Here is a 57,671-nt window from a genome sequence, read left to right as displayed (position 1 = left end):
GCCTGCTGAACGGTATCGGCGCAAGCCGAGGCCGACGTACGTGGTCATGACGGTGGTCGCTGTCATGACCACACTGTTGTCCACTCCGGCGTCGGCCGCCGCGACGGTGCCGGAAGAGAGTTCCTCAGGCGAGTACGAGTTCACCTCGTATCCGGTCGAGGGCGGTGGGATGGTCATCGGTCTCGTTGACCATGGCGAGATCACCGAGGTCACGGGTGGTACTTGGGTTCCGGCTGCCGGCGCACGCGGCCTACCCGGTGCCCGACGCCGAGGCGTACGCCTGGCTGGGCGCGGCGGGATCGCCGGGCTACGCGACCGAGGGCTGGCTGACCGGGTCGTCGGCGGTCAAGCTGTCACTGTCCACCCGGGGAGTCGCGGGCTACGACTATCACGACGATCTACTCGCCGACGGCGGTCGTATCTCCTTTGCCTTTTCGCAGGTGAGCGGGCCGGGCGACGTCGCCTTCTATCAGCTTCCCGATCTACCGTTCCTGTCCCCGGAACCGAACGCGCCGGCCGGCGTCCGATTCGGCACCGGGGTCCAGCGCGACGGCACGCCGCAGGGGTCGACCCCAATCGAGCTGGCACCCCGTACGACGATCAACGACCGCTTCCGCTTCTCAGCGGTCGGGATGTACTGCCTGACGGTGACGACGAGCGCACCACTGTCGGATGGCGCGACCGCGAACGCCTCGGTGCGGCTGCGGGTGGCGGTCGGCGACGACATCGCGTCCGATGCCCACTGCGGTGACACCCCCGGCCACACCGACCCCGGTGACCCGACCGATCCGACCGATCCGACGGACCCGACGGACCCGACGGACCCGGGAGACCCGTCAGTCGCCGACTGGCTCGTCCGGGCGGTCACATCGACGCGGTCGCGGCGCGGATCGACTCGGTCGACGGAGTGGACGCGCTGTCATTGCGGGCCAGGTACGACGTGCCCGGTGAATCCCGGACCGAGTGGATCGAGTACGACGATCTGGTCATCGCCGTGCCGAATCCCGTCAAACTGATAACCCCCATGGGGTACGCAGCCGGTGACGACTGGTCCTTCATCGTCCCGCCTGCCACGTCGTACTGGAACCTGCCGCTGGGCCGGTTGGCCGGGGCGCCGTGGGCCGGACTGAGTACCGAGTCACCGACGCTGGCCGGGTTGGGACAGGACAGGGTGTTGTGGCGGGTCGACGCCGTCACCGGGCCGGGCGACCAGCCCGCCCCCGGCGACGTCGTTCTATGGGAGGGGTACCCCCAGCGGGGCGGTTTCGGTATGGAACGCATCGATCTGCCGATGTTCAGCACGAAACTCGGCCTACCAGCGGCGCGGTGGGTCCCGCTGCACACCCACGCCCACTTCAACTGGTCGATCACCCGGCCCGGCGTCTACTGCGTCGCGATGACCATCGAAGCGCAAACCGGGGACGGGCGGCGCGTCTCCGACGCGGAGCAGCTCACCCTCGCGGTCGGGGACGGCACCGACGCGTCCACTGTCACACCGTGCGGACGGACACAGGACTACCCCGAGCGCGCCGCCGCTGCACCAGCACCGGACCCGGTGTCGGCGCCGTTCGTGCTCGGCGCGGCCGCGTCCTCCCTGGTGAGCACGATCTCCGACGGAGATCTGGATACCCAGCTCTCGGTCCTCGACCCGACGCTGGCCGCGCCTGGCGCACCCCACGACCCGGAAAGCGTGATCTTCCACCGCCTGGCGGCGTTGTTCCGGGCCGGCACCGGCAACGTGCCCGGCTTCGACACCGGCGTGTACGGCAACTCCATGCAGGTGATCCACTGGGACGCCACCGGGATCCGGCCCGAGCAACTCCACGGCGACCTGCGATGGTCGCTGCACTCGGTGGCCGGACCGGGTGACGTGGCGTTGTTCTATTGCCTTACCCAGAGCGGGCCGTTCGTGTTCAACACCGCGATCGGCCCGACCGAGCCCCACCGGCTGTGGACGGGTGCGGGCGGTGGCGAGACGATCAGCGCCGTCCGGTGGTCCTTCAGCCGACCGGGGAAGTACTGCCTGACCCTGGAATGGGCGGCCGACCTGCCCGAAGGTCATGAGGCGGTGGACCGCAGGACGCTCACGTTCGTCGTTGACGGCCCGCTCGACCCCACGGTCCGGGCCAACCCTGACGGAACCTATCCGGGTGCCTTCTTCACCCACGACGCCGAGACGTTGACGAGGACCTGCGTGGACGGTGGACGACCGACGCGGCCGGAGGAGGTGCCCGTCCCCGGTGGCGAGCCCGACCCGGTTGACGATCCTTGGAACGTTCCGAACTGGTCCCGCACGGTATCCGGCGCGGTCATCCTCAACAGCGGACACGTCGACATCGCTTCGACGTTGGACGACGGCGGACTGCGTACCCGGGTGATGGACACTACGACCGAAGGCCTGTCCCACGCACCCGTCGGCGGCGGGGCGTACTGGCATGAGATGTCGGACGTCGTCTTCCAACTCCTTCCGGGGTCTGCGACGACCGTGCCGAGTGAGGCGTACTCCTTCATTGGACCGGTCGGGAGCCGGATCTGGAGCCTGTCGCAGACCGAACAACCAGGTCTGCTCTGGCCAGGGTGGTCTGCGCAGACCATCCAGCCGACCGAGCTGGCCGGCGGCGGGCTGAACTGGACACTCACCGCCGCCCGTGGGCCGGGTGACGTCTTCGTCCACCAGATCGGCCCGTCCGGCGCACCGGTGCACATCTTCGAGTCCGCCACCGGGCTGCCGGACACCACCAGGACCGACGCCGGCTCGCACGTGCACGCCAACTGGACGTTCACGGCGCCGGGCAGCTACTGCCTCGCGTTCGAACGCACCGGCAGCCGGGCCGACGGCGCACGGCTGTCGGACGCCTTCACCCTGGCGGTCGTCGTCGGCGAGGCCGACCCTAGCGGCGTCGACCCGCAGGGATGCGTGGACCTGCTACCCGGGGACGACCCGGACCCGGTCGACGATCCCTGGGACGTCCCGAACTGGTCCCGCACGGCATCCGGCGCGGTCATCCTCAACCGGGGATACGTGGACATCGCCTCGATGCTCGACGATGGCGGGCCGCGCACCATGGAGCGGGACCTGACGATCGAGGGGATTTTCCATTCTCCGGACAGCGACGGGGCTTTCTGGCATGAGCCTTCCGACGTGGTACTCCAACTCCTTCCGGAGTCGCAGACGGCAGCGCCAAGTGCGGATTACGGCTTCATCGGCCCGGTGAGCAGTCCCGTCTGGGGCCTGTCGCAGGCCGAACGACCCGGCCTGCTGTGGCTGAGCTGGTCTGCGCAGGCCATTCGTCCGGCCGACCTGGCCGGGGGCGGACTGTCCTGGTCGTTGACGGCCGTCGACGGACCCGGTGACGTGTTCGTCTACCAGACCGGGCCGTTCGGAGCGCCGGTACGCGTTTTCGGTTCCGCCACCGGGCTGCCGGATTCGACCCGGATCGGCGCGGGCACCTACGCGCACGGCAACTGGATGTTCACGGCGCAGGGCAGCTACTGCCTCGCGTTCGAACGCGCCGGCAGTCGGGCCGACGGCGTCCCGCTGTCGGACGCATTCACTCTGGCGGTCGTCGTCGGTGAGGCCGACCCGACCGGCGTCGACCCCGGCGACTGCGCCGGTTCGTGATGGCACCGTTGCGTTCCGACCGCTCTGGTCGGCAGTCGCGGAATGGAGAGTTCGTTGCTCGATCAGTACCAGGAACCTGGCGAATTCCTCGACCTGCTGAGCGTTGATGCCTGGCAGACGCTGCGGACACCGGTCCGGCAGGCGCTCGCCGGTGTCCGGTCCGACGCACCTGCTGTCGACCTGGGCGCGGGAAGCGGCCGCGGCGTCCAGGTTCCGGCCGAGACCGTACCGTCATGCGAGATCATCGCGATCGAGCCGTCGCCGGTGCAGCGCGCGGCTCTGTACTCCCGCATCGTCGACGCCCGGATCTCGCCGCCCGGACGACTGTCGTTGCCGCGACCGCCGAGCGGGCCACCCTGCCGAGAACGATCAGCGCGGCACTGGTGCTCAACATGATCGGCCACCCGCAGCCGGTCGACCGCCGCGCGCTCTGGCAGCGCCTGGCTGCCCGACTGCGTGCCGGTGCCCCGCTGGTGGTCAACCTGCAGCCGCCGGATGCGGCAGTGCCTGTCCCCGAGTTCGAGTTCACCACCGTGCGCGTTGGCCGGTTCCGATATCAGGGCAGTGGATCCGCCCGTCCAGCTGGACCTGACCAGGTCATCTGGCGAATGCGCTATCGGGTGCTGGACGATCAGGATCAGCCGGTCCGCGACGTTGCCGCCGAGTACGCCTGGCAGGTCCTGTCACAGGAGCAACTGATCGACGATCTGTCGGCGGCCGGGTTTGCCACCGAGATCGGACAGCTCGGGGTGGTTCGAGCCACGCGGTCCTGAGTAATGCCTGACCACGCTCGGGCGACCCGGATCCCGTCCCGTCCACCGGGTGGGCACTGGAATCGGCCGGTCGATGCGCGGCGTCAGATCGCGGTGAAGGTGATGGTGGCGGAGTAGGTGCCGGGTGCCTGCGTGGTAGGTGCCTCGATACGCAGACCGGCGCCGAGTTCGCTCGTCCCACGCGCGCCGGCGGCACCGACCGCGAGCGGGCTGCTGTCGAGCAGCCCTTGGCCGGACGGGAAGCCGGGTGCCACAGACGCACCGGCGGTCACCGTAGCGGTGCCGGGTCGCGACACGATCTGCGGGGTCCAACCGAGGAACGCACCGGACAGGGTCTCCGTTCCGGAGGTGAAGTCACTCACCTGGCCGGAGGCGGTCCATCCGGGCGCGGCGGCGCGGGTGTCGGTGACCCGGACCGGCCGTAGCTGGCCGGTCGAGACCCAACGGTCGGCCGTAGCGCTGAGCGCGAACTCGCTCATGACCACCTGGTCGTCCGGGCCGACGCCGATCACCAGAGTGCCCTCGGGCACCGCTGCGATGATCTCCTGGCTGGCTGCACCGGGTTCGCCGCCTGGGTCGGGGACGGCAAGGACGACCGGTACCGACTCCGCGACGACAAGGTGGGCCTCATCGTACAACCGGGCGATGATCTCGATCCCGTCGTGTTCGGTGGTCGCGGTGAAGCGGTACGCCGCCGTGGCGGTGTCCGGCACAGCCGTCCACTGCGTGTCGGTGGAGGTCCGGGTGAACCACTGGTAGTGGTCGAACTCGGTCGCCGGCTCCTGCACCGCGGTCAACGTCACCATATCGCCGGGGCGGTAGCGGTCCGCAAGCCCTGCGACGCGAAGCTCGGTCAACGGCGGGCCGGTGTCCCGTACCTCCAATGTCGCCGGTTCTGACGGGCCGTACGCGAGCTGCCCGGTGGGCAGGACGACCGCGACGCTGAGCTCGCGCCCGTTGTCGGCTGCGGCGGTGGTGAAGGTGTACTCCTTGCCGGTCGCGCCGGGGATGGGCGTCGCTTCTGCGGCACCCGCCGGCTTGTCGAACCACTGGTAGCCGGTGAGAACCGTCTCGGGTGACACCTCGGCGGTCAGGCTGGCGACCTCGCCGACGCGGTACGCCGTGTCGCCGGCGACGTTGACCTGCTGGCTAGGTGGGGCACCGTGGTCGTCGACGTGGATCGTCACGGGCTCAGCGGTCATCGGCTCCGCTCCGCCGCCGAAGGTCAGGGTCGCCCGGACCTGTACCCCGTCGAGCGCCTGCTCGGCGACGATGGAGTGGGTCAACCCGGAGGTTGCGGGTACGGCAAGCCACTGGTCGCTGCCGGGCCACGCCCACTGCCAGTTGACTGTGTCGTCCTCGGCCAGCGGCGGGTCGGCGATCAGCTGGAGGTTGATCGGGCCGCCCTGGTGGTAGTGACCGCTGAGGCCGTTGAAGAAGAACAGCTGGGTGGACGGGTCGGCGTCCGACACGTTGAGCTTGCTGGCCTGCTGACCGGTGTACGTCTCAAACGTCCCGAAATCCCAGACCGCAGCCAGCGTCAAGCGGTGGTTGTCGTGGTCGAGGGTGATCGGCAGTTCCAGCGACTTCGCTGCGGCGTCCGTTCCTTCCTGGACGACAGTGCTCTCATGGGTCTCGAGGTCGAGCAGGATCCAGCGGTAGATCAGACCGTCCTTCTCGGGGTACACCGTGGCGGTCGCCCGCAGGGTCTGGCCGACCCGGTAGACGCCCTGGATACCTTCGACCAGTACCTCCCGCCTGCGGATGTCGACCGGAAACGGTGTGGACTGGGTGACGGCCACGCCGTCACGGACGACCTGTACCGCCCATTCGCCGCTGTCGTCGTAGTACGCCGGCAGCACCCGCAGGGTGGTGGCGTCAACCTGAGTGGCGTTGGGCACCGGGAACCATGGGGAGCCCCACCGCTGCACGAGGCGTAGGCTCTCGCCATCGGCGAGCGCCTGGCCGGTCGTCTCGATGACGACCTCGTCGCCGAGGTACGCCGGGCCGCTCGGGACGAAGCCTGCGGCCAGCGGTTCGCCGGTGACGTCGACCGTGATCGGCACCCAGTCGGAGCTGGCGGTGTAGATGCCGTCAGCGCGGATGCGTACCCGTAGTTCGTACCCGTCGTACCCCGCGTCGACCTGCTGCTCGACGACCCCCTGTGCGGCTTCGCCGCCGGTGCCGTTGAAGGACCAGGCGCTGCTGGTCGAACCGATCGGGCGGATGCTCCATCGGAACTGCTCGCCCTCGGCGAGAGTGGCCCCGACCACGTGCGCCCGGAGCGTGTCGCCGGGTTGGTACGACTCGGCGATACCCTCGATGCCAAACTCGCCGCCGGACTCGTCGGTGACCGTCACGGTGATCGGCGTGGACGTCGACGTGCCGGCGACGTTGCCGACCGCCGGCACGAACGAGGCGGTGAGGGAGTGTGTGCCGAGCGCCAGATCCGTCACCGCCAGAGTGGCCTGTCCGGCCTCGACGGCGGTGTGCCCGAGCACCGTGCCGTCGCTGCGGAACTCCAGGTAGCCGTCGAGGTCCGCAGGCGTCACTGTGCCGGTCAGGGTGACGGGGTCGCCGATCGCGAGTTCGGTGGCCGACGCCTCGACCGTTGTGGTGGTGGCGACGGCGCTGGGCAGGCCGCCGACCACAAAGGTGTAGGTGGCGGTGTCGGTCATCGGTGCGTCGTCGACGGTGACGGTGGCGGTGACGGTGAGCCGGTAGGTCCCCGGAGCCGTGAACGCCCAGTTGGCGTGCATGTGGGTACGGCCTACGGTGAACTCCTTGTGATCCTCGTCGGAGGACCACAGCCGGGTCGGGGTACCGAACGATCCCGTCCTGAACAGTTCGAGATCGCCGGGGCCGGTGAAGCCGCTCAGCGTGAACTTCGTCTGGTCGCCGTCGATCGCGCCCGACGGCACCGACTCGGTCGAGAAACCGGGCCACAGCTGGCCGCCGCCGGGGTTGGACTCGGGGGCGATCCACACGTCGGTGCCTGCAGCGGCGATGAACTCGAAGCCGGTGGGCAACGTCTGCGCCGAGTCGTCGTCGATGTGGAACCAGACCTCGTCGGGGGCGAAGCGGGTCCCGTTGCCCTCCGGCACGTCTGCCCTGGTGCCCAGGACCAGGGCGTCGTCGTCGAGGAACGTCGAGACGGCGTCGGTGTGGATGTCCTGGAGCACGCGGTACTCGTGCGGCTCGGGTGCCGGGCCGGCGGTCGCCGATGCCTGGTTCGTAGGTAGTAGGAAGGCGGCTGCAGTGGCGGCTACCGCCGTGGCGACGGCGCCGGCTGTCAGCCGGTTGGGTAGGCGGCGTGGACGGAAGGGTAAGTGTGTCGCGGTCATGATCAGTTCCTCCTCCAGCCGCAGACCGTAGCAAATGAAAACCGTTCTCGATAGGAGCTGGAGGGGCAGGTCACTGTGCAGGTCTGGCGGGTCGGTGGTTCAGCCGGGCGACGACCGGCGTACTGGGTGCCTGCGGATCGGGGTCGTGACCGCCGGTTCCGGCGACCGCCCGGCGTTGTTAGAATGAGAATCATTTTCTGCTGGGGGTCGCGCTCTCGCCGTGGTCGGCTCCAGTGTGGTTGGAGGCCGGCCGGGTGGGGCTCGGAGCGCCGGCCGGTGGGCGCGGCACTCGGCAGGAGCCGGTGGCGGATGGAGGTACGGGCGTGACGGGCATCGTCGTCGATCAACGGCTGTGTGTGGGGGCGGGTCACTGTGCCCGCCTCGTGCCCGACCTCTTCGATCAGGATCCGCGTACCGGGGTCGTGGTGTGGTTGGGCGGCGGGGGTGACGTCCCGGGTCGCGACGGACTGCGGGAGGTGGTCGCGCTCTGTCCGTCGGGTGCCCTGCGGTGGGAGGCTGTCGCCCCAAGTTGACAATGGTTTTCATCTCGGTGATGCTGTCGTCTGCGGGGGTCCCCCGCGACTACTGTGCTCGACCCCATACCGAGGAGCATCCCTTGGCGCATAGATTCGAACGACGTACGCTGTTGCGGGCCGGTGCGATGTCCCTGGCCGCCGTCGCAGGCGCGCCCATCCTCGCGGCCTGCTCCAACGACGACACTGCCCCCGCCGCAACGGCGTCCGGCACACCCGCACCCAGGTCCGGTGGGACCCTGCGGGCCGCGTTCGTTGGCGGCGGCGCGGCTGAAACGCTCAACTACCTCTTCGGGCCGACGGGTCTGGACTACGTCCGGGCCCGCAGTATGCACGGCGCACTCGGGGTGCTCGATCCGACAGCGGAGCACGGCGTCCGCTACGGCGTGCTGGAGCGCATCGACATCAGCGACGATCTGAGCACGTACACCGTGAAGGTCCGCCCCGGAGTCACCTTCACCGACGGAACCACTCTGACCGCCCGCGACGTGCTCTATTCGCTCAACGCCCCGGTCACCCTCGGTTCGCTGCCGTTCCTCAAGCCGCCGTCGCAGAACTTCGACCTGGCCGCCGCGAGCGTTGACGACGACCTGACCCTCGTGCTGCCGACGCTGCGTCCGATCGCCGACGGCCGGCTCGTGCTCTGTCAGAGCAGCCTGGTCTTCAAGGACGGCACCACCGAGTTCACCCCGGACATGCCGACCTGCGGGCCGTTCAAGCTGGTCGAGTTCGAGCCTGGTCAGGGCGCCGCCTTCGCCCGGCACGACGACTACTACGGCCTCGCCCTCGGCGGCGGGCCGTACCTGGACGGGCTCGAACTGCGGACCATCCCGGACGCCGCCGCCCGGGTCAACGCGCTGACCGGCGGACAGGTCGACTTCGTCAGCGACATCGGGCCGGTTGCCGCCCGGACGGTGGGGGAGGACGAACGGTTCGCGGTGGCCGTCTCCGACCTGCCGTACGCGACGTCGCTGTCCTTCGGGCTCAATCTGTCCTTCACCCCGTTCGCCGACGTCCGGGTCCGGCAGGCGGTCAAGTACGCGATCGACCGCGAAGCGATCGTGCGTAACGTCTTCTTCGGTCGTGCTTTCGTCGGCAACGACCTGCCCTCCCTCGGCTTCACCGACTACGCCGAAGAGATCGAACAGCGGCCGTACGACCCCGACCGGGCGAAGGCGCTGCTCTCCGAGGCCGGGGTCGGTACGGTCAAGGTCGCCGTCACCACCGCGCCCGAGGTGGCCGGGATGGCCGAGACCGCGACGGTGGTGGTCGAGAACCTCAAGGCGGTCGGCATCGACGCCACCCTCGACCAGCGCCCGCCGGGACAACTGTTCTCCGACTTCGCCGCGTACACCCAGTTGCCGTTCGCGGCCAGCTACACCCCGCCGGTGCCGCCGCTGTCCAGCTACGCGGCGACCCGAACCGCCGGCTCGCCGTCCACCTTCGGATTCGACCGGCCGGATATCGACGAGCTTGTCAGCCAGGCACGTGGGGCCACGGACGCCGACCAGCGCCGCGCGGCGGCGGTGCAGGCACAGCAGCTGATCTGGGAGGAAGGCAACCAGGTGATCCCTGTCTTCGCGCCGTCGATCAACGGGCACACCACCGCCGTGTACGGCGTGCGCGACGAACCGTTCAGCAGCTTCGAGCAGGCATACCTGGCGTGAGTCTGCTCCGGGTCGCCGCGCTGGTCGCCCGGCGTACCGCCGCTGCGGTCCTGGTCCTCGCCGTCCTGTCGGTGTTGATCTTCACCGTGACCGAGGTGCTGCCGGGCGACGCGGTCGGCGTCGTCGCCGGTGCCGACGCGACCACGACCGATCGGGAAGAGCTCCGCCGGGAGCTCGGCCTCGACGTGGATCCGGTGCAGCGGTACGTCGATTGGGCGACTGCCGCCCTGCGCGGCGACCTGGGCACCGGGTACGTCGGCCGCCGCGAGGTGACCGAGGTGCTGGTTGACCGGCTGCCGAACAGCCTGTTGCTGACCACCCTGGCGATGGCGCTCGCGGTGCCGCTGGCCGTCGCGGTCGGCCTGGTCGCCGGTATGCGGGCCGGCCGGCGTACGGACCGGCTGCTCAGCACCGCGACCCTGGTCGCGGTCGGTGTCCCCGAGTTCCTCGTCGCGGCGTTGCTGGTGGCGGTGTTCGCCGCCGGCCTCGGTCTGCTACCCGAGGTTTCCCTGGTGCCGCTCGGCGGTCGGCCGTGGGACGAGCCCCGAATCCTGGTGCTTCCGGTCGCGGCGCTGGCGGTCGCGGCGCTCGCCGCCGCCGCACGGCTGCTGCGGGCCTCGGTCGCGGAGATTGCTTCGGCACCGTACGTCGAAGCGGCCCGGCTGCGGGGGGTGACCGGTTTCCGGCTCGCCGTGCGACACGTGCTGCCGAACGCAGTGGCACCCGCCGTACAGGTGACCGCGGTCATGTTCGCCGGTCTGATCGGTGGCGCGGTGGTCGTCGAGACCTTGTTCAACTACCCAGGGATCGGCTACGAGCTTCAGCAGGCGGTGGCCAACCGGGACGTGCCGATGGTGCAGGGGCTGGCCCTGGCGACCTGCGCCACCGCGCTGGTCCTGCTGCTGCTCGGTGACCTCGCCCAACTCGCGCTGAATCCCGCGTCACGGGGGCGGTCATGACCAATACCGCGCCGGCGATGGCGGTCGGGCGGGTCGCCCACTCCCGGGTGACCCTGCTGCTCGCCGGCTTCGCAGCCGTCGGCGTCGTGCTCGTCGCGCTGGCCGGCCCACTGCTGGGCAGCAGGTCACCGACAGCACCGGTGGGACTGCCCTTCGAGGCCCCTACCGGGGCGTACCCGGCCGGCACCGACGCGGTCGGTCGCGACGTGCTGAGTCGCCTGCTGCACGGCGGTCGTGCCGTGGTACTCCTCGCTATTGGCGCGACCGCTCTCGCCAGCCTGTGCGGGGCGCTGCTCGGCGTGTTCGCCGGACTGATCGACCGACGGACCGGCGAACTGGTCGTCCGGGTGGTGGACGTCGTCGCGGTCGTGCCCGGGCTGCTGGTGCTGCTGGTGCTGGCGGCCGGCTTTCCGGGCAGCGACAGCGCGGTCCTCGTCGGGGTGGCGCTGGTCAGCCTGCCGTTCTCGGTGCGGGTCCTGCGTGCGGCGACCTGGCAGGTCGCGGTGCGTGGGTTCGTCGACACCGCGCGGGCGCGGGGGGACAGCCGGTGGCGGATCATCCGGTACGACCTCGTCCCGAACATCGTCGGCACCATGCTCGCCGAGGCCGGCATCCGGTTCTCTGCCGCCGTGCACCTTACCGCCACCGCCGGTTTCCTGGGCCTCGGCGCGGGTCCGCCCACCCCGAACTGGGGCCGGATGGTCAGTGAGAACGCGGCCGGGATCAACCTGACGGTCTGGCCGGTGCTGCTTCCGGCGCTGCTGCTGGTGCTCTTCACCGTGTCGGTGAACCTGCTCGCCGACGACCTCGCCGCCCGGTGGGCGGACCGGTGAGCGCCGATCGGCAGCTCGCGACGATCGACGGCCTCGTCGTCGGCCCGGCTGCGGGTGGGCCGCCCATCGTGGACGGGGTGCGGCTACGGATAGCGGCCGGCCAGGTGGTGGCGATGATGGGACGTTCCGGATCCGGCAAGAGCACGACGGCGCTGACGCTGCTGGGACACGTCCGGCCCGGACTGGCGCTGCGGGCCGGCGCCGTCCGGGTCGCCCGATACGATCCGTTCACCTCGGCCGGTGCCGCGGCGGTCCGCCATCGACATGTCGCCTACCTGCCACAGGACGCCGCCGCCACGTTGAATCCGTCCCGCCGGCTCGCCAGCCAGCTCGGCGAGGCCGTCGCCGACGCCGCACGGCGCGGCGAGACCCAGGGTGGTGCGACGGTGGCGCACCTGCTGGAAGCCGTACGGCTGCCCGCCGACCGAGACTTCCTGCGCCGGTACCCGCATCAGATCTCCGGCGGTCAGGCGCAGCGTGTCGCGTTCGCCATCGCCCTCGCGGCCGACCCGGACCTGCTTGTCCTCGACGAGCCGACCGCCGGCCTCGACCCGGTGCTGGCCCGTGGTGTACAGGAGCTGATCAGATCGTTGACCGGGCACCGGGCCACCTTGCTGATCAGCCATGACCCGGACCTGGTCCGGGCGGTCAGCGACGAGGTGGTCGTCCTGGACGGGGGCCGCCCGGCGGTCACCGGACCGCCCGGCCGGGTCCTGGCCGCGCCGGCACCGGCCGGGCCCGGCCCCGCCACCGGGTCGGCCGACCCGGTGCTCGCGGTCCGGGGGTTGGGCACCCGGCACGGCCGGCGTACGGCGCTCGCCCAGGTGGATCTCGACGTCGCTGCTGGGGGTTGCCTCGCTGTCGTCGGCCCCTCGGGTGCCGGCAAGTCGACGCTCGCGCGATGTCTGGTCGGGTTGCACCCCTATGACGGAGCCGTCCTGCTCGACGGTGCGCCGCTGCCGGCGACCACCCGGCGACGCAGTCCCGCCCAGCGACGTGACCTGCAGCTGGTGGCCCAGGACAGCGCGGGCGCGCTGAACCCCCGGGAGACCGTCGGCCACGCCCTGCTGCGTCCGCTGCGGCAGTTGCGTGGCCTCGACCCGCGAGCGGCCCTTGCGGCGGCGGGCGAGTTGCTGAACCGGGTGCATCTGCCGGCCGGCGTCGCCGATCGGCGACCGGGCACACTGTCCGGTGGGGAGCGTCAACGGGTCAACCTCGCGCGGGCGCTGGCCTGCCGGCCCCGCGTGCTGATCTGCGACGAGGTGACGTCCGCGCTCGACGTCGCGACGGCCGGTACGGTGCTGGGGCTGCTCGCCGAGCTGCGTCGTGACCTGGGGCTCGCGGTAGTGCTGATCACCCATGACCTGGCCGCCGTGGCCGGGTGGTCCGACGCGGTCGTCGTGCTCGACGCCGGCACGGCGGTGGAGTCCGGCCCGACCCTGGCGGTGCTCAGCTCACCGCGGCATGAGGTCACCCGGGCCCTGCTCGATGCGGCGGGCGGCCGGTGACGAGGAATCGGCCGGGCCTGAACTCATGACGGTTCGGCCGGCGTGGAGTGCGCCGGTGCGGTGTCGTCGTCGAGCGGAAAGCAGCCGGCGAACGGGTCCGGCAGGTCGCGCCAGCGGTCGAACCCGTCGGCGATCTCGTCGTCGGTGAGCAGGCACGCGGTCAACAGGTCGGTGAGCGCCGTCGCGTCGACTCGCAGGCCGACGAACGCCAGCGCCGTGCGGCGGTCACCGTAGTAGGGATCCCAGCTCAGGTCGGCGGCGATGCGACGGTAGTCGCTGGCCTCGCCCCACCGGTCCGCCGGCAGTGCCGCCAGCCAGTAGCCGAGGCTGCCCATCGCGACGCCGCCACCGGCGAACTCGAAGCCCACCACGGCGTCGGGCTGGCTGGCGATCCACAACTGCCCCCGCCCCCGGAGCAGATCCTCGGTGAGGTCCTCCAACGCGTCGTGCAGCCGCTGGGGGTGGAACGGGCGGCGGGTCTCGAACAGCAGCGACACCACGCCGCAGTCGCTGTCGGGAGCGTGCACGGCGATCGGGAAGCCTTCCAGGGCGCGACCGAGCGGGCCTGGCGCGGCCGGGTCGTGCCGGTCGGTGCGCAGCAACGCGGCCGCCAGATCGCCGTGCTGTCCGGTGTCTTGTGGCCCCGTGTCGTGCTTGGCGCCGATCTCTAGGTGCCGGGCCCAGGGCGCGAGCCGGTAAAGCAGAGCGGACAGCCGCGCCTGCTCGAAGGGGTCACCGGAGCGTTCCCACGAGACCACCGTGTCGGCGTACTCGATTTGGCGGACCACCACCTCGGCGACGGCCCGGTGGTCGTCGTCAGCGGCGTGCAACTGCCGGTCACGCAGGTCATCGGTGCTGGTCAGATCGTCGAGCAGGGACGCGGCGTCGACTACCGTGACGTACGAGTCGAACCGCACCACGTCGGTCACCGGCGCTCCGTCGACCAGGCAGTGCGCGCACGCGGCCGCGACCGCCTCAGGTTCGACCACGGTGGGCAGCACCAGCACGATCCCGTGTGCCGGATGCTGGCCGGCCAGCCGGGTCAGGGTCGGCAGGATGTCCTCGCGCAGCGTGCACGACACACAGCCGTGTACGAGTTCCACGGCGGTGTCCTCGATCAGCCCCTCGGCGCCGCGTACGGTGCGGCGCACCCGCCCGGAACGAATCGCGCTGATGTCGTGGCAGACCACGAGCAGTCGCTTGTCGGCGCTCAGCAGCTGCCGCGCGACGACGGCGGCGGCCGCCTCGGAGAAACTGGTGAGGACTGTGACGGCGGGACGCTGGTCGAGGTCCGGTGCGGAAGCGGTGGCGGTGGGGTTGGTACTCACCCCGCCATCTTGTTGGAAATGAATGTCGTTGTAAAGTGGTCGCCATGTCGAACATCTGTGATGTCACCGGTGCCAGGCCGAGCTTCGGCAACGCGGTGTCCCACTCCCACCGCCGCACCCGTCGTCGGTGGAACCCCAACGTTCAGCGCCGCCGGTTCCGGCTCGCCGACGGGCGAGCCATCCGTCTCAACGTGAGTACCACCGGCCTGCGGATCATCGACCGCGACGGCATTGACGCCGTCGTCGCCCGCCTGCGTGCCCGGGGAGTGAAGATCTGATGGCTCGTAGCACCGAGATCCGGCCCGTGATCAAGCTGCGCAGCACCGCCGGCACCGGGTACACCTACGTCACCCGCAAGAACCGCCGCAACGACCCCGACCGGCTGGTGCTGCGCAAGTACGATCCGATTGTCCGGCGACACGTCGAGTTCCGGGAGGAGCGCTGATGGCCCGCCGCAGCCTGGTCGAGCGGGAGAACCGGCGGGCGACCCTGGTCGCCCGCCACGCCGACCAGCGGGCCGCCCTCAAGAAACTGATCTCGGCACCCGGCACGGACCCCGACCAACGGGCCGATGCGGTCCGCGACCTCGCCGCACTGCCCCGCGACTCCAGTAGGGTCCGGCGCCGGACCCGCGACGCGATCGACGGTCGGCCCCGTGGCGTACTGCGCCGGTTCGGCCTGTCACGGGTGCGCTTCCGTGAGATGGCGCTCCGCGGTGAACTGCCCGGCATCCGCAAAGCGTCCTGGTAGAACGTCCGGTACTGTCCGGACAAGTTACCGGCCCGCCCGGTACGAGTGACACCCGGCACCACAACCGGCGGCCACCCCCGTGGCGGCCGCCGGTTTGTCGAGCTGTTGGTTGTCGCGCTGCCGGTGGCGCACCTGGCGGACCGGTCAACCTAACGGTCGACGAGGCGCCAGCCCTGCGTCTCGACCCGCTCACGCCAGAACGAGGCGTACAGGCCGTCCCGGTCGACGAGTGCGTCGTGGGTGCCCCGGTCGACGATCCGCCCGGCGGACAGCACCAGGATCTGGTCCGCGGCCTGCACGGTCTGCAGCCGATGGGCGATGACCAGCAGAGTCGCCCGGCTGGCCAGCGCGGCCACCGCGGTCTGCACCGCCGCGTCGGCCTCGGCGTCCAGGGAGGCGGTCGCCTCGTCGAGCACGACGATCGGCGCGTCCTTGAGCAGCGCCCGGGCGATCGACACCCGCTGGCGCTGCCCGCCGGACAACGCCGTACCTCCCTCACCGACCGGGGTGTCCAGCCCGGCCGGCAGGTCGGCGACGACGTCGGCGAGACCGGCCCGGTCGACGGCCTCGCGTACCTCGTCGTCGTCGGCCTCCGGTCGGCCGAGCCGGACGTTGTCGGCGAGGGTGCCGTCGAACAGGTACACGTCCTGGAAGACGAACGACACCCGCGACGCCAGGTCCGCCGGGGTGATGTCCCGTACGTCGACCCCGCCGACGCTTACCGCCCCGCTGTCGACGTCCCAGAACCGGGCCAGCAGGCGGGCCACCGTCGTCTTGCCGGCGCCGGACGGCCCGACCAGCGCGGTCATGCTCCGCTGCGGCAACGTGAAGCTCACCCCGCGCAGCACCGGCCGCCCGTCGTAGCCGAACCGCACGTCGTCGAAGACGACCTCGCCACCGTCCGGCCGCCGGGGCTGACGCGGCTCGGGCAGCGTCGCGGCCTCCAGCACCCGGTTCACCCCGGCGAGGTGCCCCGCCGCCATCCGCAGCGACGCGCCGAGTTCGGCGGCCGTGGCCAGCGGCTCGGTGAAGCGGACCGTCAACACCAGCACGGCGGTCAGCGTCGCGGCGTCGAGCGCGCCGCCGATCGCCAGGTGCACCCCGAGCAGCAGTACGGTGCCGAGCAGGACCCGGACGGCGAATCCGAAGGAGACCAGCCCGACGACGGCGCGGCCCAGCAGAGCCCGGTCCACGCGGCGCTGCGCCAGCAGGGCGTCGTCGAGCAGCCGGTGCTCGCGGGCGGTCCGCCCGTACGCCCGCAGCAGCGGCTGCGCCTGAGCGAACTCGACGATCCGGGCCGCCGCGTCGTCCATCACCCGGTGCCGGTCGGCGTCGGCACGGGCCACCGCCCGGTTGCTCCATCGCAGGATGAGCAGCAGCAGCGGGGCGGCCACGGCCACGGCGATCCCGAGTCGCGGCTCGACGACCAGCAGCGCCAGCACCACCACCAACGGTGTCACCGCAGCGGTCACGATCGGCCGCATCAGGTGCGCGGGCACGTTCATCAGCTGCAGTACGCTCTGGCTCGCCAGCCGACTGACCTCGCCGGTGCGGGCCGGGCTGAACCAGCCCAGCGGTAGTTGGGCGATCTTTTCGCCGAGCCGCTGGTGCAGCACCCGGGCCACCGACTGTCCGGTGGCGAAGCCGAGGTACTGCCCCGACCAGGTCAGCATCGCGTAGCAGACGACCGCGACGCCGAAAGCGGCCAGCCAGGGCAGCGCCGCCGCTGGCCGCTCGCCGAGCGCCCCTCGGACCAGCGGCACCAGCATGGCGTACGCGACGCCCTGGGCGGTGGCCGCCGCGACCAGCAGGACGAGCAGGCGCCGCAGCGGTCCGGCCTGGGCAGGGCCGAGTGCGGCGGACAGGTCGCGGATCATGCCGACTCCTGGGCGATACTGGCCGTCGCCGGCCGCTGGGGTTCCTGGGCCTGCCACATCCGGGCGTACCGCCCGTCACGGGCGAGCAGTTGGGGATGGGTGCCCTGCTCGACGACCCGTCCCTGGTCGAGGACGACGATCTGGTCGGCGGCGCGGACGCTGGCCAGCCGGTGCGCGATGACCAGCAGGGTGCGGCCGGCGGCCAGGGCGGACAACGCCCGCTGGATCGCGGACTCGGCGTGCGGGTCGGCGTAGGCGGTCGCCTCGTCGAGTACCAGCACCGGCGGGTCGGCGAGCAGCGCCCGGGCGATGGAGATTCGTTGCGCCTCACCGCCGGAGAAGGAGACGTCGACGCCGACGACGGCCTCGTAGCCGGTCGGCTCGGCGACGATCCGTTCGTGGATCTGCGCGGCCCGCGCGGCGGCTTCGATCTCGTCGGGGCCGGCGTCCGGGCGGGCCAGGGCGATGTTCTCCGCGACGCTGGCCCGCAGCAGGATCACGTCCTGCAGGACGAACCCGATGGTCTGGTGCAGCGCCGCCGGGTCCAGCTCCTCGATGGCGACCCCGCCGACACTGACCTGGCCGGCGGTCGGCCGGTGGAAGCCGGCGATCAGCCGGGCCACCGTCGACTTGCCGGCCCCGGAGGGCCCGACCAGCGCGGTGACGGTGCCCGGGGCGAGTTCCAGATCGACGCCGTCGAGCACTGGGCGTGTGCCGTCGTAGGAGAAGCTGACCCCGGTCAACCGGACCGACGTGCCGTCCGGGCGGCCGGTACCGCCGCCGCCCCGGTCGTCGGGGTGCCGGATGAGGGCGGCGACCTCGGCCGCCGCACCGAGGCCGGTCCGCAGCGCCTGCACTCGGCCGCCGATGCCGGCTGCCGGCGCGGCCACCGCCGGTGCCAGCAGCACGAACGCCACCAGCGCCGACGGCGTGAGCTGCCCGACGACTGCGGCGGGTACGCCGATGCCGAGCACGATCAGCAGGACGACCGGTGCGGTGACCACCAGCTGTGACGCGGTGGTGATCCCGGTGGTGCCGGCGGCCCAGCGGGCGAAGAAGTCGCTGAACGCCTCGGCGGCCTGCCGGAACCGTCGGTGCGCGACGCCGGTCTGGCCGAAGGTCTTCAGCACGGCGATGCCGTCGACGAACTCCACCGCCGCGCTGTTGATCTCTTGGGCGGCCTGACCGTATGCCGCCATCTTCGGTCCCGCTCCGGCCATCGCCCGGCGGAACAGGCCGAGCCCGGCGGCCAGCGGCAGCAGGCTGACCAGGGCGAGCCACCAGGCGACGCCGGTCAGGTAGGCCACCGCGACCAGCGGTGTCACGACCACGGCGGTCACGTCGAGCACGGTGTGCGCCACCAGGTAGTGCATGGTCTGTACGTCGTCGTGCACGACCTTCTTCACCCGGCCGGAGCCCTGCTGGGTGAACCAGGTCAGTGGCATCCGGCTGAGCCGGTCGGCCAGGGCGCGCCGCAGCCGCAACTGCAGCCGGCTGTCGGCGAGGTGGGTGACGACGGTGGCGGCCGTGGCGAGCAGGACGGCGGCCACCGCCGCGCCCGCGCCGGCCAGGGCCACCGGCCACACCGTGTCGGGCGGGGCGGGGCCCAGCAACCGGTCGCCGACCCGCGCCATCGCGATGAGCACGCCGACGCCGGCGGCGCTGGCCAGTGCCTGTAGGACCATCGCGAGGGCCAGGGGGGCGCGGACCGGGCCGAGAACCGTTGCCAACGGTCGGGGTCTGTCGGTGTCGGTCATAGTAGTCCGAAATCGTACTCGTTTTCATTAGCGTCGTGGGTCTCCGCCGCGACGGCCGCTGCCACCTCGGCCACCGTCGCCGCCGCCAGGAACCGTCGGACCGGCACCTCGACGCCGTACCGCTGCCGTATCGAGGTGAGCATCCGCAGCGCGCTGACACTGTCCCCACCCAGCGTGAAGAAGTTCGCCTCCCGGTCGGCCACCGGCACACCCAGCAGCTCCTGCCAGAGCTGCGCGACCGCCGTCTCGGTGTCGCCGGACGGTGGCCGTGCCTGCGGATCGTCCTCGGTCGCCGCCGCCAGCTCGCTGAGGGCGGACCGGTCCACCTTGCCGTTGCCGGTCAGCGGCAGCGCGTCGACGACGGTGATCCGGGCCGGGATCGCGTACCGGGGTAGCCGTTCGCCGAGGAAGCGGCGCAGCGCGGCCGTCATGTCCGACGATCCGTCGCCGGCCTCGACGAACCCGTGCAGCCGACGGGCGGCACGCCCGCCGGTGACCACCACGACGGCCCGGCCGGTGTCCGGGTGTGCCTCCATGGCGGCCTCGATCTCGCCGAGCTCCAGCCGGTGACCGCCCACCTTGACCTGGTGGTCGACGCGACCCAGGAACTCCAGGGTGCCGTCCGGCCAGTAGCGACCCAGGTCGCCGGTGCGGTACCAGCGGCCCGACCGGTCGGTGACGAACTTCTCCGTGGTCCGTGCGGGATCACCCCGGTAGCCACGGGCCACCCCACGGCCGCCGATCCACAATTCGCCGGACACCCAGTCCGGCCGGTCCCGTCCCGCGTCGTCGACCACCCGGTACGCCTGGTTGGCCAGCGGGAACCCGTACGGCACCGACCGCCAGTGGTCGGGCACCTCGGCCACCTCGAACGCGTTTGACCAGATCGACGCCTCCGTGGCACCGCCGAGCGCGATCAGCCGGCACGCCCCACCGGCGCGTCCGGCGGTCGCGGCGGTCAGCCGGCCGGGCAGGTCCAGGCCGACCCAGTCGCCGGACACCAGCGCCAGCCGCAGGCTCGCCGGAAGCCCGTCGGGTTCGGCCGCCACCAGCAGCATCTCCAACAACGTCGGTACTGTGTTCCACAGTGTCACGCCGTGCGTGGCGACCAGCGCGAGCCAGCGGCGGGCGTCGCGTCGCTCGTCCTCGGCCGGCAGCACCAGCGTGCCACCGGCACCGAGGACACCGAATATGTCGTACACCGACAGATCGAAGTCGAGCGCGGACAGGGCGAGTACCCGGTCGTCCGGCCCGACGCCGAACCTGGTGCTGATGTCGGTGCAGGTGTTCGCCGCCGCGTCGTGGCTGACCTCGACGCCCTTCGGGGTGCCGGTGGACCCGGAGGTGAAGATGACGTACGCCGGATCGTCCGGGTCGACCGGCACCGGCGCGGCCAGCGGCGTCGCCGCGAGCGCCGCCGCCACCGCCACCGACAGCGCCGGAGCCGGGCCGGTGTCCGCGTCGTCGGCGGTGATCACCGCCGTGACGCCCGCGGCCCGGTAGATCCGCTCGCGACGCAGCGCGGGCTGCTCCACCCCGACCGGTACGTACACCGCGCCGGCGGCGAGGACGCCGAGGGCCGCCACCACCTGGTCCGGGCCCTTCGGCAGAGTGATCGCCACCGGATCGCCACGGCGTACCCCGGCGGTGACCAGCGCGCCGGCGATCCGCAGCGCCCGCTCGGCCAGCTCGGTGTAGGTCATCGTGGCCGGACCGCCGCCGCTGTCGTGCCAGATGAGCGCCGGGTGCTCCGGCGCGCAGTGGGCGGCGGCGAAGGCGCGGCCGTGCAGCGACTGCCGGGGGATCGGCGCGTCGGTGGCGTTGATCCGCTCCCGGACCGTCCGCTGCCCGGTCGGCAGCAGCGCTGGTACCGGCGTGTCCCAGTCGGCACCAGCGAGATGGTCGAGCAGGCCCAGGTAGGCCTCGAACATCGCGTCCAGTACACCGGGCAGGAACAGCTCGTCGACGCTGTCCCAGGTCACCAGCAACCCGTCGTGCGACTCCAGCACCTGGTTGTCCAGACACACCTGGGGTGACTGGGAGATGCCCCAGACCGGTTGCGGGAACGGCTCCGAGCGGTCCATGGACACCCCGTCGCCGACGCCGATCGCGCTGGTGAACACGACCGGCATCGCCTCCATGCTGCCGGTGACCCGGGCCAGTTCCCGCAGCAGCCAGGACGGGCTGACCTCGCGGTGGTCCAGGTCTTCACCCATCCGCCGGTGCAGCGCGGTGGCGTCGGCCAGGAAGGTGCCGCCGACGGTCGGCCGGTAGTCGGCCAGCGACAAGGTGGTGAAGTCGCCGAGTACCCGGTAGATGTGCGGATGCGCGTCGCGCCGGTTGAACAACGTCAGGGTGACGGTCAGGTCACGCCGGCCGCTCCAGGCACCGAGCACCTCGGCGTACGCGGCGAGCAGCACCGTCGACGGGGTGAGCCCGTGCCGGCGGGCCCGGTCCCGGACCGCCGCCCACGCCTGCGGTGCCAGGTGGTGCTGCCGGCGGGTGAACCGAGGTCGGGTCACCTCGGCCGGGTGGCGGGTGGTCGGCAACTGCGGCGCGGGCGGAAGGCCGGCGAGGCGTCGCGTCCAGTACCGCTGGTCCTGCTCGACGACCTCGGGATCCGGGCGGACCTGCAGCAGGTAGTCGCGGAACGACACCTCGATCGGCGGCAGGTCGGCGTCCGGCTGCCGATAGAGCAGGTCGAGCTCGGTGTAGAGGGTCATGATCGACAGAGCGTCGAAGACGATGTAGTCGAGTCCGACCGCGACCCTGGTACGGACCTGTCCGGCCTCGCGGTAGCGCACCGCCGCCACGTCGAACAGCGGCCAGCGGGCCAGGTCGGTCAGCAGGTGCGACCGGATCGTCCGGAGCTGCTCCAGCGCGGTGGCCGGATCGGCGTCGCCCGCGTCGCCCGCGTCGATCAGGTCGACCAGGTCGATCCGGACCGGCGGCACCTCGGGCAGGATCCGCTGGTTGCCGTCGCCGTCGAACACGGCCCGCAGCATCTCGTGCCGGTCGACCAGCCGTTGCCAGGCGTGTCGCAGCCGATCGAGGTCGACGTCGAGCCCGTCGAACTCGATGTACTGCCAGGTGCCGACCCCGCCGAGCGGCAGTCGGGGGTCGCGGCCCACGAAGTAGGCGCGCTGCACGTCCGTCGGCGGGAATGGTTCGTGCCGGTGCGCCAGGTCGGCGACCACCACCGGTTCGGCGATCTGGCTCGGGTCGGCGGCCGGCGTACCGGGCCGGGACGCGGCGTCGTCCAGTGTCAGACCGGCGGCGAAGTCCGCCAGCCGGGGGTTGGCGAACAGGGCGGCCAGCCGGGCCCCCCGCACGCCGCTGCCGCGCAGCCGGACCAGCAGGCCGGTGGCGAGCAGCGAGTCACCACCGAGGGCGAAGAACGAATCGTCCCGGCTCACCCGGGCCACGCCGAGCAGTTCGGACCAGACCTCGGCGACCAGCGTCTCCAGCGCGCCCTGCGGTGGCTGCGCCGGCCGCTCACCGCCGCGCCGCAGCTCGGCGTCGGCGGTCAACGCCGACCGTACGGCGGACCGGTCCACCTTGCCGTTGCCGGTCAACGGCAGTCGCGGCCACACCGTGACGCTGTCACACCGCATGTGCTCCGGCAGCCGGTCGGCGAGCCAACCGTCCAGATCGTCCGGCGGGCCGGCGTCCGTTCCGGCGGACGACATCGTGACGGCTGCGGCCAGCCGGCGGGCCGGACCCTCGCCGGTCACCACGGCGACCGCCAGATCGATCGCCGGATGGGCGACGAGCGCCGCCTCGACCTCGCCGAGCTCGATTCGGTGCCCCCGGATCTTGACCTGGTGGTCGGCCCGGCCGAGGAATTCCAGGGTGCCGTCCGGCCGGTAGCGGGCCAGGTCACCGCTGCGGTACCAGCGCCGTCCGGCGTACGTGACGAACCTGTCGGCGGTGCGCTGCGGGTCGCCCCGGTAGCCACGGGCGAGGCTGGCGCCGCCGACCCACAGCTCACCGGTCACCCAGTCGGGCCGGTCCCGGTCGTCGGCGTCGGCCACCCGGCAGACCACGTTGTCCAGCGGCACCCCCCAGGGCATCGACATCTCCTGCGGGCTGGTGGGCGGCACCTCGAAGACGGTGGAGTGGATCGCCGCCTCCGTCATGCCGCCGAGGGCGAGGAACCGGCAGGCCGGGGCGACGGTCCGCAGCCGGCCCGGCAGGTCAGGCCCGATCACGTCGCCGCCGAGCAGGACGGCCCGCAGCGCCGTCGCCGGCTGGGGGTCCGCCGAGTCGGCCGCTGGCCGGTCCGTGGCGGCGACCAGCAGCATGTCGAGCAGCGCCGGTACGGTGTTCCACACGCTGACCCGGTGCCGGGTCACCAGCCGCCACCAGCTGGCAGCGTCGCGCCGCTGGTCCTCACCGACGACCACCAGGGCGCCGCCGACGGTGAGCAGGCCGAAGACGTCGTACACCGACAGGTCGAACTCCAGCCCCGACAGGGTCAGCACCCGGTCGTCGGGGCCGAGGTCGAGCCGGGCGTTCAGCGCGTCGACGGTGTTCATCGCCGCCGCGTGGGTCACCTCCACCCCCTTCGGATCCCCTGTGGATCCGGAGGTGAACAGCACGTACCCGAGTGACTGCGGATCGACCGGCGTGGGCGGCGACGGTGCCCGCGTCGCCGCGTCGCCGACCAGCACCGGTCGGGCCCCGGCGGCCGACACCCGCTCGCGGTGGTCCCGGTCGGTGAGCACCACCCGCACCCCGCCGAGGGTGTGCACCCGGGCCCGACGGTGTGCCGGCTGGTCGATGCCGACCGGCACGTAGCAGGCCCCGGCGGCGAGCACACCGAGCACCGCCACGATCTGATCGGTCCCCTTGGGCAGGGTGACGCCGACCGGGTCACCGGGGCGCACCCCGTGCCCGGCGAGGAGCGTGTGGACGCGCGCGGCGGCGTCGGCCAGCTCGGCGTAGCTGACCGTGCGTGCGTCGTCGATGATGGCGGGCTGAAGTGGCTGTTCGGCGGCCTGCCGCAGGAAGCCGTCGTGCAGACAGCGCGCCGGCCGGTCGACCACTGTCGCGTTGACCGTCTCACGGACCGCCGCCTGCCCGGCCGGCAGCATCGACCCCACCGGGCGCAGCCAGGCATCGTCGGTGCCGACCAGCGACTCCACCAGCTCCCGGTACGCGGCGAAGGCCGCCGTCGCCACCCCGTCGGCCAGGACGTCGAGCCGCACGTCCCAGTTCAGCAGCAGTCCGCCGTCGAGCTCGGTGACCTGGGCGTCGAGCCACACCTGCGGGCCCTGCGAGATGATCCACGACGGCGCACCGAAGGTGTCCTGCAATGCCGTGTCGTAGATCTCACCGAGGCCCAACGCGCTGGTGTAGACGACCGGGGCGAGCACCGGCTGCCCCGTCTGGCGGGACAGGTCACGCAGTACCTCCACCCCGGCGTACGCGCCGTGGTCGACGGCGGCGTGCAGATCCGACTGCACCCGGCGGGCCCGGTCCGTGAACGGCAGCACCCCGCCGGTGTCGACGCCGAGCAGCACCGAGCTGGAGAAGTCACCGACCAGTAGGTCCACCCCGGACACCAATGGCTCCCGGGCGAACAGTGGAAGGTTGAGCAGGAACCGGCGGTCGTTGCTGAACGCTCCGAGCACCTCGGCGAAGGCGGTCGCCAGCGCGGCCGCCGGCGTCACCTGGTGTCGGGCCGCCCGCTCCAGCAGCGTCTGTTTGCGTTGCGGGTCGAGCCAGTGGTGCAGCCGTTCGCTGCGCACGGCGGCACCCGGCCGGCCGGCGTCCGGACGCAGTGGTAGCTGCGGGCCGCCGGGCAGGTCGTTGAGGCGGTCCCGCCACCAGTCGCAGGCCCGGTCCCGATCGGTCGCCGCCGCCCGCCGGTGCGCGGCCAGGTAGTCGGGGAAGCTCGAGGTGACCGCCGGCAGCGGTTCCGCCGGCTGCTGGTACAGCCGGCGCAGGTCGTTCAGCAGGATCCGCATGCTCAGCGCGTCCGCGACCAGCATGTCGAGGTCGACGTGCAGCCGGGTGGCACCGTCGGGCAGCAGACTCACCGCGACGGCGAGGACCTCGCCGTGTTCGACGTCCATCCGCTGGTGGGTGTACCGCTGCCGCAGCTCGGCCAACCGCCGCTCCACCTCCTGCGGTGCCTGCGTCCGCAGGTCGTGCACGGTCAACGCCGGTCCACCCTCGGCGACGATCCGTTGCCGCCCGGTGTCGTCGAAGCGGGCGCGCAGCATCCCGTGGCGGGCCGACAGCGCGGCCAGCGCACGGTTCAGGGCCTGCGGGTCGACGCCGTGGCCGTCGAACTCGACGTAGAAGTGGGCGGCGACCCCGCCGTACGGCTGGTTGTCCTGCCGGCCGATCCAGTACGCGTACTGCATGGTCGCCAGTTCGAGGGGTGCCGTTGGGTCGACCGGTCCGGTGACGTCGTCGGTCGGTGTCGTGCCCGGCCCGCCATCGGCGTCGTCGGTGCCCCCACCGGGGCTGCCGGTCGGGGTGTCGGTACGGTCCCCGGCCGGGGCGGCGGCGAGCGCGGCTGCCCAGTCGGCCAGCGTCGGTGCCTCGGCCAGCTGCTCGAAGGTGACCGGGTGTCCGGCCCGGCGCCACCCGGAGACCAGCCGGATCAGGGTGAGCGAGTCCAGTCCGAGCGTGAACAGGTCCGCGTCGGCGGTCAGCTCGGCGTACTCGACGTTGAGGGCCGCGGCGACCGCCGCCCGCACCGGGTCGACGTCCGACGGCGGCACACCCGCTGAAGTGGTGCTCCCGTCGGCGGCTGCCTGGTCGGCGGTGTGCGGGGACGAGATGGTCATCGCGCCTGGCCTTCGCTGTCCGTCGGCCGACGGCCGTTGTCCTGGTCGGTCACTGGTGCCGGCGGCTGTGCCGGTACGCCGCCGATGCCCCAGCGGTCGGCGGGTGCGGCCGTCAGTACCACCCAGGTCTGCGCCCGCGCGTCCTCGCCGAGTACCTCGCCGACGGCGTCGGACAGCCGGGTGACGAGCGCTTCCTGCACGGCCGGGGTGAGCCGTTCCTCGAAGATGCGGACGTCGATGAAGGGCATGAGATCTCCGTTTCGGTGTCGGGTTACCGGACTCAGGCCGACGTCACGGTGTGGTCGGGCAGCGGGACGGCGATGTCCGCGGGTGGCGGTCCGGCCGGCGACGGCGTCGTGTCGAGAGCTGCGGTGACCGCCTCGATCAGGTAGTCGAGCTGGGCATCGGTGATTCCCGGATGGCACGGCAGGTTGATCTGCTCGTCGAACCAGAGCCGCTCGGCGACCGGGGACTCACCTCGACGGTGGCCGCGGGCCCGCCACTCGGGGGTCAGATGCAGTGGGAAGTAGCGCAGTTGGACCTCCACCCCGCGGCGGTCCAGTTCCCGGACCAGGTACTCACGCGTCGCCCGGCCGGCCTCGACGAAGAAGGTGTACAGGTGGTAGGCGTGACCGATCCCCGGCGGCGGTCGGTGCAGCCGGACCTGCGGGTAGCGGCCGATGCACTCGTCGAGTCGTTCGGCGATGTAGCGGCGGCGGGCGGCGAGTCGCGCCATGCGGTCGAGCTGCACGATTCCCACCGCAGCGGCGGCCTCGGACATGGTGGCGTTCGTACCGGGTCTTCTGACGCGTGCATAGTCGCGTCCGTAGACCTCCTCGGAGAATCGCATCCAGGGCAGCAGGGGAGTGGGCGGCGGTTCCGGGAAGCGGGCCGGACCAAGTTCGACATCGGGCTGGTTCGACCGGATGCGGTCGATTCGCTCGACCCATTCGTCGCGGTCGAAAGTGAGCATTCCGCCCTCGCCCAGGGTGGTGATGTTCTTCGAGTTGTGGAAGCTGAAGCATCCGATGTCACCTAGTGCCCCGGGGCGGCGTCCGTGCCAGGTCGCACCGATCGCGTGGGCGCAGTCTTCGATGACCACGGCACCGTACCGGTGGGCGGCTGCGACGATGCGGCCCATGTCGGCCGGATACCCGCCGTAGTGGACCAGGATCACTGCCGCGGTGCGGTCGTTCACCGCCGCCTCCACCGCAGCCGGGTCGATGTTGAGTGACACCGGGTCGACGTCGCAGAAACGCACCCGCACGTCGTGCGCCAGCAGCGGGTGGATCGTCGCGGAGAAGGTCTGCGGCGTGGTGAGCACCTCGTCTCCCGGGCGGAGGTCGGCGAGGTGGATCGCCAGTTCGAGCGCCACGGTCCCGCTGGTCACCGACAGCGCGTGTCGAGTGCCTACGTGGGCGGCGAACCGTCGTTCGAAGGCCGTCCGACATGCGCCGGCCGACAGGGTCTGTCCGGAGTCGACCAGCTTGGTGATCGCGGCGAGTTCTGCGGCGTCGAGCACGCTGCCGCGCGTCGGAAAGGAAACCTGGTAGTCCTGATCGTCCATTGGTTCCGCAGCTCCTGCGATGGCGATGGGTGGACGGGAAACTAGCATGCCGAGTCGGCTGTGCAAAAGTGTTGATAGCTTGATCTGATTTGTTTATGGGCAGGCTGGAATGAGCATTGACGGACGCGCCGAAAAATGCTCCCGAGTGTGATCAGAAAGACTCTTCCAACTCCTCCTTGTTGACATCCGATGTGCTGGTCGACTTCACTGGTACGCGCTACCGGCTATTCGCCACGGAGGGCACTTATGCAATTCGGTGTGGGTTTTTTCCCGGTCCTGTCGCCGGACGAGAAGAGCGCGGTCGACTGGTACGACGAGAGCCTGGCGCTGGCGGAACTCGCCGACGAACTCGGCTACGAGCACGTCCAGGTGGTGGAGCACTACTTCTCCGCCTACGGCGGGTACAGCCCGGACCCGGTGACGTTCCTGGCGGCGGTCGCCGCCCGGACCCGTCGGATCCGGGTGACGACCGGCGCCGTGGTGCCAGCCTTCACCCATCCGATCAAGCTCGCCGGCAAACTGGCCATGTTGGACAACCTGTCCCACGGGCGGCTCGACGTCGGCTTCGGCCGGGCGTTCCTGCCGGAGGAGTTCGCCGCCTTCGAGGTGCCGATGAGCGCAAGCCGCGCCCGGTTCGCCGAAGGGATCGAGATCTGCCGCCGACTGTGGACGGAGACTGACGTTTCCTGGTCCGGTGACTGGGTCACCTTCGGCCCGGTGACGATGCTGCCCCGGCCGTACCAGCGGCCGCACCCGCCGATCTTCGTGGCCTCCACCACCAGTCCCGCGTCCTGCGCCGAGGCCGGCCGGGCCGGATACCACCTGCAGGTCGTGCCGACGGTGACCAGCCGCGACGGGCTGCAAGAGATGCTCGCTGCCTACCGCCAGGCCCGGGCCGCCGCCGGCCACCCCGGCCCGGGGCGGGTGCAGATCAAGTACACCTGCTATCTCGCACAGGACGGTGCCGCCGCGCTGGCCGCCGCCCGCCGGTGGGAGCTCAACTACATCGACAGGATGACCACCGCGATCGCCGCCTGGTCGACGGTGCGCAGCGCCGACTATCCCGGGTACGAGCAGCTCATCGACAAGGTCCGGCAGTACGACTTCGACCGGTCGCACGCCGACAACAAGGTCCTCGCCGGCACCCCCGGCCAGGTACGCGACCAGCTGGCCACGATCGCCGAATGGTTCGGCCCTGATGTGACCGTGTGCCTGCAGGTGAACCCGGGAGCGACCGCTGCGGCGGACGCGCAGCGGACGCTGCGGCTGTTCGCCGAACAGGTGGCGCCACACTTCGCCGACGCCGACCCGGTGGCACCGGACGATCCCGGTGCCGAACAGGCATCGGACGGTTCCGTCGAGGCCAGCCGTGCGCTCGCCGGACGCTGAGGTCGTCGTCGTCGGTCTCGGGGTGTTCGGTGCCGCCGCGTTGTGGCGACTGGCGGCGGCCGGCGTCGAAGCGATCGGCGTCGACCAGTTCACCCCGGGCCACGGCTTCGGCTCGTCGCACGGCGGGACCAGGATGTTCCGTACCGCCTGCCTGGAACACCCGGACCTGGTGCCACTGGCCCGCCGGTCCGGCCAGCTCTGGCAGGGACTGGCGCTGGCCGCTGGCGAGAACCTGTTCGAGCCGACCGGCGGGGTGCTCATCGGGCCCCGAGCCGGGCACGTGATCGCCGGCACCGTCGCCGCCGCCCGTCGCCACGGGCTCGACGTCGAGGTCTGGAACGCCGCCGAGGTGCGCGACCGGCTGCCCCGGCACGCCGGGATCGGCGACCACCACGCCGCGGTGTGGGAGCCGGCCGCCGGCCTGATCGCCGCGGAGGCGGCGGTCCGGGCAGCGGTGCGCGTCGCGGTCGGGCTTGGCGCGCGGGCGCTGACCGGCACCCGGGTGACCCGGATCGAGCTGGTCGCCGGCGGTGCGCTGGTGCACACCGCCGACGGCGGTGCGTTGCGGGCCAGGCGGGTCGTGGTCGCCGCCGGGGCGTGGCTGCCGGCCCTGCTGCCCGGGGTCCCGCTGCGGGTGCTGCGGGTGCCGATCACCTGGTTCCGGCCGGGCGACCCAGCCGATGCCGACCGGTACGGGCTGGCCGACGTGCCGGTGTTCATTCGGCAACTGGACGACGGCACCTGCGTGTGGGGGCACGGGGTGCACTCCGGCGGCGAGCTGAAGCTCGGCCTGGAGGACCACGGCGGTCTGCTGCGCGAGATGCATCCCGACAGCGACGACCGCCAGGTCGCCGCCGCCGACTGGGAGCCGCTGGTGCGCCGCCTCGACGTCGCACTGCCCGGTCTGCAACCGGTGCCGTCGCGGGCCGCGGTCTGCATGTACCCGATGACCCCGGACCGGCAGTTCGTGCTCGGCAGCCCGGGCGATGACACTCGGCTGATCGTCGCCGGGGGCGACAGCGGGCACGGGTTCAAACACGCCACCGGTGTCGGTGAGGTGGTGGCCGACCTGGTCCGCGGCACGACGCCGCCGGTGCCGGTGGCGTTCATGCATCCGGACCGGTGGTGACCGTGGCCGTCGCCAGACGTTGTGCGAGCACCTTCTTGTCGATCTTGCCGACGGCGGTCAGCGGCATCGCGTCGACATACTCGACGCGGTCCGGCAGCTTGTACGCGGCCAGCCCGCGTCCGCGCAGGAACGCCACCACCTCGGCGGCCGTCGGCGGCGGTCCGGCGCAGACCAGGACGGCCGCCGGCGCCTCACCCCACTGCTCGTCCGGTACGCCGACGAGCGCGGCCTGCCGGACGGCCGGGTGGGCGAGCAGGTGACCCTCCACCTCCGTCGCGGCGATCTTCTCGCCGCCCCGGTTGATTTGGTCCTTGACCCGGCCGACCACGGTGAGGTGCCCGGTGGGCAGTTCCCGGACCAGGTCACCGGTGCGGTAGAAGCCGTCGGGTGTGAAGGAGGCGGCCGCCGGGGCGTCGGCCCGGTAGTAGCCGCGCAGCGTGTACGGCCCACGGGTGTGCAGCTCGCCGGGCTCGCCGGCCGGTACCGGCCGCCCGTTGACGGGATCGACCACGCGGATCTCGTCGGCGGGGGAGCCGGGGCGGCCCTGCGTGGTGCAGACCAGCTCGTCGGGGTCGTCGAGTCGGGTGTAGTTGATCAGGCCTTCGGCCATGCCGTACACCTGCTGCAGCGGCACCCCGAGGGTGGGGGTGAACCGCCGTGCCAGCTCGTCGGCCAGTCGGGCGCTGCCGACCTGCACGAACCGCAGGCTGGACAGGTCGGGCCGGCTGTCGGCGTACTCGGCGAACCAGTATGGCACCAGCGGTGGGTTGAGCGCGGTGCAGGTGACCCGCTCCTGTTCGATCAGCCGGAAGGCGGTGGCCGGGCTCGGGTTGGGGGCGATGACGACGGTGCCGCCGGCCATCAGGGTGCCGAGCACGCCGGGGCAGGCGAAGGTGAAGTTGAAGCCGATCGGCAGCACGGCCAGGTAGACGTCGTCCGGTCCGAGCCGGCAGATCCCGGCGCCGCTGCGGGCGTTGTAGGCGTAGTCGTCGTGGCTGCGGGGGATGAGCTTGGGCAGCCCGGTGGTGCCGCCGGAGAGCAGCAGCAGCGCCAGGTCGGCGGCGGTCGGCCGAGGGCCGTCGTCGGCGGTCGCGGGCTGTTCGGGCGGGCCGTCGTGCAGGTCGGCGTAGCTGGTGAAGCCGGAGTCCGCCGGGTCGCCGAGCACCACGACGTGGCGCAACGGTTCGTCGGCGGTGCGGCGTTCGGCGTGCACCTGGGTGGCCAGGGTGCGGTAGTCGAACCGGGCGTGCCGGTCGGCGACGACGTAGCCGGCCGCGCCTGACAGCGCCGCCAGGTGGGCGATCTCCGCGCGGCGGTGTCCGGGCATGGCGTGTACGGGGACCGCACCGAGCCGTTGCAGACCGAACCAGATCTCGACGAACTCGGCCCGGTTGGGCAGTTGCAGGATGACCCGGTCGCCGCGACGCAGCCCGAGCCGGCGCAGACCGGCGCTGATCCGGTCCGCCGCGTCGTCCAGCTGCCGGTAGGTCCACCGTCGAGCTCCGTCGACCAGGGCGGTCCGTCCATCGTGCTGCTGCGCCCAGCGTCGGAGCAGGTGGTCGAAGGTTTCACCGGCCCAGAAGCCGGCGGCGCGGTAGCGCCGTGCGTCGGACTCCGGCCAGGCTACCCAGCCCGGGTCGACGATCGTACCGGGACCGGGCCGGTCCTCGTGGTCGGGGTTCATGCCGGGTCCCTTCTGGTCCGCTGATCAGGACTGTGCTTAGATACGTCTATCGCAGTTGAATGTCATTTTCAACAAGTCGCTGGGTGGAGTGACCCGAACAGACCGTGACTACGAGGCGGAGCCCGATGGATGTCGACGAACTGATCACCGAGTTGGACGCCGACGGCGTGACCCTGTGGCTCGAAGGCGACGAGCTGCGGTTCCGCGCCCGCAAGGGCGCCTTCACCGACGAGCGGCGGGCCGCCGTCCGCCGGCACCGCGAGGCCATCCGCGCACACCTGCGGCAGGCCGCACCCGCGCAGTTCACCGCCGACCCGGCCGGCCGGCACGAACCCTTCCCGCTGTCCGACCTGCAGGCCGCCTACCTGGTCGGCCGGGGCACCCACTACGAGTACGGCGGCGTCGCCTGCCATGCCTACGTCGAGTACGACTACCCCGACCTGGACCCGGCCCGGGTGCAGCGCACCTGGGACCGGCTCGTCGCCCGGCACGACATGTTGCGCGCCGTGGTGCACAGCGACGGCTACCAGGTCGTCCTCGCCCAGCCACCGGCCTGTCCGATCAGCGTCACCGACCTACGTGGACGTGCGGCGACCGAGATTGACGACCACCTGCGCCAGCTGCGCGACAGGCTGTCGCACCGGGTCGCCCCGACCGACCGCTGGCCGCTGTTCGCCCTGCACGTGACCCGTACCGACGACCGGGCGGTCCTGCACCTGTCCCTCGACCTGCTCATCGTGGACTACGCCAGCGTGCAGCGACTCGTCACCGAGTTCGACCAGCTCTACACCGACCCGCACGCCACTCTCGATCCCATCGACGTCACCTACCGTGACTACCTGATCAGCCGCCGTAGGATCACCGACACTCCGGCGTACCGCCGCGACCGCGAGTACTGGCTGCGCCGCCTCGACGACCTGCCCGGCGCCCCCGAACTACCCGCCGCAGACGCTGGCGACGCCGGTGCCGACGGGCCCGTCCGGTTCCGTCGGCGGGAACGCCAGCTGCCCGGCCCGCTGTGGACCGCACTGCGCGAGCGCGCGGCCCGCCACCAGGTGAGCGTCTCGACCGTGCTGCTCACCGCCTACGCCGAGGTCATCGGCAGGTGGAGTCGCAATCCGAGATTCACGCTCAACATCCCGACCTTCCAGCGGCTGCCGCTGCACCCCGCCGTTGAGTCGCTGGTCGGCGACTTCACCGTGGTCGAGCCACTCGCCGTGGACCTCACCACACCACTTCCTTTCGCCGAGCGCGCCACGGCGGTCGCCGGCCAACTCCTGGAGGACCTGTCGCACGGCCTGTTCACCGGCAGCGAGGTCCTCGCCGAGCTGAGCCGACGCACCGGCACCCGGCAGCTGCTCCCGGTCGTGTTCACCAGCACCCTCGACACGCCCGCACCGTCGCCGGCCCGGGGCCAGGTCGGGTACGCGATCAGCCAGACACCGCAGGTCTGGATCGACTGCCAGGTCATGCCGCGCGGTGACGGACTGGCCCTGTCCTGGGATGTGCGCGACAACGTACTGCCGGCCGACCTGGCCGACGACGCCTTCGGCGCGTGGGTCGATGCCGTCGAGCGTCTGGCCGACGACGACGGCCCGTGGCGGGATCCGTCCCCGGTCGCGTTGCCCGCCGCGCAGCGCGAGCGCCGCCGGCAGGTCAACGCCACCGACGGTCCGCTCCCCGACGGGCTGCTGCACGACGACGTCGTCGCCCAGGCGCGCCGCACCCCCGAACGGGTGGCGGTCGTCGCTGACGGACACGAGCTGACCTACCGCGACCTGCTCGACCGCGCCACCGCCGTCGCCGACCTGCTCGCCGGCGCCGGGCTACGTCCCGCCGAACCGGTCGCGGTGCTGATGGACAAGGGCTGGGAGCAGATCGTCGCGGTCCTCGGCGCCCTGCTCGCCGGTGGGGCGTACCTGCCGGTCGACGTCACGCAACCGGCCGCCCGGCGCAACGCCATCCTCACCGACGCGCAGGTGCGTACCGTACTGACCCAGTCCTGGCTGCTCGACGCCGCGGCCCTGCCCGACTCGGTCACCGCCGTCGCGGTCGACATCGTGGCTGCCGACACGGTGGCCGCTGGCGGGCCGTCGGCGCGGACCGGACCGGCATCCGGGAACCGGCCCCCGGCCGTCGCCCGTCCTGGCCCCGACGACCTGGCGTATGTCATCTACACCTCCGGGTCCACCGGAACACCCAAGGGCGTCATGATCAGCCACCGGGCGGCGCGCAACACCATCGACGACATCAACCGCCGGTTCGCCGTCGGCGCGGACGACTCCGTGCTCGGCCTGGCCAGCCTCGGTTTCGACCTGTCGGTCTACGACGTGTTCGGCCCGCTCGCCGTCGGCGGCCGGCTGGTGCTGCCCGACGCGGACCGCCGGGGTGACCCGTCGCACTGGGCCGACCTCGCCGACCGCCACGCCGTCACGATCTGGAACTCGGTGCCCGGCCAGTTGCAGATGCTGCACGACTACCTGCGGGCGGTGCCGGATCTGCGTCCAGCGGGGCTACGGCTGGCCATGCTCTCCGGCGACTGGATTCCGGTCGCCCTGCCGGACGCGGTCCGCGAGCTGCTGCCGCGACTGCGGGTGGTCAGCCTCGGTGGCGCCACCGAGGGATCGATCTGGTCGATCTGGCATCCCATCGACGTCGTCGACCACAACCGGCCCAGCATCCCGTACGGGGTGCCGCTGACCAATCAGACGTTCCACGTGCTCGACGCCCAGCTGCGGGACCGTCCCGACTGGATCGCTGGCGAGCTCTACATCGGTGGTGCCGGCGTGGCCCTGGGCTACTACCACGACCCGCAGCGCACCACCGACCGGTTCCTGCGGCATCCGAGCACCGGCGAACGGCTCTACCGCACCGGTGACCTGGGCCGCTACTGGCCCGACGGGACCATCGAGTTCCTCGGTCGCCAGGACGACCAGGTCAAGATCCGGGGCTACCGGATCGAACTGGCCGAGGTCGAGACCGCCGTGCAGGCCCACCCCGGTGTCGCCGGCGCTGCCGTGCTGGTCGACGCCGCCCACCCCGGCGGCAAGCGGCTCGCCGCGTTCGTCGAACCCGCCGTCACCACGCCCGACTCTGCCGCCGGGGCCGCCGCCGCCGGGACCGGTGCCGTCGCGGCGGCGGCGTCGCGGGCCGCGCAGACCGGGGTCGACCCGCAGGCCCTCGCCGACTTCCAGGCCGCGCTGGCCGAGGTCGCACTGACCGCGATGGCCGCCACCCTCGCCGACGCCGACGTCGCCACCGGTGACACCTGGCACAGCGCCGACGAGGTCTGCCAGGCGTTGGACGCCACCGCGGTGACCGCGCCGATCGTACGCCGGTGGCTCGCCGCGTTGACCCGCGCAGGGCGGCTCCGCGTCACCGACGCCGCCCGCTACGGCGATCTCGCCGTACCGGCGCCCGACGAACTCGACGGCGCTTGGCTGCGACTCACCGAAGCCGATCGTCGGCTCGACTACAGCACCGACCTGATCGACGCGGTCCGCACCTGCACCGACCACCTGCCAGCGCTGATCGCCGGCAGCACCGACATCCGCGCGTTGCTGTTCCCCGGTGCCCGCGCCGACGCGATGGCCGCTGCCTACCGCGACAACCTCGCCGTCGCCCACCTGCACCAGGCGATCGTCGCGGCGCTGCGGCACATCGCCGAGCGGCACGACGGCGACGGAGCGCTGCGGGTGCTGGAGGTCGGCGGCGGTGTCGCCGGCACCACCAGTCTGCTCGCCCCCGCCCTGGCCGAGTACCGCCCCGACTACCTGTTCACCGACCCGTCGACGTTCTTCCTCAACGAAGCCCGGGACCAGTTCGCCCACCATCCGTGGATCCGCTACGCCCGCTTCGACCTGCGCGACGACCCCCGCTCCCAAGGGCTGACCCCGAACAGCGTCGACGTGGTCGTCGCCGCGAACCACCTGCACACCGCACCGGACGCGGCCGCCGCCGTCGAGCGGCTCACCGGGCTGCTCGCCCCCGGCGGCTGGCTCGTGATCATGGAACAGACCCGCGACGACGACCCGGCGCTGCTGGTGTCCATGGAGTTCCTGGAGGCCGCCGCGGGCCCGTTCACCGACGTGCGCGCTGCCGCCGGCCAGTCGTTCCTCACCGGGCCACAGTGGCGTGAGCTGCTCGGCGCGGCCGGAGCCGAGCTGGTCACCCATCTGCCGGCGGCCGGCGAGCCGCTGCACCCCACCGGTCAGCAGCTGTTCCTCGCCCGGGTCAAGACCGACCGGACGCCGGTGACCACCGCCGACCTTGTCCGGCACACCACCGCCCGACTGCCCGACTACATGGTGCCGACGGTGTGGCAGCTGGTCGACGGGTTGCCTCGTACCAGCAACGGAAAGGTCGACCGCAACCGGCTGCGGACCTGGCTGCCCGGCACCGACCAGGGCCAGCAGACCGCGGCGGTGGCCGCCGATCCGGTGGACGCGCTGGAACGCCACCTCGCCGGCATCTGGGCGGAACTGCTCGACCGCGAGTACGTCGGCCGCCACGACGACTTCTTCGCCCTCGGCGGCGACTCGCTGCTCGTCGCCCGCCTCGTCGGCCTGCTGCGGGAACGCGTCCCCGACGTGGTAGCCCTCGAGTGGGAGGTGGTGCTGCGACACATGCTGCGCCAACCGACCGTCGCCGCACTCGCCGCCTACCTGCGTACGGTCACCACACCGCAGACGTCGGCGCCAGGCGACGGTGCCGTCCGCACCTCACCGGTGGTCCGACTGCACGGCGCCGGCACCGATCCGCTCACCGTACTCGTGCACGCCGGCACCGGCACGATCATGCCGTACCGGGCGATCATCACCGAGATCCGCCGCCGCTCCGCCGGCACCAGCTCGGTCATCGGTGTCGAGGTACCGCATCTGCCGACCTTCCTGGAGGCCGACCCGGCCGGCCTGATCGACCGGATCGCGGCCGACTACGCGACCGAGATCGGTGAGCTCGGTGCCCGTGAACTGCACGTCGTCGGCTACTGCCTCGGCGGTCTGATCGCCACCGAGATCGCCCGTGGCCTCAGCGAGCGCGGCGCCAACGTCGCGACCCTGACCGCGATCAGCAGCCACAGCCCCCGGTTCCGGCTCGACGACGAACTGTTGTCGGAGTACTCGTTCGCCGTGATGATGGGCATCGCGCCCGCCGATATCGGGTTCCCCGCCGACGAACTCGCGGTGGCCCGTGCAGCCGACGCGGTCCTGGCCGGTAGCCCCGGTGTGCTGCGTGACGGCGGCTTCGTCGAACTGACCGGCGAGCACGCCGACGTCGCCGCCGCCTTCCGGGCGCTCGCCGCACTGCCCCGCGAGCAGCGGGTCGCCCGGATGTGCGAGGCGGTTCCCGCCTCGGCCGGGATGTACGAGCCGGACCACATGATGCGGCTGTTCCGCACCTTCCGGCAGAGCGTGTTCGCCATCACCCGCTACGAACCGGAGCCGTACGCCGGCGACATCACCTTCCTGCGCCACAGCGGTGCCTACCCGTTCCCGGGCAGCCGGGACGCGGTCACCCAGCACTGGGCCGAGCTGTGCCTGGGCGACCTGCGCATCGTCGACGTCCCCGGCGACCATTTCAGCTGCATCGACGTGGCGCACGCCCCGGGCGTCGTCAAACTGCTCAGCGAGATCACCGACGGGGCGGTGACCCGATGATCGGTGTACTGGGGGCCTCCGGATCGGTCGGTCAGGGCGCCGTTGCGCACCTGCACCGCCTCGGCGTCGGGCCGCTGCGCCTCGGCGCCCGCAGCGGCGATCCACTGCGGCGCGTCGCCGCCGATCTACCCGGTGCCAAGATCGAAACGGTCCAGGTCGACGTACGGGATCCGGCCGCTCTGGCGGACTTCTGCACCGGCACCTCCCTGGTGGTCAACTGTGCCGGGCCGACGTACGAGCTGAAGGAGGCGGTTGCGGCGGCGGCGCTGGCGGCCGACGCGCACTGTGTCGACGTGGCCGGTGACGACCCGGTCCACGAGGCCCTGACCGGCGGCGGTGTCCCCGACAGCGGCCGTACGGTGGTGCTGTCCGCCGGCACCCTGCCCGGCCTGTCCAGCCTGCTGCCGCGCTGGCTCGCCAGCACCGAGTTCGACGACGTCGGCACGCTGACCGCCTGGGTCGGTGGTGTCGAACACTGTTCCCCGGTGGTCGCCATCGACATGATGCTGTCGCTGCGCTCCGGTGGTGCCGCCGGTGCGGCGTACGGCGAGGCCAACGCCGCCTGGCGGGGCGGGGCGGTACGGTCCCGGGCGCTGCGTCCGGCAGAGGACGCGACCGTGCCGCAGTTCACCGGATCCGTCGCGGTGCAACCGTTCCTCAGCGCCGAGACCCGCCGACTGGCCCGTGCGCTGCGGCTGCGCGACGTCGACTGGCTCAACGTCTACCCGGGGCCCCAGGTGCGGACGCTGCTGGCCGCGCTGCCGGCCGCCGCCAGCGTCGGGGCCGACGAGGCGGACCTCGCCCGGCGGATGATCCGGGCCGCTGAGCTGGACCTCGCCGGCCGCTGCCCCTACTACCAGATGGTCTTCACGATGGGCGGTACGCGCGGCGGCGTCCCCGTCGAGCGGACCGCCGTGCTGCGGGCCACCAGCAGCTACCGCCTCACCGGGCTGGTCGGTGCGCTGGCCGCCGTGGCGGTACTCGACGGCGACGTACCACCCGGAGTGCACTTCGCCGCCGACGTGCTGGACCCGGCGGCCGCGGTCGCCGCGCTGCGCGGGTCGGGGGAGCCGCTCACCGTGCGGCTGGTCGACGGCGACACCGCCGACGACACCGAGGAGGGCACGCTGTGAGTACACCGCTGCGGGTGCTGGTCTGCGGCACCAACTTCGGCCGGTTCTACCTGCGCGCGGTCGCCGACCTCGCACCCGACCTGGTCCTCGCCGGCGTGCTCAGCCGGGGCGGGACCGCCTCCCGGGCACTGGCCGACGAGTACGGGGTGCCCCACCACGACAACCTGGACACGGTCGACGCCGACGAGATCGACATCGCCTGCGTCGTCGTCGGCTCCACCATCTCCGGCGGAGCGGGCACCGACCTCGCCCGGGCGTTACTGGCCCGGGGCGTGCACGTGCTGCAGGAGCACCCGGTGCACCACGACGAACTTGTCGACTGCCTGCGGGCCGCGCGCCGCCACGGCGTGCAGTACCGGGTCAACGCCCACTACCGGCACGTCGAACCGGTCCGTCGGTTCCTCGCCGCAGCGGCCCGGCTCCGCTCCCGCGAGAAGCTGGTGTTCGTCGACGCCGCGAGCCCGGTGCACGTGCTGCATCCGTTCGTGGACGTGCTGGGTGCCGCGCTCGGCGGTCTGCGTCCGTGGCGCGTCGACGAGGCGGTCGCCGGCGGTCCGCTGCGGTCGGTCACCGGCCAGGTCGGCGGTGTGCCGCTGACCTTGCGGGTGCACCACGAGCTCGACCCGGCCGACCGCGACAACCATGCCCTGTTCTGGCACCGGATCAGTCTCGGCACCCGGGCCGGGGTGCTGACCCTGGCCGACACCCATGGACCGGTGCTGTGGACACCGACGCTGCACGCCGACCGGGACACCGACGGTCGGCTGGTCTTCACCGGCGGGCAGCTCGACCAGCTGGGCAGCGCGCCGCTGCCGGGCACCGCCGCCGGCAGCCAGCGCGACGTCTTCGACCGGCTCTGGCCGGAGGCGGTGCGGCGCGCGCTACGGGGGTTCGCGGACGCCGTGCGTCGTAGTGGCGATCCGCTGCGGTCCGCCCAGTACGACATCACCGCCTGCCGGATCTGGTCGGAGCTGGCGGCCCGGCTCGGCCCACCGGACGTGGTGCGACCGGCGACCCCGTCGCGGATCACCATCGCCGATCTCACCGAGCCCACCGAGGGAGCCGCTGAGCCGACCGACGGCAGCGACGCGGCGGAGCCGTACTCGCCGACCGCCGAGTTCTTCGACCTCGCCGCTGCCGCGCACGTCGCGACCGGCAGCGCTCCTGCGGTCGTCGCGGCACTGGCCGGGATCGACACTGCCGCCGGCCCGGTGGTCGAGATCGGTGCCGGGACCGGCCTGGTCACCGTCGCCCTCGCCCGGGCCTTCCCGGACCTGGAGATCCTCGCCCACGAACCGGCCACCGGCATGCGCGCCGTGCTGACCAGCCGGATCTACCGGGATCCCGACCTGCGCCGCCGGATCACCGTCTGCGCCGAACCCGCCCCGGACCTTGATCTGCCGGACACCATCAGCGGTGCCGTCGTCTGCGGAGTCGCCGGCCACCTCGACCAGCCCGACCGGGTACGCCTGTGGCGGCGGCTCGCCGAACGGTTGGCCCCCGGCGGACGAATCGTCGTCGAACTGATGGCCATCGACCGGCCGCTCGTGCTCGACCCCACCCGGCTGTCCCGCGTCGAGGTCGGCGCTCAGCGCTACGAGTGGTGGTTCTCCGGTGAACCCGACGGCCCGGACCGGATGCGCCTGCGAACGACATGGCGGGTGTCGACCGAGGACGGTACGGCCGTGCGCGAGGTCGCCGACCACTACCACTGGTACACCCTCACCCTCGCTGACATCGCCGCCGAGTCCGATATGCCGCTGCACGACATTCCACAGGCCGGCACCGGCGGACCGCCGATCGGCGTGCTCGTGCCGGCACCCCGGACCTCTACCGACCAGGAAGGAACGTCCCGATGACCAAGGCTCTTCCCGCCGAGACCCAGACACCGCCGGCGTTTCCGGTACCGAGGGAGTGCCCCTTCGCTCCGCCGGAGCGCTACGCCGCACTACGCGCCGCCGAACCGGTGTCCCGGGTGACCCTGCCCACCGGCAAACAGCCGTGGATCGTCACTCGCTACGCCGACGTGCGGGCGTTGCTGGCCGACCCCCGGGTCAGCGCCGACATCCGGCATCCGAACTTTCCGGCGATGGGCATCGGTGAGCAGGAGGCCGGTGCGAAATCGCGGCCGTTCATCCGCACCGACCCGCCGGAGCACACCCGCTTCCGCCGGATGCTCCAGGCCGAGTTCACCGTCAAACGGATCCGGGACATGCGTCCGACGATCCAGCACACCGTCGACGGGCTCATCGACGACATGCTGGACAGCGGTTCGCCGGTGGATCTGGTCACCGCGTTTGCCAACGCGGTCTCCACGACGACCGTACTGGGCCTGTTCGGCGCGCCCACCGACGACATCGAGTTCTTCCGCGACGTGACCCGCATCTCCGGTGGACGCACCAGCAGCGCCGAGGAAGTCAGCGCCGCCCTCGCCAGCATGTTCCGGATGCTGGACGGGCTGATCACCGCCCGGGAGCAGGCACCCGGCGACGACCTGTTGTCCAAGCTGGTCGTCGACCACCTGCGGGCCGGTGTGGTGACCCGGCACGAGCTGCTCTCCGCGATCGGGATCACCATCGTCGCCGGAAGGGAGACCACCACCAGCATGATCGCGCTCGGCACTCTGCTGCTGCTGCGCCACCCCGAGCAGCTGGCCCGGCTGCGCGCCGAGCCCGAGCTGATGCCGGCGGCCGTCGAGGAGCTGCTGCGTCTCCTGTCCGTCGCCGACTCGATCCCGCTGCGCGTCGCCGCCGCCGACATCAACCTCGACGGGACGCACATCCAGGCGGGCGACGGCATCATCGCCCTGCTCGCCGCCGCCGACCACGACCCGGAGGTGTTCCCGGACCCGCAGCGGCTGGATTTCGACCGGACCAACCGGCACCACGTCGCCTTCGGCTACGGGGTGCACCAGTGCATCGGTCAGAATCTGGCCCGGCTGGAGCTGGAGATCGCCATCGGCACCCTGATCCGGCGCATCCCGAATCTACGGCTGGCCGGCGAGTTCGACGATCTCGAGTTCAACAACGACGCGGCGACGTTCGGCATCCAGGCGATGCAGGTGACCTGGTGAACACCGCGATCCACGGCCCGTGGCTGCGCTGCTACCAGCGGCGTCCGGCGGCCGCCGTACGGCTGATCTGCTTCCCGCACGCTGGCGGCGGTGCCGGCAGCTTCCGCGCATGGGACGCGCTGCTGCCTCCCTCGGTCGAGCTGGTCTGCGTGCAGTATCCGGGACGGGAGGACCGGTTCGCCGATCCGCTTGTCGACGACATGGACGCGCTGACGGCGCCGGTCGCCGACGCCGTGGCGCGCCTCGCCGACCGGCCCTACCTGGTCTTCGGTCACAGCATGGGTACGGCGGTGGCGTACGAGACGGTTCAGCGGCTGCGCCGCCTCGGCGCCCGGCAGCCACAGTGGCTGTTCGTCTCCGGCCGCCCCGCTCCGGGCGAGGTGGTCGGCGGCGAGGTGCACCGGCGTGACGACGACGGACTCTGCGCCGAGCTGAACCGGCTCGGCGGCACCCACGACGAGGTGCTGGCCGATCCGGAGCTGCGCCGGGCGGTGCTGGGCTACGTCCGCAACGACTACCGTCTCATCGAGACGTACCTGCCGGCGCCGGCGGCGCCGCTGGACTGCCCGGTCATGGTGCTGCGGGGCGATGCCGATCCGGAGCTCGACGACGGGCAGGCGTACAGCTGGGGCCAGCTGACCAGTGGCCGGTTCGACGTGCGGACGTTCCCCGGCGACCACTTCTACCTGGTGCCGCAGCGGCGCGCCGTCATCTCCGCCATCCTGAGCAAAATCGATCCGGTGCTGACCCGCACCCCGGTGGCCTGGCCCAGCATGCCGTGACCGCTACCCGCGTTTCGACCGTCAATGCCAACCCGTCCGATCGGAGGAGAGCCGGTGCGTGACTACTACTCGCCGGTGGCCGAGTTCTACGAGATGGTCGCCGCCCGACAGGCGACCAGCAGCGGACCGGCCCTGGCCGCCGCGCTCACCGGTGTCGACCCGTCAGCCGGGCCGGTCGTCGAGATCGGTGCCGGTACCGGTCGGGTCACCGAGATCATCGCCGCGGCGCTGCCGAGCGCGCGGATCGTGGCGGTCGAGCCGTCCACCGCGATGCGGGCGGTGCTGACCAGCCGGGTCGCGGCCGACGACGGGCTGCGGCAACGGGTCACCGTGGTCGACGCCGCCGCACCGGACCTGCCGCTGCCCGCCATCATCTGCGCCGCCGTGGTGTTCGGCGTCGCCGGTCACCTCGACGAAGCAGCGCGGATCCGACTGTGGCGGCTGCTACGGAGCCGGCTCGCGCCCGGCGGTGTGGTGGTGGTCGAGCTGATGGGCGTACGGCAGCCGCGGGAGATCCCGTCGGCGCTGTCGATCCGCGATTCGATCGGCCGGCACGACTACGAGTGGTGGGTCGCCGGTAGCCCGGCCGGCGGTGACCTGATGCGGTTCACCACCACCTGGCGGGTGTACCGCTCCGGTCGGTTGGTGCGTGAGGTGACCGACAGCTACGACTGGCACACCATCGACGGCGACCAGCTCGCCCGCGAGTCCGGCATGGTCAGCCGGCCCGCCGCCGCCGTCACCGGTGCCGGAGCTCCGGAGGTGGTCGTCCTTGCCACCGCATGATTCGACTACGGCCGCCCGCCGGACCCTGATCACGGTCAGCGTCGCTGCGGCTATCACCACGATGGACATCACCATCGTCAACGTCGCGTTGGCGGCGGTCGCCGCTGATCTGTCGGCTACTCTCCCGCAGCTGCAGTGGACGGTCAACGCGTACCCGCTGCTGTTCGCGGCCTTGCTGCTCGTCGGCGGATCGGTGTCGGACCGGCTCGGTCGGCGGCGGATCTTCGTCGCCGGCGTGGTGCTGTTCACCGTCGGTTCGCTGCTGTGCGGCGTTGCGCCTGACCCGGGGGTGTTGATCGCCGGCCGGGCGGTGCAGGGCATCGGTGGCGCGCTGATCTTCGCGCCCGCGTTGCCGTTGCTGGCGGCGGCCTACCCGGGGGAGCGGCGCAACGCCGCGATGGGAGTGTTCAGCGCGACCGCCGCCGTCTCCGCGGCCATCGCGCCGCTGGTCGGCGGTGCGCTGGTGTCGAGTCTCGGTTGGCGGGCCATCTTCCTGGTGAACCTGCTGCCCGGCGCGTTCGTGCTGTTCGGCGCGCTGCGCTGGCTGCCGGCCGCCGGTCGGCAGCGGGGCCGTCGGCTCGACCTCGCTGGGGCGGTCCTCGGGGTGCTGCTGCTCGGGGCGGTCAACCTGGCGGTCATCTCCGGCGCCGACGACGGATGGACGCGTCCGGTCACGCTGGTCGCCGCCGGCGTCGCGCTGGTCACCCTCGTGCTGTTCGTCGCCACCGAGCGGCGGGTCGCTGATCCGATGCTGCAACTGGCGTTGTTTCGGATCAGGGCCTTCACCGGGGTGAGCGTGCTGAGCTTCCTGACCCGGGCGGTCGGGTTCGGCACGATGCCGTACCTGGTGCTGTGGCTGCAGGGCATGCTCGGTTACTCGCCGCTGCAGGCCGGGCTGCAACTGTCCGCGTTGTCGGCGGCGATCGTGGCCGGCAGCCTCGTGGTGGCGCGGCTGCAGCACCGGTACGGCAACCGTACGGTCGTGGTCACCGGTTTCGTCGTCATCTGTGTGGGCTACCTGCTCGTCGCCCGGGTCGGCGCCGACTCGACATGGCTGGTCGCATTGCCGGGCCTGGTACTGATCGGCGCCGGCATGGGACTGCTGTTCGCGCCGCTGATGGGCATCTCGGTGTCGGTGGTACCGCCGCAGCGGGCGGGGATGGCCAGCGGTACGGCGAACGCGTTCTTCCCACTCGGCACGGCGGTCGGTGCCGCCGTCTTCGGCGCGGTGCTCGCCGGCCGGGTCGGCTCGGGGTTGTCTGACGACGCGATACGGACTGCCGGGGCGGCCGGGCCGACGGCCCAGCGGCTGCGGGATCTGACGTCGGCCGGGCGGTTCACCGACCTGCCGCCTGAGGTGGAGGTGCTGGCCCGAGTCGCGTTCGCCGAGGGCCTGGCCACGGTCTCCTGGGTGGCGGCCGGGGCGGCGGCCGTCGGAGTGGCGGTCGCGCTGGCGACGGTTCCGTCCCGACGTGACAAGCCGGACGTCGCCGTCGCGCGGACACCGGCGAGGGCCGACGTACGGCGACCGGACGGCGGCGACTGATCACGGAAGTCGGGCGATGTGGGTACCGGTCATCGTGCCACCGGTGCCCGGCACCCACATCACCACCGATCCTCCTCGCCACCATTATGATAATGGGAATCGTTATGTACAAGGGGGTTGGTGTCGTGAAGCAGTCGCCTGCGGAGCCCGGCCGATCCACCCGGCAGCGCAACGAGATCCTCACCCTGCTGGACGCGACCGCCGAGTTCCGCAGTGCTCAACAGCTGTACGCAGAGCTACGTGCCCAGGGCTCGACCGTTGGCCTGACCACCGTCTACCGGACCCTGCAGGTGTTCGCGAATGCCGGTCAGGTCGACGTGATGCACGGCGCGGGTGGCGAGCAGCTGTACCGCCGGTGCAGCCAGACCGAGCATCATCACCTGGTGTGCCGGCTCTGCGCCCGTACCGTCGAGGTGGCCGGGCCACCCACCCAGGAGTGGATCGGTCAGGTCGCCGATGAACACGGCTTCACCGACGTGAACTACATGCTCGAGCTCTTCGGGGTCTGCATCAACTGCGCCCGGCGCGGCGATGACTGAACGATCGGGCCCGACGGTGACGGCGGGCCGGTTCCGCGAGGTGATGCGCGCCTATCCGACCGGCGTCGTCGGGGTGACCGCCGCCACCGACCGAGGCCCCCGCGCCCTGCTGGTCGGCTCCTTCCTCTCCATTTCGCTGCGGCCGGCGCTGGTCGGGTTCTGCGTGGGGGAGCAGTCCACGACCTGGCCGGACATCCGACAGGCGGCCCGGTTCGGGATCGGCATTCTCGCGGCCGACCAGCAGGACCTCGGCAGAACGCTCGCCGCACCCGGCCCGCAACGCCTGGCCGGAGTGCCGTGGCGGCCGTCCAGTGCCGGTGTCCCGGTCCTCCCAGGCGTGCTCGCACATCTGGAATGTGTACCGGTCGTCGAGCACCCGGCCGGCGACCACACGCTCGTTGTCGCGGAAATCCGCTCCGCTGAGAGCCTTCGCGACCACCAACCGCTGATCTTCTTCCATCGCACCTTCGGCACCGTCACCGATGCCCGCAGCGGCGACCGACAGGTACGGTCCGGCTGATCGCCAGTCCCCGGCGGCGTAGCTGAACGCCGGATTATCGGCCGAGTACGACGTGCACAGGTTGCGCCCCTGGCCCGCCACGGACCACCTGAGGTTCAAGCGTAGAAGTCACCATAAAGGCTGAGCTACGCCAGCTCGCCGGCCATGACCCTCGCCGAGATCAACACCGCGGTCGAGGCGCTCTCCGGCATCGCTGACGTCCTACGCACCGCCGACCCCGTCGACAAGGCCCAGGTCTACCAGCAGCTCGGACTCAAGCTCACGTACAAACCAGGCCCCCGCATCATCGAAGCGGAGGCCAACCCTGATGGATCAGGTACCAGTTTGTGTCCGAGGGGGGACTTGAACCCCCACGCCCTATACGGGCACTAGCACCTCAAGCTAGCGCGTCTGCCATTCCGCCACCCGGACCTACCCGGACCACTCTACCGCCCCCATTCGGTAGGCCGACAGCCGGACGTCGACACCGTGGGGTCGGCGGCTGAGGGCCGCACGGGGCAAGACTGTACACGAACGGAGTGGATCATGCACAACCGTGCCGACGGGCGTTGCCGGCAGGCACGGCAGCTAACCGGACAGGAGCATCTGGATGGTGCCGGCCACTGCGGTCACCGCGTCGAGCGGGGCGTCCGCGAGCCGGCAGATCGCCACACCGAGCAGTAGCCAGGCTCCTCGGCGGCGCAACACGACCCGGACGGTGACATGGAACTCGACCGGCGGCAGGGGCCGGGCCGCCTGGCTTGCTCCGACGCTGCCATCGCCGCCGGCGTCCGCGCGGTGACCTGGTCCGCGTCGGCCTTGGCCTCCGACCGACCGTCGTCCGGTCGTCATGACCGATTCCGATGTCCGGCCGACCGGTCCCGGATCGACTGACGTGCCTCGGTAGCCGACATGCCGAACAGGTGCCTGAAGTCTCGGGCGAACTGGTCCGGACGGGAGTAGCCGTGCGCGGAAACGATCTCGTTGATGGCGGTCGACGACAGTTCCGGGTCGCGCAGGCTGCGGCGGCATTCCGTCAGCCGCAGTTTCTTGACGAGTTGCATCGGTGTCGTCCCGGTGTCTTCGAGAATCCTGTACAGGTAGCGGGCGAGATGCTGGCGGCTCCGGCGATTCCGACCAGGAACGCCGCGACGAGCCCGCGTCCCGGCATCCGTCTCGGTAGGATCGAGCCGACGAGTGGGCGTACCGCCGCCTCGGGCGCTGGCACGAGAGCCCGGGGGAAGGTCACCATTGCCAGCCTCATGGGGGTACGCCCGGGCACGTGCCGGGCATCCCAGGGGCGTGACGTGTCATAGAGCGCGATGTCCCGTGGGCGTAGCGTCCCTGGTTACCGTTCTGCTCGACCCGGAGCTCGCCGCTGACGAGGACGCAGACCCGGTAGGACTCCGGATCACTGGCCCGGATCAGCCGTTGCGTCCGGAGGGCCACGCCTTCGGTGTCGGACAGCCAGCTCGTCGCCTCGACCTCATATTGGCCGACCTGGGCGATCCGAATCGCGGCGGTCAGGGACAGCGACGAACGGCCACGGATCTCCACCGGCGCGACCTCGGCCGTCGCTTCGGTTCGGTAGTACTCGTAGCGGTCCAGGGGGGTGGACCGAACCGGTGTCGTAGAGGGTACGCACTGCAGATCACTTCCTGCTCGAAAACTCTGCTGACAAGAGAAGTGTCGGCACCGTGGACCGGGTGGAGTTGGCTGTGGATGCACAAATCACACTGTCGTACGTCGATATGCCGGCCGCCTTGCCGGTCCACCGTGTCGGCGTCAACGGCCGGCCAGGGGCAGGTCAGAGCATGTCAAGGGTCGTTGTGCCCCTGCCTGACAGGCACTGGAGCCCGGGAAAAACCGCAGCGGCCCCCCTACGATCGGTCGTGGACGTACCCCCTGATGAGGAGGAATCCGCTCGTGACTGCCGTGACCGATCAGCGCACCCCGACCTGGGCCGGCCGCGCCGGCGCGGACGACGGGCTGCTGCGGGTGCTCGCCGCGCCCGACGACGCCGAGCTGGCGCAGTTGGACGCCTGGTGGCGGGCCGCCAACTACCTGACCGTCGGGCAGATCTACCTGCGGGGCAACCCGCTGCTGCGCGAGCCACTCGCCCCGGAGCACATCAAGCCGCGGCTGCTCGGCCACTGGGGGACCAGCCCCGGCCTTTCGTTGATCTACGCCCACGTGTCCCGGTTGATCCGGCACACCGGCCAGCAGGCGATCTACCTCACCGGCCCCGGCCACGGCGGCCCGGCGCTGGTGGCCGCCGGCTACCTGGAGGGCACATACACCGAGATCTACCCGGACGTCACCCGCGACGAGGCCGGCATGCTGCGGCTGTTCCGGCAGTTTTCCAGCCCCGGCGGCATCCCCAGCCACGTCTCGGTCACCACCCCCGGCTCCATCCATGAGGGCGGCGAGCTGGGCTATGTCCTGGTGCACGCCTTCGGCGCGGTGATGGACAACCCGGACCTGCTGGCGGTCGCCGTGGTCGGTGACGGCGAGGCGGAGACCGGGCCGCTGGAAGGCTCCTGGAAGGGTGTGTCGTTCATCAACCCGGCCCACGACGGCGCCGTGCTGCCGATCCTGCACCTCAACGGCGCGAAGATCGCCGGTCCGACGGTGCTGGGACGCAAGGACCGCGGTGAGGTCCGTGCGCTGCTGGAAGGCCACGGGTACGAGGTCATCGAGGTCGAGGGCGACGACCTGCCCGGCATGCACTTGCGGTTCGCCGCCGCCCTCGCCGACGCCTGGGGCAGGATCCGCCGGATCCAGGAGGCCGCTCGCTGCGGCGACTGGGACGGCTCCCGTCCCCGCTGGCCGCTGATCATCCTGCGGTCGCCGAAGGGCTGGACCGGTCCGGAGCAGGTTGACGGCGTCACCGTCACCGGCACCTGGCGGTCGCACCAGGTGCCGCTGTCCGGCGTCCGGGACAACGCCGACCACCTGGCGATCCTGGAAACCTGGCTGCGCTCGTACCGCCCGGAGGAACTGTTCGGCGCCGACGGCGCGCCGACCGCGACGGTGACCGGCGTCAACCCCGACGGCGACCTGCGGATGAGCGCCAGCCCGCACGCCAACGGCGGCCTGCTGACCCGCGACCTGGACATGCCCGACTTCCGCGAGTACGCGGTCGACGTGCCGCAGCCGGCGCGGCTGCGCGCCGAGTCGACCCGCAAGCTCGGCGAGCTGATGCGTGACATCTACACCCGCAACCCGGACCGGTTCCGGCTGTTCTGCCCGGACGAGACGAATAGCAACCGGCTCGGCGCCGTCTTCGAGGTCTCCGACCGCGGCTTCATGGAGCAGGTGTATCCGACAGACACGGCGATCAGCCGGCACGGACGGGTGATGGAGGTGCTGTCCGAACACAACTGCCACGGCTGGCTGGAGGGCTACAACCTGACCGGCCGCCACGGCATGTTCGCCACCTACGAGGCGTTCGCCATGGTCAGCGCCTCGCAGACGGTGCAGCACGGCAAGTGGTTGCAGGAGGCGGCGCACCTGCCGTGGCGGGCCAAGGTGCCGAGCCTGAACATCCTGTTGACCTCGACGGCCTGGCGTAACGACCACAACGGCTTCTCCCACCAGGGGCCCGGGCTGATTCAGGTGGTGCTCAACCAGCGGGGCACGGTGTCGCGGGTCTACCTGCCGCCGGACGCCAACTGCCTGCTGTCGGTCGCCGACCACTGCCTGCGGTCCAGGTCGTACGTGAACCTGATCGTCATCGACAAGCAGCCGCAACTGCAGTGGCTGACCATGGACGAGGCGGTCGAGCACTGCGCCAAGGGTGCGGACATCTGGGAGTGGGCCGGCACCGACGACGGCAGCTCGGAGCCGGACATCGTGCTGGCCTGCGCCGGTGACGTGGTCACCATGGAGACGGTCGCCGCCGCGCAGATCCTCCGGCAGCGGCTGCCCGGCATGAAGGTCCGGGTGGTCAACGTGGTCAACCTGATGCGGCTGCCCCGGCCCAAGGACCACCCGCACGGCATGAGCGAGACGATGTTCACCGAGCTGTTCACCGACTCGGTCGACGTGGTGTTCGCCTTCCACGGCTACCCGGGGGCCATCCACCAGCTGGTGCACGGCCGGCCGGACGCCGACCGGTTCCGGGTGCGGGGCTTCATCGAGGAGGGCACCACCACCACCCCGTTCGACATGACGGTCCGCAACCGGGCGTCGCGCTACCACCTGGTGATGGACGCGATCAACAACGCCCGGCGGCTGCCACGCGGTGCCGCCGACCTGAAAGTCTGGTGCGAGCAGCAACTGGCCCGGCACGAGGCGTACGTGGTGGAGCACCTGGAGGACATGCCCGAGGTGCGGGACTGGTCGCTCGGTGACTGGGCCAACCAGGGCTGAGCGCGGGTACCCCGACTAGGCTGTCCACATGGCAGTGGTGAAGATCAACGCGATCGAGGTCCCCGACGGCGCCGGCGACGAGCTGGAGCGGCGGTTCGCCGCTCGCCAGGGGGCGGTGGAGAACGCGCCCGGGTTCCTGGCGTTCGAGCTGCTGCGCCCGGTCGCGGGGGAGGGCCGCTACTTCGTCTACACCCGCTGGGAGAGTGAGGAGGCCTACCAGGCGTGGGCGGCCGGCCCGGCCCGGCAGGCCCACGCCGCCGGGAACGGCGAACGGCCCCGCCCGCCGGTGGCGACCGGCGCCAGCCTGCTCGAGTTCGAGGTCGTGCAGTCGACAACCCGGTAAACGGGGTATAGCTGCCCACATGATGTGGCTGTGGGCGGTACCGGGTGGCGCGTTGATCGCCGTGGTGGTGGTCGACGTCTGGTTGACGATCCTGCACCCGGACGCGGAGGGCCCGCTCGCCGGCGCGGTCCGGCGGTCGGTGTGGCGGCTGTCGTCGTTCGCCGCGAACCGGCGTCGCCGACCCGAGCGTACGTTGCTGGTCTGGGCCGGGCCGGTGCTGGTGACCGGCACCTTCCTGGCCTGGATCGTGCCGCTGGTGTTCGGGGTCGCGTTGGTGGTGTGGCCGCACCTGGACGGCTACCACCGGGTCGCCGGTTACGGCCCGACCGGTTTCGACGACGCTCTGTACTTTTCCGCCGGCACCCTCACGGTGCTCGGCTACGGCGACCTCACCCCGGACACCTCGGCGCAGAAGCTGCTCGCGGTGTGCGTCGCGGCGCTCGGCTTCGCGTTGTTCGCCGCGCTGGCGACGTACCTGATCGAACTGATCACCGGGTTGACGGTGCGGAACCGGTTCGCGCTCGCCGTGCACGACCAGGTCCGCGGCAGCGACGGCGTCGGGCTGATCGTGCGCAGCCTGACCGCCGAAGGGGTCGCCGCCGCCCGGCAGCGCTGCGCGGACTGGGCGGCCGACCTGCGCGCGATCGACGACACCGTCCGGCGGTACCCGTTGGTGGCGCTCACCTACCGGCCGCGGCGGCCGGACTACGACCTCGAACCGGCTCTGGAACATGTCGTCGAGGCGACCGTCGCCGCGCTGCTCACCGCCCGCTGCGCCACCTGGCGTGGTCTCGGGCCACGGGCCGAAGAGTTGGCGTACGCGTTGCTGCGCGCCCAGGACACAATTGCCCGCCGCTACCTGGACGACACGGTCCTGGACGTCGACGACGACGCCGACCACGACGACGCCGACCAGATGCTGCGGCGCCTGCAGTCGCGGCTCGCCGCCGAGCTGGGTGACCGGTACGACCAGAAGACGAGCCGGGACGGGCTGGTCGGGGTGGTGTTGGCCCGGTCCGTACCGTTCCTGGCCGGTCTGCGGGGCTGGTCCGCCCCGTTGGTGACGCTGCGCGACGTCGACCGGTCCTCGGCCGGCACCGGTCAATGTGATTAGCTGGCCGCTGCCGACAAACCGATGGGAAGGAGATGTCGGACGTGTCCGACGCCCTGGTCAGCGCCGCGATCGTGATCGGATCGGCGGCTGCGGCGGCCCTCGCCGTCACCGTCGTCTACCGCATCCTCCGCTTCGCGGGCCGCCGCTCCACGCTGCTCACCGACATCTCCCGGCGCGCCTTCTGGCCGACGGCGATCATCGCCGCGCTGCTCGCCGCCCGCTTCACCATCCCGATCGCCACCACCAACGGCTGGCACGAGCCGGTGCAGCACGCGATCCTGCTGGCGACCATCGCCACCGGCGGCTGGCTGGTTGCCACCCTGCTCGGCCTGGCCGCCGACACCGCGCTGCGCCGATTCCCGATCGACGTCAACGACAACCTCGCCGCCCGCCGCGCGCACACCCAGATCACCGTGATCCGCCGGGTCGCCTTCGCCGTCGTCGGCGTGCTCACCGTCGGCGCGATGCTGATCACCTTCCCCGGGGCCCGAGCCGCCGGCGCCAGCGTGCTGGCCTCCGCCGGTCTGGTCGGTGTGGTTGCCGCGCTCGCCGCGCAGAGCACCCTCGGCAACATCTTCGCCGGTCTGCAGCTCGCCTTCGGCGACGCGCTGCGCCTCGACGACGTGGTCGTCGTCGAGGGCGAGTGGGGCCGCATCGAGGAGATGACTCTCGGCTACGTGGTGGTGAAGATCTGGGACGAGCGCCGGCTGATCCTGCCGTCGAACTACTTCACCACCACGCCGTTCCAGAACTGGACCCGGACCGCGTCGTCGGTGCTCGGCACCGCCGAGATCGACGTCGACTGGAGCCTGCCGGTCGAGTCGATGCGTCAGGAACTGCGCCGCATCGTCGAGTCGGAGGCAGCCGCGCCGCTGTGGGACGGCCGGGTCTGCGGGCTGCAGGTGACCGGGGCCACCGACGGCAACATCCGGACCCGCGCGCTCGTGTCGGCGGCGAACTCGTCCGCCTTGTGGGACCTGCGGTGCCTGGTCAGAGAGCAACTGGTGGCCTGGGTGCAGGAACAGCATCCGCAGTCGCGGCCCCGAGTCCGCGCCGAGGTCGGCGGCCACGACGGTGGTACGTCGCACCCGGCGGCCCCGCTGCAGCGGGTCAACCTGTCCGACCCCGCTGCGGTCGAGACCACCCCCGGCGTCGGTGACCAGAACTCGTCCGCCGACCACCGTTAGCAGCACCTACGCCACGGGGTCGAACCGGTGGGAACTTCCGCGCCGCCATGTCCGACTCAACTATCGGAAGACCCCGAACGGGGAGACAAGCGCCGCTACCGGGTGGCCCCGGTAGCCGGCCCACCCTTCGTATCCGAACAGGGAGAACACGACACGTGAACATCAACGGATCGGACCGCTGGCGTACCGCTTTCGCGGTGGTCGGCTTCGCGGCGGTCGGCGTCCTCGCCGGCTGCGGCGACGACTCGTCCAGCTCCACCGACGCCGCCGACACGTCCACGGAGCCGTCGGCGTCTGCCTCCGCGATGTCCGACGGGATGGACGGGATGGACGGGATGGACGGGATGATGATGAACGACCCGTCCGCCACGCCGGCCGATCAGATCGACGGTGCCGTGGAGGCCCCATTCGCCCTACTCGACACCCGGCCACCGGGCACCGACGACGCTGCCGGGACCGCCTGGCTGGCGCAGACCGACGACGGTACGACAGTCACCGTCACCATGACCGGGCTGGAACCCGGCGCACAGTACATGGGCCACCTGCACGCCCAGGAGTGCGCCGCCGACAACGGCGGACCGCACTTCAAGTTCGACGAGAGCGGCCCGGAGACCCCGCCCAACGAGGTCCACCTCGGCTTCACCGCCGCCGCCGACGGCACCGGCACCGCGACCGTCACCAACGAGCAGCAGGTCGGCGACGCCGCCAAGTCGGTGGTCATCCACCCGATGGAGACCATGGACAACCGCCTGGCATGCGCCGACTTCTGAGCCACGCCACGGCCCTGGCCTGCGCGGGGGTGGCGGCGGTCACGTTCGCCGCTCCCGCGTGGGCGCACACCGAGCTGGTCTCCGCCGCCCCCGGGCCGGGCGACGAGGTCGCCCCCGGTGTGGCGACCATCGCGTTGACGTTCGGCCCGCTGTCCGGCACCGGCGAACGGCGGATCACCGTCACCGGCCCCGACGACACCGCTGTCGCGGTGGGGGAGGCGGTCGTGGTCAACGCGAAGACCCTGTGCGCCGCCGTCGACCCGCTGACCACCGGCGTACACGCGCTCGACTACCAGGCGACGTCGGCCGACGGGCACGCGATCAGCGGCAAGTTCTACTTCGAGGTCGTCGCCGGCGGCACCGACAGCGCCGACCCGGCCGAGTGTGCCCGAGCGGTGCTGCCCGCACCGGGTGCTGCGGCGGCCGAGCCGGCCGGCTCCGGGCAGGCTGACCGAGGCGTCGGGCAGCTGCAGGCCGTGCTGATCGGGGTCGCGGCAGGCGGCAGCGGACTGCTCGTCATGCTGCTCGCCGGCTGGCTGCTCCGCCGCCGGGCCGAGCGACGCCCGGCAGGCTGACCGACGACGTCACCCGTAGCCGGCCGGCCCCAGCCCGGCCTGCCGGGCTACGGGTGACGCCTGCCAGCCGGGCTCAGCCCGTGCGGTCGCGCAGCAGCGCCACCGCCTCGTCGGCGCGACCCTGCCGAGCCAGCAGGGTCACCAACAGACCCACCCCGTGCCAGTCGTCGGCGCCCACCCCGGCCTGCAGCAACGCGATCGCCTCGTTGACGTCGCCCCGCCCGGCAAGCACCGTCGCCAGCTCGGTCCGAGCCGACGGCTCGCCCTTGTCCGCCGCCAGCCGCCAGAAGTGCTCCGCCTCGGCCTGCTCACCCTGGGCGTACAGCAGGGTCGCCAGCCGCGACGCCGCATGCCAGTCGCCGCTGGCCGCCAGGGTCCGCAGCTGGTCCAAATGCCCCCGGTCGGCGAGCAGATCGACCAGAATGCGCCCGGCCGGCGACTCACCGGCCGCCGCCAGGTCCCGCAGGTATCCGGTCGGGTCGGGCAACGCCTCCATGCCCGGTGACTCCGGTCCGGCCGCCCGGCTGCCACCGAACTCCCGCTGCAGCTGGTCGTCGAGGTCGTCGGCGAGGCGGAGCATCGCCCGGATCGCCAGCAGCAGCTGGGTGGGCTGGAAGTCGACACCGAAGACCGGGATCGACGCCCACACCGTGTCGCCGGTGCAGTAGATCCGGCCGACCGGCATCGTCACGGTCAGCTCGGTCAACCGCCGCAGCAGCGCCTCGGACGGCTGCACCCCGGTCAGCAGCGGCGAGAAGACCTCCACCAGCGGTGGGTCCTCCTGCGCGCGTACCAGGATCATCGCCGAACCGGCGCGGATGCCGATGTCGCCGTCGGAGTCCAGCTGCAACTGGTCCACGGTGGTCCTCAGCAGCTCCGCGACGACCAGCTTGACCTGGCCGGTCAGCTTGTCCCCGGCGGACACCGCGCCGGCCGCAGCCCCGGTGACGGCACCGTCGGCGGGCGGGTCGACCGGCTGCCCGACCACCGGCCGGGCGGCGAGCGCCGCCGCCAGCCGGGTCCGCGCCGGCAGCGGCACCGACGTGGTGGTCTCGGCCGGACGGGCGGCCAGCGCCGCGACCAGCCGGGACAGGAAACCGTCACGGGCATTCATCGCCAGGCTCCCGTACAGGTGAATCCAGGTCGGCGGCGGGGCGGTGCGTGATCGACGGCGGCGGCGTGCCCCGGTCCACCACCCGGACCTGGTCGAACATCCGCGCGATGAACAGCGGCGCGGCGACGCCGAAGACGAACGTCGCGAACGCGGTGGTGGCCACCCCACCGGCCGCCGCTGCGGCGGCCAGCCCGGTGCCCGCGACGGCCCGCAACGTGACGGCGAAGATGATGATGGGCTGGTCCGCCCGGGTACGCCACGGCCACTGCCAACGCCCCTTCGACTCGGTGGTCGGGCGCATCATGGCGTAGAGATTGAGCGCTTCGGCGACCACGCTGCCGACCAGTCCCCACGTCGCTGCGATCCACAGAGGCACGTCCCCACTCTACTGATCGTGGTCGCCCGTTCACGTGCGGGGACCGACCTGATCGACCTCGCTACCGTGAGTCGACCGGTCACTCTCGCAACGGTAACCGAGCCGGGCAACGAACCCGGCGAACATCGATCCGGCCGCCGATGTACGTGCGGTGCTGCCGGCACCGGACGCCGCGGCGGCCGAGCCAGTTGGCCCGGCCGCCCCGTTACCGCTGTCTGTGCACGGCGTCGGTCAGTCGTCGGCGTCGCTGGTGCTCTTCGGACCCTGGTTCAGCAGTCCGCCGAGAGCGCTGACGCTGTCGGCGACCTGACCGGCGGGCACGGCCTTCGAGATGGCTTCGACGGCGATCTGCGCCATCTTCTGCATGTGCTCGGTTGCCGTCTTCATCGCGTCGCTGGCGCGTTGGGCGGCGGCCTGGTCGTTGCCGCCCGCCAACTCCAGGCCCTTGCTGAGAAGTTGGCTGATCTCGGACATCCCGCTCATGTCGCGGAACAGGTTGGCGGATGAAATGGTCCGCAGCGTCGCGTCCATTCCGGTGGGGGCGGGCAACGCCGGCACCACCTGGAGCTTGGCCTCGCTCGGGGCCAGGGCCGCCACCTTGACGTCGACGTCCCGCGCCCGACCGCCGGTGGCGACGGGGGCGATGTCGGTGGGCAGGATCGGGATCGGCGAGTCCTTCCAGTTCCAGAACCGGGTGAGGTCGATCTTCTCGGCGGAGTTGGACCGGCCCAGGACCGCCTCGGCGAAGACGCCGTTGGTGGCGATGCCGACGACACTCGTCACCTCGGGGCCGAGACTGCAGGGGTGTGGCCGGTTGGCCGCCCGGCGGGCGCTGACCCAGTCCAGGCGCTCCTCCTCGGTGGCGAAGTTCCACCGGAAACCGAGGTAGTTGCCGGTCACCGCGACCGGTTTTGGATCGAGCCGCACCCCGAGCGGCACCGTGTCGGCCTTGCCTCCCGGCGGGGTGTACGTGTAGTTGGCCAGGATGCGGCTGAGCGTCAACTCGTCGGCGTTGGCCCAGACCGCCTGGCTGTAGTGCCGGCGGTTGTCGTTGAGGTGGTCGAGGACGTCCTGCGACACCATTCCGCCGCGTACGTGGAACCCGAGCGCCGTGAGGTAGGTGCGGGTGGCGCCGGCCGCCTCCGACGGCTGGGTGACCAGCGTCGACCCGTGCAGGCCGCACAGGATGGCACCGCCGGTGTCCTCGGTGTAGTCCGCCGGGGTGGTCGAGCCGACCGCCGATCCGAAGTCGACCACGCCGGACTGCATGGTCAGCCGCATCCCGGTGAGGCAGCCGCTGCCGCCCGCGCTGTCGGTCCAGTAGCTCACCGACAGCAGCTTGTCGCCGGCGGCGAAGGTGTGGGTCTTGTCGGCGCTTCCGGAGCCACGCGTGTCGCCGCAGCGGAAGGTCTGGCCGGGCGTGCTGAGTGAGACGGCCTGAATGCCGGCGCTGTCCCACCAGACGTCGATCCTGGTGGCCGAGCCCGCCTCGGCTTTGGGCTGGTCGTCGACGGTGTACCGGATGCCGCGGTGGGCGTGCAGCAGACCGGCGGGCAACCGGTCGACCGGGGCACCGTTGGCCGTCTGCGGCGTCGTCCAGGTCGACGTGCCGGGCTTGACGACGAGCAGCGTGTTGTCCTCCGTGACGCCCCAGATAGCACCGTCCGGTGCCGCGACCATCCGGGCCAACCTGCTGGTGGCGGGCGTGCGCTTCTGCCAGCCCTGACTGCCGGGTTCGTCGGTGAGTTCCTCCGTCCTGCCGTCCGGAAATCGGCCCCAGAGTTTGTTTGCGCCGAGCACCACGATGTCCTTCATCCCACTGACCCTGAACTGGTCGGTCAGGGTGCCAGGCCCGGAAAGGCGGTAGGTCGTGTCGTCGGTGCCCAGCATGTACGCGCTGTCGTCCGGCCCGCAGGCGATGTGGTGCGCGGAGGAATTTGGCTGGTGAACCTTCCAGGTCGTTCCGTCGAACACCACGGAGTAGTCGTTCTCCACCTGTATCGCCCAGACCACGCTCCTGCCCGGCGCGATTGCCTTCAACCGGCCACTGGCCAGCCCGTTGGTCGGCATTGCGTCCCACTTCTTGGTGCCCGGGTTGTACCGGACCGGTGCGCTGTCGGACTTGCGTACGCCGTAGACGCCCATGCTCGACTCGGCTATGTCGATCAACTCCACGCCCTGGGTGGCCGGCAAACATTCAGGTGGTGCGCGCTGGGATTCCGCGTGGTGGCATAGCGTGATGGCCGGTTGGTTGGTGGCCGCCGGCTGATGTTGACCTGG

General features: G+C 71.6%; 43 protein-coding genes and 1 tRNA gene (1 of these 44 running past the window's edge). 28 read left to right on the top strand and 16 right to left on the bottom strand.

Annotated features, from left to right (window positions below; genetic code table 11):
* Positions 1-177, bottom strand: part of the annotated coding region (locus ACXAHD_RS07220; protein WP_475049321.1) for a hypothetical protein (this coding region is incomplete at its 3' end). 168 nt of the annotated region lie to the left of the window's left edge; 177 of its 345 annotated nt are in view.
* Between the two features lie 38 nt (positions 178-215).
* Here ACXAHD_RS07220 and ACXAHD_RS07215 point away from each other — a divergent pair.
* From ACXAHD_RS07215 to ACXAHD_RS07205, 3 genes are all read left to right on the top strand, one after another.
* Positions 216-1,016, top strand: coding sequence for a hypothetical protein (locus tag ACXAHD_RS07215; RefSeq protein WP_475049319.1), 801 nt, complete (start codon positions 216-218; stop codon positions 1,014-1,016).
* Positions 908-3,622 (top strand): choice-of-anchor M domain-containing protein, encoded by a 2,715-nt coding sequence (locus ACXAHD_RS07210; protein ID WP_475049317.1) that lies wholly within the window; start codon positions 908-910, stop codon positions 3,620-3,622. Before ACXAHD_RS07215 ends, ACXAHD_RS07210 begins: the two co-directional genes overlap by 109 nt.
* A gap of 233 nt (positions 3,623-3,855) precedes the next feature.
* The gene (locus ACXAHD_RS07205) at positions 3,856-4,395 is read left to right on the top strand and encodes a hypothetical protein (RefSeq protein WP_289212984.1); all 540 of its coding nucleotides are present in this window, start codon (positions 3,856-3,858) and stop codon (positions 4,393-4,395) included.
* A gap of 83 nt (positions 4,396-4,478) precedes the next feature.
* On the opposite strand, the gene ACXAHD_RS07200 is transcribed toward ACXAHD_RS07205, so the two are convergent.
* Positions 4,479-7,739, bottom strand: a complete 3,261-nt coding sequence (locus tag ACXAHD_RS07200; protein ID WP_475049315.1) for a choice-of-anchor M domain-containing protein — start codon at positions 7,737-7,739, stop codon at positions 4,479-4,481.
* A gap of 233 nt (positions 7,740-7,972) precedes the next feature.
* On the opposite strand from ACXAHD_RS07200, the gene ACXAHD_RS07195 reads away from it, so the two are divergent.
* From ACXAHD_RS07195 to ACXAHD_RS07175, 5 genes are all read left to right on the top strand, one after another.
* Positions 7,973-8,272 (top strand): ferredoxin, encoded by a 300-nt coding sequence (locus ACXAHD_RS07195; RefSeq protein ID WP_475049312.1) that lies wholly within the window; start codon positions 7,973-7,975, stop codon positions 8,270-8,272.
* 83 nt (positions 8,273-8,355) lie between these two features.
* Positions 8,356-9,939 (top strand): ABC transporter substrate-binding protein, encoded by a 1,584-nt coding sequence (locus ACXAHD_RS07190; protein WP_475049309.1) that lies wholly within the window; start codon positions 8,356-8,358, stop codon positions 9,937-9,939.
* Positions 9,936-10,898, top strand: a complete 963-nt coding sequence (locus tag ACXAHD_RS07185) for an ABC transporter permease (RefSeq protein ID WP_475049306.1) — start codon at positions 9,936-9,938, stop codon at positions 10,896-10,898. Before ACXAHD_RS07190 ends, ACXAHD_RS07185 begins: the two co-directional genes overlap by 4 nt.
* Positions 10,895-11,731, top strand: coding sequence for an ABC transporter permease (locus ACXAHD_RS07180; protein ID WP_281555147.1), 837 nt, complete (start codon positions 10,895-10,897; stop codon positions 11,729-11,731). The genes ACXAHD_RS07185 and ACXAHD_RS07180 overlap by 4 nt, the downstream gene beginning before the upstream one ends.
* Positions 11,728-13,239, top strand: a complete 1,512-nt coding sequence (locus ACXAHD_RS07175; RefSeq protein WP_475049302.1) for an ABC transporter ATP-binding protein — start codon at positions 11,728-11,730, stop codon at positions 13,237-13,239. Before ACXAHD_RS07180 ends, ACXAHD_RS07175 begins: the two co-directional genes overlap by 4 nt.
* 23 nt (positions 13,240-13,262) lie before the next feature.
* Here ACXAHD_RS07175 and ACXAHD_RS07170 read toward each other — a convergent pair whose 3' ends face one another.
* On the bottom strand, positions 13,263-14,567 hold the full coding sequence (locus ACXAHD_RS07170; protein ID WP_475049299.1) for a CobW family GTP-binding protein: 1,305 nt from the start codon (positions 14,565-14,567) through the stop codon (positions 13,263-13,265).
* Between the two features lie 44 nt (positions 14,568-14,611).
* Between ACXAHD_RS07170 and rpmB the strand changes: the two genes are divergently transcribed.
* The 3 genes from rpmB to rpsN are packed head-to-tail and all read left to right on the top strand — an operon-like array spanning position 14,612 to position 15,317.
* The gene (gene rpmB / locus ACXAHD_RS07165; RefSeq protein WP_289212978.1) at positions 14,612-14,845 is read left to right on the top strand and encodes a 50S ribosomal protein L28; all 234 of its coding nucleotides are present in this window, start codon (positions 14,612-14,614) and stop codon (positions 14,843-14,845) included.
* Positions 14,845-15,012, top strand: a complete 168-nt coding sequence (gene rpmG, locus ACXAHD_RS07160; protein WP_289212977.1) for a 50S ribosomal protein L33 — start codon at positions 14,845-14,847, stop codon at positions 15,010-15,012. The genes rpmB and rpmG overlap by 1 nt, the downstream gene beginning before the upstream one ends.
* Positions 15,012-15,317 carry a 30S ribosomal protein S14 gene (gene rpsN / locus ACXAHD_RS07155; RefSeq protein WP_289212976.1) on the top strand — a complete coding sequence of 102 codons (306 nt, stop codon included), beginning with the start codon at positions 15,012-15,014 and terminating at the stop codon, positions 15,315-15,317. The genes rpmG and rpsN overlap by 1 nt, the downstream gene beginning before the upstream one ends.
* A 149-nt stretch (positions 15,318-15,466) precedes the next feature.
* On the opposite strand, the gene ACXAHD_RS07150 is transcribed toward rpsN, so the two are convergent.
* Genes ACXAHD_RS07150 through ACXAHD_RS07130 form a run of 5 tightly spaced genes read right to left on the bottom strand, consistent with a single transcriptional unit; the run spans position 15,467 to position 27,321 of the window.
* Entirely contained in the window at positions 15,467-17,194 is a 1,728-nt protein-coding gene (locus tag ACXAHD_RS07150) for an ABC transporter ATP-binding protein (RefSeq protein ID WP_289212975.1), read from the bottom strand.
* The gene (locus ACXAHD_RS07145) at positions 17,191-18,924 is read right to left on the bottom strand and encodes an ABC transporter ATP-binding protein (protein ID WP_475049294.1); all 1,734 of its coding nucleotides are present in this window, start codon (positions 18,922-18,924) and stop codon (positions 17,191-17,193) included. Before ACXAHD_RS07145 ends, ACXAHD_RS07150 begins: the two co-directional genes overlap by 4 nt.
* A gap of 23 nt (positions 18,925-18,947) precedes the next feature.
* Positions 18,948-25,754, bottom strand: a complete 6,807-nt coding sequence (locus ACXAHD_RS07140; protein WP_475049291.1) for an amino acid adenylation domain-containing protein — start codon at positions 25,752-25,754, stop codon at positions 18,948-18,950.
* Complete coding sequence (locus ACXAHD_RS07135; RefSeq protein ID WP_289212972.1) at positions 25,751-26,002, bottom strand: tautomerase family protein; 252 nt, start codon at positions 26,000-26,002, stop codon at positions 25,751-25,753. The genes ACXAHD_RS07140 and ACXAHD_RS07135 overlap by 4 nt, the downstream gene beginning before the upstream one ends.
* A gap of 32 nt (positions 26,003-26,034) precedes the next feature.
* Complete coding sequence (locus ACXAHD_RS07130; RefSeq protein ID WP_289212971.1) at positions 26,035-27,321, bottom strand: DegT/DnrJ/EryC1/StrS family aminotransferase; 1,287 nt, start codon at positions 27,319-27,321, stop codon at positions 26,035-26,037.
* 246 nt (positions 27,322-27,567) lie between these two features.
* Here ACXAHD_RS07130 and ACXAHD_RS07125 point away from each other — a divergent pair, with 246 nt between their 5' ends.
* Entirely contained in the window at positions 27,568-28,710 is a 1,143-nt protein-coding gene (locus ACXAHD_RS07125; protein WP_289212970.1) for an LLM class flavin-dependent oxidoreductase, read from the top strand.
* Complete coding sequence (solA, locus tag ACXAHD_RS07120) at positions 28,691-29,839, top strand: N-methyl-L-tryptophan oxidase (protein ID WP_289212969.1); 1,149 nt, start codon at positions 28,691-28,693, stop codon at positions 29,837-29,839. Before ACXAHD_RS07125 ends, solA begins: the two co-directional genes overlap by 20 nt.
* Here the strand turns inward: solA and ACXAHD_RS07115 are convergent.
* Positions 29,817-31,523 (bottom strand): (2,3-dihydroxybenzoyl)adenylate synthase, encoded by a 1,707-nt coding sequence (locus ACXAHD_RS07115; protein WP_289212968.1) that lies wholly within the window; start codon positions 31,521-31,523, stop codon positions 29,817-29,819. The genes solA and ACXAHD_RS07115 overlap by 23 nt on opposite strands.
* Positions 31,524-31,648: 125 nt before the next feature.
* On the opposite strand from ACXAHD_RS07115, the gene ACXAHD_RS07110 reads away from it, so the two are divergent.
* The 9 genes from ACXAHD_RS07110 (at position 31,649) to ACXAHD_RS07070 (ending at position 45,559) form a co-directional block, all read left to right on the top strand.
* Positions 31,649-37,180: a non-ribosomal peptide synthetase gene (locus tag ACXAHD_RS07110; RefSeq protein WP_475049284.1), complete on the top strand. Its 5,532-nt coding sequence runs from the start codon at positions 31,649-31,651 to the stop codon at positions 37,178-37,180.
* A complete protein-coding gene (locus ACXAHD_RS07105) occupies positions 37,177-38,313 on the top strand; it encodes a saccharopine dehydrogenase NADP-binding domain-containing protein (protein WP_475049281.1) in 1,137 nt (378 codons plus the stop codon). The genes ACXAHD_RS07110 and ACXAHD_RS07105 overlap by 4 nt, the downstream gene beginning before the upstream one ends.
* Positions 38,310-40,172, top strand: a complete 1,863-nt coding sequence (locus ACXAHD_RS07100) for a Gfo/Idh/MocA family oxidoreductase (protein WP_475049280.1) — start codon at positions 38,310-38,312, stop codon at positions 40,170-40,172. The genes ACXAHD_RS07105 and ACXAHD_RS07100 overlap by 4 nt, the downstream gene beginning before the upstream one ends.
* Positions 40,169-41,386, top strand: a complete 1,218-nt coding sequence (locus ACXAHD_RS07095) for a cytochrome P450 (RefSeq protein WP_289212964.1) — start codon at positions 40,169-40,171, stop codon at positions 41,384-41,386. Before ACXAHD_RS07100 ends, ACXAHD_RS07095 begins: the two co-directional genes overlap by 4 nt.
* Positions 41,383-42,168, top strand: coding sequence for a thioesterase II family protein (locus tag ACXAHD_RS07090; RefSeq protein ID WP_289212963.1), 786 nt, complete (start codon positions 41,383-41,385; stop codon positions 42,166-42,168). Before ACXAHD_RS07095 ends, ACXAHD_RS07090 begins: the two co-directional genes overlap by 4 nt.
* Before the next feature lie 54 nt (positions 42,169-42,222).
* Positions 42,223-42,954 (top strand): methyltransferase domain-containing protein, encoded by a 732-nt coding sequence (locus ACXAHD_RS07085; protein WP_475049276.1) that lies wholly within the window; start codon positions 42,223-42,225, stop codon positions 42,952-42,954.
* The gene (locus tag ACXAHD_RS07080; protein WP_475049272.1) at positions 42,941-44,500 is read left to right on the top strand and encodes an MFS transporter; all 1,560 of its coding nucleotides are present in this window, start codon (positions 42,941-42,943) and stop codon (positions 44,498-44,500) included. Before ACXAHD_RS07085 ends, ACXAHD_RS07080 begins: the two co-directional genes overlap by 14 nt.
* Positions 44,501-44,625: 125 nt before the next feature.
* Positions 44,626-45,039, top strand: a complete 414-nt coding sequence (locus ACXAHD_RS07075; RefSeq protein ID WP_289212961.1) for a Fur family transcriptional regulator — start codon at positions 44,626-44,628, stop codon at positions 45,037-45,039.
* The gene (locus tag ACXAHD_RS07070; protein ID WP_281555142.1) at positions 45,032-45,559 is read left to right on the top strand and encodes a flavin reductase family protein; all 528 of its coding nucleotides are present in this window, start codon (positions 45,032-45,034) and stop codon (positions 45,557-45,559) included. The genes ACXAHD_RS07075 and ACXAHD_RS07070 overlap by 8 nt, the downstream gene beginning before the upstream one ends.
* A 327-nt stretch (positions 45,560-45,886) precedes the next feature.
* On the opposite strand, the gene ACXAHD_RS07065 is transcribed toward ACXAHD_RS07070, so the two are convergent.
* From ACXAHD_RS07065 to ACXAHD_RS07050, 4 genes are all read right to left on the bottom strand, one after another.
* Positions 45,887-45,970: transfer RNA gene (locus ACXAHD_RS07065), tRNA-Leu, on the bottom strand.
* Positions 45,971-46,126: 156 nt separating this feature from the next.
* Entirely contained in the window at positions 46,127-46,390 is a 264-nt protein-coding gene (locus ACXAHD_RS07060) for a hypothetical protein (RefSeq protein ID WP_281555141.1), read from the bottom strand.
* Positions 46,387-46,638 carry a helix-turn-helix domain-containing protein gene (locus tag ACXAHD_RS07055; protein WP_281555597.1) on the bottom strand — a complete coding sequence of 84 codons (252 nt, stop codon included), beginning with the start codon at positions 46,636-46,638 and terminating at the stop codon, positions 46,387-46,389. Before ACXAHD_RS07055 ends, ACXAHD_RS07060 begins: the two co-directional genes overlap by 4 nt.
* 160 nt (positions 46,639-46,798) lie before the next feature.
* Positions 46,799-47,095 (bottom strand): hypothetical protein, encoded by a 297-nt coding sequence (locus tag ACXAHD_RS07050; RefSeq protein ID WP_289212960.1) that lies wholly within the window; start codon positions 47,093-47,095, stop codon positions 46,799-46,801.
* A gap of 351 nt (positions 47,096-47,446) precedes the next feature.
* On the opposite strand from ACXAHD_RS07050, the gene ACXAHD_RS07045 reads away from it, so the two are divergent.
* The 6 genes from ACXAHD_RS07045 (at position 47,447) to ACXAHD_RS07020 (ending at position 53,901) form a co-directional block, all read left to right on the top strand.
* Positions 47,447-49,912 (top strand): phosphoketolase family protein, encoded by a 2,466-nt coding sequence (locus ACXAHD_RS07045; RefSeq protein ID WP_475049260.1) that lies wholly within the window; start codon positions 47,447-47,449, stop codon positions 49,910-49,912.
* Positions 49,913-49,940: 28 nt separating this feature from the next.
* Positions 49,941-50,255, top strand: a complete 315-nt coding sequence (locus ACXAHD_RS07040) for an antibiotic biosynthesis monooxygenase family protein (RefSeq protein ID WP_475049255.1) — start codon at positions 49,941-49,943, stop codon at positions 50,253-50,255.
* Between the two features lie 19 nt (positions 50,256-50,274).
* Entirely contained in the window at positions 50,275-51,369 is a 1,095-nt protein-coding gene (locus ACXAHD_RS07035; RefSeq protein WP_475049252.1) for a potassium channel family protein, read from the top strand.
* 32 nt (positions 51,370-51,401) lie between these two features.
* The gene (locus ACXAHD_RS07030; protein WP_281567341.1) at positions 51,402-52,556 is read left to right on the top strand and encodes a mechanosensitive ion channel family protein; all 1,155 of its coding nucleotides are present in this window, start codon (positions 51,402-51,404) and stop codon (positions 52,554-52,556) included.
* A gap of 155 nt (positions 52,557-52,711) precedes the next feature.
* Positions 52,712-53,326 carry a hypothetical protein gene (locus ACXAHD_RS07025; RefSeq protein ID WP_289212957.1) on the top strand — a complete coding sequence of 205 codons (615 nt, stop codon included), beginning with the start codon at positions 52,712-52,714 and terminating at the stop codon, positions 53,324-53,326.
* Complete coding sequence (locus ACXAHD_RS07020; protein WP_289212956.1) at positions 53,311-53,901, top strand: copper resistance CopC family protein; 591 nt, start codon at positions 53,311-53,313, stop codon at positions 53,899-53,901. Before ACXAHD_RS07025 ends, ACXAHD_RS07020 begins: the two co-directional genes overlap by 16 nt.
* A 73-nt stretch (positions 53,902-53,974) precedes the next feature.
* Here ACXAHD_RS07020 and ACXAHD_RS07015 read toward each other — a convergent pair whose 3' ends face one another.
* The 3 genes from ACXAHD_RS07015 to ACXAHD_RS07005 all read right to left on the bottom strand — a co-directional run bounded on the left by ACXAHD_RS07015 (position 53,975) and on the right by ACXAHD_RS07005 (position 57,584).
* Positions 53,975-55,015: a T3SS (YopN, CesT) and YbjN peptide-binding chaperone 1 gene (locus ACXAHD_RS07015; RefSeq protein ID WP_353850338.1), complete on the bottom strand. Its 1,041-nt coding sequence runs from the start codon at positions 55,013-55,015 to the stop codon at positions 53,975-53,977.
* Positions 55,002-55,391, bottom strand: coding sequence for a hypothetical protein (locus tag ACXAHD_RS07010; RefSeq protein ID WP_282230977.1), 390 nt, complete (start codon positions 55,389-55,391; stop codon positions 55,002-55,004). Before ACXAHD_RS07010 ends, ACXAHD_RS07015 begins: the two co-directional genes overlap by 14 nt.
* A 231-nt stretch (positions 55,392-55,622) precedes the next feature.
* Complete coding sequence (locus tag ACXAHD_RS07005; protein ID WP_475049247.1) at positions 55,623-57,584, bottom strand: hypothetical protein; 1,962 nt, start codon at positions 57,582-57,584, stop codon at positions 55,623-55,625.
* Between the last annotated feature and the right edge of the window lie 87 nt (positions 57,585-57,671).

It is taken from the genome of Micromonospora sp. ABR4_055 (assembly GCF_056160425.1).
The sequence above is the reverse complement of the archived record's forward strand: the minus strand, read 5'-3'. Positions and strand labels throughout refer to the sequence as shown.

Coding starts and splice junctions, on each gene's coding strand:
- rpmG (WP_289212977.1), top strand. CDS start 14,845: ATGGCTCGTAGCACCGAGATCCGGCCCGTGATCAAGCTGCGCAGCACC.
- ACXAHD_RS07115 (WP_289212968.1), bottom strand. CDS start 31,523: ATGAACCCCGACCACGAGGACCGGCCCGGTCCCGGTACGATCGTCGAC.
- ACXAHD_RS07180 (WP_281555147.1), top strand. CDS start 10,895: ATGACCAATACCGCGCCGGCGATGGCGGTCGGGCGGGTCGCCCACTCC.
- ACXAHD_RS07200 (WP_475049315.1), bottom strand. CDS start 7,739: ATGACCGCGACACACTTACCCTTCCGTCCACGCCGCCTACCCAACCGG.
- ACXAHD_RS07035 (WP_475049252.1), top strand. CDS start 50,275: ATGATGTGGCTGTGGGCGGTACCGGGTGGCGCGTTGATCGCCGTGGTG.
- ACXAHD_RS07135 (WP_289212972.1), bottom strand. CDS start 26,002: ATGCCCTTCATCGACGTCCGCATCTTCGAGGAACGGCTCACCCCGGCC.
- rpmB (WP_289212978.1), top strand. CDS start 14,612: ATGTCGAACATCTGTGATGTCACCGGTGCCAGGCCGAGCTTCGGCAAC.
- ACXAHD_RS07020 (WP_289212956.1), top strand. CDS start 53,311: ATGCGCCGACTTCTGAGCCACGCCACGGCCCTGGCCTGCGCGGGGGTG.
- ACXAHD_RS07015 (WP_353850338.1), bottom strand. CDS start 55,015: ATGAATGCCCGTGACGGTTTCCTGTCCCGGCTGGTCGCGGCGCTGGCC.
- ACXAHD_RS07140 (WP_475049291.1), bottom strand. CDS start 25,754: ATGACCATCTCGTCCCCGCACACCGCCGACCAGGCAGCCGCCGACGGG.
- ACXAHD_RS07060 (WP_281555141.1), bottom strand. CDS start 46,390: ATGACGACCGGACGACGGTCGGTCGGAGGCCAAGGCCGACGCGGACCA.
- ACXAHD_RS07105 (WP_475049281.1), top strand. CDS start 37,177: ATGATCGGTGTACTGGGGGCCTCCGGATCGGTCGGTCAGGGCGCCGTT.
- ACXAHD_RS07030 (WP_281567341.1), top strand. CDS start 51,402: ATGTCGGACGTGTCCGACGCCCTGGTCAGCGCCGCGATCGTGATCGGA.
- ACXAHD_RS07130 (WP_289212971.1), bottom strand. CDS start 27,321: ATGGACGATCAGGACTACCAGGTTTCCTTTCCGACGCGCGGCAGCGTG.
- ACXAHD_RS07205 (WP_289212984.1), top strand. CDS start 3,856: ATGCGAGATCATCGCGATCGAGCCGTCGCCGGTGCAGCGCGCGGCTCT.
- ACXAHD_RS07040 (WP_475049255.1), top strand. CDS start 49,941: ATGGCAGTGGTGAAGATCAACGCGATCGAGGTCCCCGACGGCGCCGGC.
- ACXAHD_RS07070 (WP_281555142.1), top strand. CDS start 45,032: ATGACTGAACGATCGGGCCCGACGGTGACGGCGGGCCGGTTCCGCGAG.
- ACXAHD_RS07150 (WP_289212975.1), bottom strand. CDS start 17,194: ATGATCCGCGACCTGTCCGCCGCACTCGGCCCTGCCCAGGCCGGACCG.
- ACXAHD_RS07110 (WP_475049284.1), top strand. CDS start 31,649: ATGGATGTCGACGAACTGATCACCGAGTTGGACGCCGACGGCGTGACC.
- ACXAHD_RS07125 (WP_289212970.1), top strand. CDS start 27,568: ATGCAATTCGGTGTGGGTTTTTTCCCGGTCCTGTCGCCGGACGAGAAG.
- ACXAHD_RS07045 (WP_475049260.1), top strand. CDS start 47,447: ATGAGGAGGAATCCGCTCGTGACTGCCGTGACCGATCAGCGCACCCCG.
- ACXAHD_RS07095 (WP_289212964.1), top strand. CDS start 40,169: ATGACCAAGGCTCTTCCCGCCGAGACCCAGACACCGCCGGCGTTTCCG.
- rpsN (WP_289212976.1), top strand. CDS start 15,012: ATGGCCCGCCGCAGCCTGGTCGAGCGGGAGAACCGGCGGGCGACCCTG.